At 73.2% G+C, this 57,671-nt stretch carries 44 protein-coding genes, 1 pseudogene and 1 riboswitch (1 of these 46 running past the window's edge); of the genes and pseudogenes, 39 read left to right on the forward strand and 6 right to left on the reverse strand.

What is annotated here, in order from left to right:
- Nucleotides 1-258 precede the first annotated feature (258 nt).
- The 11 genes from IT780_RS26135 to IT780_RS26185 all read left to right on the forward strand — a co-directional run bounded on the left by IT780_RS26135 (nucleotide 259) and on the right by IT780_RS26185 (nucleotide 15,948).
- Nucleotides 259-768: an SAV_6107 family HEPN domain-containing protein gene (locus tag IT780_RS26135; RefSeq protein ID WP_199514619.1), complete on the forward strand. Its 510-nt coding sequence runs from the start codon at nucleotides 259-261 to the stop codon at nucleotides 766-768.
- An 885-nt stretch (nucleotides 769-1,653) separates the two neighbouring features.
- On the forward strand, nucleotides 1,654-2,439 hold the full coding sequence (gene imuA' / locus IT780_RS42140; RefSeq protein ID WP_233413550.1) for a DnaE2-dependent mutagenesis accessory factor ImuA': 786 nt from the start codon (nucleotides 1,654-1,656) through the stop codon (nucleotides 2,437-2,439).
- Complete coding sequence (locus tag IT780_RS26145; protein WP_199514329.1) at nucleotides 2,436-4,100, forward strand: DNA polymerase Y family protein; 1,665 nt, start codon at nucleotides 2,436-2,438, stop codon at nucleotides 4,098-4,100. The genes imuA' and IT780_RS26145 overlap by 4 nt, the downstream gene beginning before the upstream one ends.
- Before the next feature lie 9 nt (nucleotides 4,101-4,109).
- Entirely contained in the window at nucleotides 4,110-7,451 is a 3,342-nt protein-coding gene (locus IT780_RS26150) for an error-prone DNA polymerase (protein WP_199514330.1), read from the forward strand.
- An 89-nt stretch (nucleotides 7,452-7,540) separates the two neighbouring features.
- Nucleotides 7,541-7,936, forward strand: coding sequence for an SSI family serine proteinase inhibitor (locus IT780_RS26155; protein ID WP_199514331.1), 396 nt, complete (start codon nucleotides 7,541-7,543; stop codon nucleotides 7,934-7,936).
- A 459-nt stretch (nucleotides 7,937-8,395) separates the two neighbouring features.
- Complete coding sequence (locus IT780_RS26160) at nucleotides 8,396-11,692, forward strand: S8 family serine peptidase (RefSeq protein ID WP_199514332.1); 3,297 nt, start codon at nucleotides 8,396-8,398, stop codon at nucleotides 11,690-11,692.
- A gap of 69 nt (nucleotides 11,693-11,761) precedes the next feature.
- Nucleotides 11,762-12,508: a methyltransferase domain-containing protein gene (locus IT780_RS26165; protein ID WP_199514333.1), complete on the forward strand. Its 747-nt coding sequence runs from the start codon at nucleotides 11,762-11,764 to the stop codon at nucleotides 12,506-12,508.
- Complete coding sequence (locus IT780_RS26170; RefSeq protein ID WP_372443797.1) at nucleotides 12,505-13,725, forward strand: alkaline phosphatase family protein; 1,221 nt, start codon at nucleotides 12,505-12,507, stop codon at nucleotides 13,723-13,725. Before IT780_RS26165 ends, IT780_RS26170 begins: the two co-directional genes overlap by 4 nt.
- A gap of 10 nt (nucleotides 13,726-13,735) precedes the next feature.
- Nucleotides 13,736-15,031, forward strand: a complete 1,296-nt coding sequence (locus IT780_RS26175) for a DNA polymerase IV (protein WP_199514334.1) — start codon at nucleotides 13,736-13,738, stop codon at nucleotides 15,029-15,031.
- Between the two features lie 91 nt (nucleotides 15,032-15,122).
- Nucleotides 15,123-15,509 carry an SCO2097 family morphological protein gene (locus IT780_RS26180; RefSeq protein ID WP_199514335.1) on the forward strand — a complete coding sequence of 129 codons (387 nt, stop codon included), beginning with the start codon at nucleotides 15,123-15,125 and terminating at the stop codon, nucleotides 15,507-15,509.
- Between the two features lie 124 nt (nucleotides 15,510-15,633).
- A complete protein-coding gene (locus IT780_RS26185) occupies nucleotides 15,634-15,948 on the forward strand; it encodes a GNAT family N-acetyltransferase (RefSeq protein WP_199514336.1) in 315 nt (104 codons plus the stop codon).
- A gap of 85 nt (nucleotides 15,949-16,033) precedes the next feature.
- On the opposite strand, the gene IT780_RS26190 is transcribed toward IT780_RS26185, so the two are convergent.
- The 3 genes from IT780_RS26190 to IT780_RS26200 form a co-directional block, all read right to left on the reverse strand.
- The gene (locus tag IT780_RS26190; protein ID WP_199514337.1) at nucleotides 16,034-18,499 is read right to left on the reverse strand and encodes a transglutaminase TgpA family protein; all 2,466 of its coding nucleotides are present in this window, start codon (nucleotides 18,497-18,499) and stop codon (nucleotides 16,034-16,036) included.
- Nucleotides 18,500-18,569: 70 nt separating this feature from the next.
- Nucleotides 18,570-19,862 (reverse strand): DUF58 domain-containing protein, encoded by a 1,293-nt coding sequence (locus IT780_RS26195; protein WP_199514338.1) that lies wholly within the window; start codon nucleotides 19,860-19,862, stop codon nucleotides 18,570-18,572.
- A gap of 1 nt (nucleotide 19,863) precedes the next feature.
- Nucleotides 19,864-20,913 carry an AAA family ATPase gene (locus tag IT780_RS26200; RefSeq protein WP_199514339.1) on the reverse strand — a complete coding sequence of 350 codons (1,050 nt, stop codon included), beginning with the start codon at nucleotides 20,911-20,913 and terminating at the stop codon, nucleotides 19,864-19,866.
- Nucleotides 20,914-21,415: 502 nt separating this feature from the next.
- Between IT780_RS26200 and leuS the strand changes: the two genes are divergently transcribed.
- Nucleotides 21,416-24,232 (forward strand): leucine--tRNA ligase, encoded by a 2,817-nt coding sequence (gene leuS / locus IT780_RS26205; RefSeq protein WP_199514340.1) that lies wholly within the window; start codon nucleotides 21,416-21,418, stop codon nucleotides 24,230-24,232.
- A 68-nt stretch (nucleotides 24,233-24,300) separates the two neighbouring features.
- Nucleotides 24,301-25,566 carry a 3-phosphoshikimate 1-carboxyvinyltransferase gene (gene aroA, locus IT780_RS26210; RefSeq protein WP_307831387.1) on the forward strand — a complete coding sequence of 422 codons (1,266 nt, stop codon included), beginning with the start codon at nucleotides 24,301-24,303 and terminating at the stop codon, nucleotides 25,564-25,566.
- Nucleotides 25,567-25,889: 323 nt separating this feature from the next.
- On the opposite strand, the gene IT780_RS26215 is transcribed toward aroA, so the two are convergent.
- Genes IT780_RS26215 through IT780_RS26225 form a run of 3 tightly spaced genes read right to left on the reverse strand, consistent with a single transcriptional unit; the run spans nucleotide 25,890 to nucleotide 28,650 of the window.
- On the reverse strand, nucleotides 25,890-26,669 hold the full coding sequence (locus IT780_RS26215; protein WP_199514341.1) for a TVP38/TMEM64 family protein: 780 nt from the start codon (nucleotides 26,667-26,669) through the stop codon (nucleotides 25,890-25,892).
- A 45-nt stretch (nucleotides 26,670-26,714) separates the two neighbouring features.
- A complete protein-coding gene (locus IT780_RS26220; RefSeq protein ID WP_199514342.1) occupies nucleotides 26,715-27,440 on the reverse strand; it encodes a type 1 glutamine amidotransferase in 726 nt (241 codons plus the stop codon).
- Entirely contained in the window at nucleotides 27,430-28,650 is a 1,221-nt protein-coding gene (locus IT780_RS26225) for a Mur ligase family protein (protein ID WP_199514622.1), read from the reverse strand. Before IT780_RS26225 ends, IT780_RS26220 begins: the two co-directional genes overlap by 11 nt.
- A gap of 470 nt (nucleotides 28,651-29,120) precedes the next feature.
- Nucleotides 29,121-29,289, forward strand: a riboswitch (cyclic di-AMP (ydaO/yuaA leader).
- Between the two features lie 6 nt (nucleotides 29,290-29,295).
- Here IT780_RS26225 and IT780_RS26230 point away from each other — a divergent pair.
- From IT780_RS26230 to dnaE, 26 genes and pseudogenes are all read left to right on the forward strand, one after another.
- Nucleotides 29,296-30,096, forward strand: coding sequence for a C40 family peptidase (locus IT780_RS26230; RefSeq protein ID WP_199514343.1), 801 nt, complete (start codon nucleotides 29,296-29,298; stop codon nucleotides 30,094-30,096).
- Nucleotides 30,097-30,673: 577 nt separating this feature from the next.
- Nucleotides 30,674-31,105 (forward strand): division/cell wall cluster transcriptional repressor MraZ, encoded by a 432-nt coding sequence (gene mraZ, locus IT780_RS26235; protein WP_199514344.1) that lies wholly within the window; start codon nucleotides 30,674-30,676, stop codon nucleotides 31,103-31,105.
- 231 nt (nucleotides 31,106-31,336) lie between these two features.
- Complete coding sequence (rsmH, locus tag IT780_RS26240) at nucleotides 31,337-32,407, forward strand: 16S rRNA (cytosine(1402)-N(4))-methyltransferase RsmH (protein ID WP_199514345.1); 1,071 nt, start codon at nucleotides 31,337-31,339, stop codon at nucleotides 32,405-32,407.
- 8 nt (nucleotides 32,408-32,415) lie between these two features.
- Nucleotides 32,416-32,919: pseudogene (gene ftsL, locus IT780_RS26245) on the forward strand (cell division protein FtsL); the annotation flags it as partial.
- A gap of 244 nt (nucleotides 32,920-33,163) precedes the next feature.
- Nucleotides 33,164-35,554: a penicillin-binding transpeptidase domain-containing protein gene (locus IT780_RS26250; RefSeq protein WP_199514346.1), complete on the forward strand. Its 2,391-nt coding sequence runs from the start codon at nucleotides 33,164-33,166 to the stop codon at nucleotides 35,552-35,554.
- Between the two features lie 55 nt (nucleotides 35,555-35,609).
- Nucleotides 35,610-37,124, forward strand: a complete 1,515-nt coding sequence (locus IT780_RS26255; RefSeq protein ID WP_199514347.1) for a UDP-N-acetylmuramoyl-L-alanyl-D-glutamate--2,6-diaminopimelate ligase — start codon at nucleotides 35,610-35,612, stop codon at nucleotides 37,122-37,124.
- Nucleotides 37,121-38,515, forward strand: a complete 1,395-nt coding sequence (locus IT780_RS26260; RefSeq protein ID WP_199514349.1) for a UDP-N-acetylmuramoyl-tripeptide--D-alanyl-D-alanine ligase — start codon at nucleotides 37,121-37,123, stop codon at nucleotides 38,513-38,515. The genes IT780_RS26255 and IT780_RS26260 overlap by 4 nt, the downstream gene beginning before the upstream one ends.
- Nucleotides 38,512-39,609 carry a phospho-N-acetylmuramoyl-pentapeptide-transferase gene (mraY, locus tag IT780_RS26265; protein WP_199514351.1) on the forward strand — a complete coding sequence of 366 codons (1,098 nt, stop codon included), beginning with the start codon at nucleotides 38,512-38,514 and terminating at the stop codon, nucleotides 39,607-39,609. The genes IT780_RS26260 and mraY overlap by 4 nt, the downstream gene beginning before the upstream one ends.
- Before the next feature lie 190 nt (nucleotides 39,610-39,799).
- Complete coding sequence (locus IT780_RS26270) at nucleotides 39,800-41,143, forward strand: FtsW/RodA/SpoVE family cell cycle protein (RefSeq protein WP_233413562.1); 1,344 nt, start codon at nucleotides 39,800-39,802, stop codon at nucleotides 41,141-41,143.
- Nucleotides 41,143-42,252, forward strand: coding sequence for an undecaprenyldiphospho-muramoylpentapeptide beta-N-acetylglucosaminyltransferase (gene murG, locus IT780_RS26275; RefSeq protein ID WP_199514355.1), 1,110 nt, complete (start codon nucleotides 41,143-41,145; stop codon nucleotides 42,250-42,252). Before IT780_RS26270 ends, murG begins: the two co-directional genes overlap by 1 nt.
- A gap of 40 nt (nucleotides 42,253-42,292) precedes the next feature.
- Nucleotides 42,293-43,711, forward strand: coding sequence for a UDP-N-acetylmuramate--L-alanine ligase (gene murC / locus IT780_RS26280; protein ID WP_199514357.1), 1,419 nt, complete (start codon nucleotides 42,293-42,295; stop codon nucleotides 43,709-43,711).
- A gap of 22 nt (nucleotides 43,712-43,733) precedes the next feature.
- The gene (locus tag IT780_RS26285; protein WP_199514359.1) at nucleotides 43,734-44,501 is read left to right on the forward strand and encodes a cell division protein FtsQ/DivIB; all 768 of its coding nucleotides are present in this window, start codon (nucleotides 43,734-43,736) and stop codon (nucleotides 44,499-44,501) included.
- Nucleotides 44,502-44,799: 298 nt separating this feature from the next.
- Nucleotides 44,800-45,939 carry a cell division protein FtsZ gene (gene ftsZ, locus IT780_RS26290; protein ID WP_199514361.1) on the forward strand — a complete coding sequence of 380 codons (1,140 nt, stop codon included), beginning with the start codon at nucleotides 44,800-44,802 and terminating at the stop codon, nucleotides 45,937-45,939.
- Nucleotides 45,940-45,942: 3 nt separating this feature from the next.
- Nucleotides 45,943-46,671, forward strand: a complete 729-nt coding sequence (locus tag IT780_RS26295) for a YggS family pyridoxal phosphate-dependent enzyme (RefSeq protein WP_199514363.1) — start codon at nucleotides 45,943-45,945, stop codon at nucleotides 46,669-46,671.
- Between the two features lie 224 nt (nucleotides 46,672-46,895).
- Nucleotides 46,896-47,588, forward strand: a complete 693-nt coding sequence (locus IT780_RS26300) for a cell division protein SepF (RefSeq protein ID WP_199514365.1) — start codon at nucleotides 46,896-46,898, stop codon at nucleotides 47,586-47,588.
- Nucleotides 47,589-47,612: 24 nt separating this feature from the next.
- Nucleotides 47,613-47,918 (forward strand): YggT family protein, encoded by a 306-nt coding sequence (locus IT780_RS26305; RefSeq protein WP_199514367.1) that lies wholly within the window; start codon nucleotides 47,613-47,615, stop codon nucleotides 47,916-47,918.
- 60 nt (nucleotides 47,919-47,978) lie between these two features.
- The gene (locus tag IT780_RS26310; protein WP_199514369.1) at nucleotides 47,979-48,800 is read left to right on the forward strand and encodes a DivIVA domain-containing protein; all 822 of its coding nucleotides are present in this window, start codon (nucleotides 47,979-47,981) and stop codon (nucleotides 48,798-48,800) included.
- A gap of 49 nt (nucleotides 48,801-48,849) precedes the next feature.
- Nucleotides 48,850-50,076, forward strand: coding sequence for a hypothetical protein (locus IT780_RS26315; RefSeq protein ID WP_199514650.1), 1,227 nt, complete (start codon nucleotides 48,850-48,852; stop codon nucleotides 50,074-50,076).
- Between the two features lie 237 nt (nucleotides 50,077-50,313).
- The gene (locus tag IT780_RS26320; RefSeq protein ID WP_233413565.1) at nucleotides 50,314-50,589 is read left to right on the forward strand and encodes a DUF167 domain-containing protein; all 276 of its coding nucleotides are present in this window, start codon (nucleotides 50,314-50,316) and stop codon (nucleotides 50,587-50,589) included.
- A complete protein-coding gene (locus IT780_RS26325) occupies nucleotides 50,586-52,094 on the forward strand; it encodes a potassium/proton antiporter (protein ID WP_199514373.1) in 1,509 nt (502 codons plus the stop codon). The genes IT780_RS26320 and IT780_RS26325 overlap by 4 nt, the downstream gene beginning before the upstream one ends.
- A gap of 280 nt (nucleotides 52,095-52,374) precedes the next feature.
- On the forward strand, nucleotides 52,375-52,776 hold the full coding sequence (locus tag IT780_RS26330) for a TraR/DksA family transcriptional regulator (protein WP_199514375.1): 402 nt from the start codon (nucleotides 52,375-52,377) through the stop codon (nucleotides 52,774-52,776).
- On the forward strand, nucleotides 52,686-53,354 hold the full coding sequence (lspA, locus tag IT780_RS26335; protein WP_199514377.1) for a signal peptidase II: 669 nt from the start codon (nucleotides 52,686-52,688) through the stop codon (nucleotides 53,352-53,354). The genes IT780_RS26330 and lspA overlap by 91 nt, the downstream gene beginning before the upstream one ends.
- A complete protein-coding gene (locus tag IT780_RS26340) occupies nucleotides 53,351-54,277 on the forward strand; it encodes an RluA family pseudouridine synthase (RefSeq protein WP_199514379.1) in 927 nt (308 codons plus the stop codon). Before lspA ends, IT780_RS26340 begins: the two co-directional genes overlap by 4 nt.
- A 24-nt stretch (nucleotides 54,278-54,301) precedes the next feature.
- On the forward strand, nucleotides 54,302-55,315 hold the full coding sequence (locus tag IT780_RS26345; RefSeq protein WP_199514381.1) for a hypothetical protein: 1,014 nt from the start codon (nucleotides 54,302-54,304) through the stop codon (nucleotides 55,313-55,315).
- Between the two features lie 565 nt (nucleotides 55,316-55,880).
- A complete protein-coding gene (locus tag IT780_RS26350; RefSeq protein ID WP_233413567.1) occupies nucleotides 55,881-57,248 on the forward strand; it encodes a MinD/ParA family ATP-binding protein in 1,368 nt (455 codons plus the stop codon).
- An 82-nt stretch (nucleotides 57,249-57,330) separates the two neighbouring features.
- On the forward strand, nucleotides 57,331-57,671 hold the start of the coding sequence (dnaE, locus tag IT780_RS26355) for a DNA polymerase III subunit alpha (RefSeq protein ID WP_199514384.1). The gene runs 3,193 nt beyond the window's last position; only the first 341 of its 3,534 coding nucleotides appear in the window; it begins with the start codon at nucleotides 57,331-57,333; its stop codon lies off the right edge, out of view.

Raw genomic sequence — 57,671 nt, forward strand, 5'->3', positions numbered from 1 at the left:
CCAGGCCATCGGCAACGGCAGGGCGGCCACTCCTCGGAAACCACCCAACGACAAGAAACCATCAGCCACACCCCACCGTCCCCGGGCATCCAGGGCATCACCCCAGACGATCAACAACCTTATGGAGAGACCATGGTGAGCAACCCGGCACCGGGCCTGAAACACCCCGTTCCGCAGGCGCGCCCCGCTGTGCCCGAGCCTCGGGACGCCGGTTCGGTCCGTGCGGTGCCCGAGCCCCGGAACGCCGGCTCGCCCGGGATGCCCGTGACGTCCGGTGCGGCCGCCGGGCCCGGCCCGCGAACGTACGGCCTGGCCCACGCTCCCACGGCCGGCACCCAGGCGGCGCCCACGGTCCCCGCCAACCTCCTGCCCAGCCGCACCCCGGCCCAGCTGCTCGCCATCGCGCGCCAAGGCCTCGCGGAAGCGGCCCGCACCCGCCCCGACGGCCTGCGCTACGCGGCCGCCCACCTCGCGGCCCTCCGAGCGGCCGCCGCCGTGCTCGCCGCCCGTGCCAGACCGGCCGCACCCACCCGCCGCAACCGCGTCACCAGCACCTGGTCCCTCCTGGTCCTGGTGGCCCCCGAGTTCGGCGACTGGGCCAGCTACTTCGCCCTCGGCGCCACCAAACGAGCAGCCGCAGAGGCCGGCATCCCCCGCGTGGTCACGGCCCGCGAGGCGGACGACCTCCTGACGGCGGCGGAGACCTTCGTGTCCCTCGTGCAGGCGGCCCTCGGCCTGGCATACCAACCCAGCCTCGAAGCCGCCTGACCACCTGGCGCGAGGCACGGACAGCCGGGAGCCATTGCGTCCGATCGTTCGGCGCTCGTGGCGGTGCATCGGGTGTCCGGTGCGTCGGGGCTCACGGCGTTTGAAGCTGCGGGTGCCGAAGCTTACGGCGTTTGAGGCTGCGGGTGTCTGGGGTCTTCAGCTCTGCTGCTGCTCCTTCGCTCGCGGTTCTTGGCCGTGGCGTCCCGCGCCTCCCTGCCGCACCCGTCGCGCTGGACGAGGTCCCGGTTTCCGCGACCCCTTGGGTGGTGTGTCGATGCCACGTATGGGCGCGAGCGGGCTGCCGGTGTCGCGTATGGCGTGAGCGGGCTGCCGGAACCATGCATGGACCCGTCCGACCCGGCGGATCCATAAAGATCAACTTCAGTGAGTGCACAGCGGGGCGGGACGATGGCCGGGCGCATGATCAACAGTGCTGCGGCTCTTGCTGAGCTGGTACGGCCCGCCGGGGAGACCGGCGAGAGCGGGATGCACCGGGTGCTGCCGGTGCATGCCGAACTGGGCGAACTGCTCCCGGGCCGCGGACTGCGCCGGGGCAGCACGGTCGCGGTCGGCCTCACCTTCGACACCGCCCGGCAGCCGGGAGACCGACGCGGACCGCGAGACCTGCGAGGTTCGGAAGACCTGCGAGGTCCGGGAGACCTGCGCGGGCCGGGGGAGGGGCGCGGGCCGGGGGAGGGGCGCGGGTCGCGGGCGTCAGGCTTTCCGTTGAATCCGCCGGCGAAGAAGGCGCCGGGCCCGGGTCCGGCGGCGGGGGCAGGAGAAACGCCTTCCTTGCCGGAGGATCCGTCGCGGGCCGGTCCCGCGCCAGCCGGTCCCGCGCCAGCCGGTCCCGCGTCGACCGGTCCTGCGTCGGCCGGGACCGCGCTGGCCGGTCTTGCATCGGCTGGGGCTGCGTCGGCCGGGCTTTCGTCCGTCCGGCGTTCGTCGGCCGTCTCACCGGTGGCGGGTCCTTCTCTTGTCCGGGGTTCCTCGGTGGGCGACCGGGGCCGGGCCGTCGAACGGATCGGTAACGGCGGTACCTCTCTTCTGCTGGCGCTTCTCTCCGCCGCCTCCCATGCCGGGTCCTGGTGCGCTGTCGTCGGCGTACCCGCGCTCGGTGCGCTCGCCGCCGCGCAGAGTGGGATTGCTCTGGAGCGGTTGGCGTTGGTGCCGAATCCGGGGCCCGAGTGGCCCACCGTGGTGGCCGCGCTGATCGACGGGGTCGATGTGGTCGTGGTCGCGGTTCCGGGGCCCGTCGCGCCTTCCGTGACCAGCCGGCTCGTGGCCCGGGCCCGGCAGCGGGGGTGTGTGCTCGTGCCGTACGGGCGGTGGGACGGTGCCGACGTCACGCTGCAGGTCACCCGGGGCCGGTGGGAGGGGCTGGGGGACGGGCGGGGGCGGCTGCGGCGGCGGGAGGTGACCGTTGTCGCTCGGGGGCGGGGGGCTGCGGCCCGGCCCAAGGAAGTGACCTTCTGGATGCCGGCGATCGCGGCCTCGCCCGTCATTCCCCCGGTTTCCGATCAGGTTGCGGCGCCCGAGGAAGAACAGGTGGAAGGGCTGCCGCCAGGAAAGGAAGCGGGACCGGCAAGGGAAGCGGAAGAGGGAGAGGGTGAGGGCCGCGGACCCGGCCCGAGGCGCTGGGGTGCCCTGTCCGTCGTGGAGCCGGCATGAGCATTCCCCGGACCCTGCTGCTCTGGTGCCCCGACTGGCCGGTCATCGCCGCGGAGATCGTGGAGGGGGTGCGCGCCGACGGGCCCGTTGCCGTGCTGCATGCGAATCGGGTGGTGGCTTGTTCCGAGGCGGCTCGGGCCGAGGGCGTGCGGCGGGGGTTGCGGCGGCGGGAGGCGCAGGGGCGCTGTCCCTCGCTGGTGGTCGTCGAGCATGATCCGGGGCGGGATGCGCGGGCCTTCGAGCCGGTCGTCGCCGCCGTGGAGGAGGTGGCCGTCGGGGTGGAGGTGGTACGGCCCGGGGCGTGCGCGCTGGCCGCCCGCGGTCCCTCCCGGTATTTCGGGGGCGAGGAGCGGGCCGCCGAGCGGATCGTCGAGCAGGTCGCGCAGGCATGCGCCGTGGAGGCCCAGGTGGGCGTCGCCGACGGGGTGTTCGCGGCGGGGCTGGCCGCCCGGGCGGGACGGATCGTCGCTGCCGGGCGTACCCGGGATTTTCTCGCTTCGATGACCGTCGAGGCGCTGGAGCGGCCCGCCCTGACCGACCTGTTGCGCCGGCTCGGGGTGAAGACGCTGGGTGACTTCGCCGCGCTGCTCGCGTCCGACGTGCTGAGCCGGTTCGGGTTCGACGGGGCGCTCGCGCACCGGCTCGCCGCCGGGCTGGACCATCGGCCGCTCGCCGTCCGGCAGCCGCCGCCCGACCTGGACGTGACCGACACGTACGAGGAGCCGCTCGAGCGGGTCGACGTGGCGGCGTTCGCCGGGCGGGCGCTGGCCGAGCGGCTGCACGAGCGGCTGGCCGCGTACGGGATGGCCTGCACCCGGCTGGGCATCGAAGCCGTCACCGCCGACGGCCAGGAGTTGCACCGGGTCTGGCGGCACGACGGTTTGCTGACCGCTGCGGCCATCGCGGAGCGGGTGCGCTGGCAGCTCGACGGCTGGCTGACCGGGGCCTGCCGGGGCGGCCCGGCGCGGCCCACCGCGGGGCTGGTCCGGCTGCGGCTGGTGCCCGACGGCGTCCTCGTCCACCTGGGACTGCAGCCGGGGCTGTGGGGGGACGCGGGCGCGGAGAAGGAGCGGGCGCATCGGGCGCTGAGCCGGATCCAGGGTCTGCTGGGGCCGGAGGCGGTGGTGACCGCGGTGGTCGGCGGGGGCCGGTCCGCCGACGACCAGGTCCGGTTCGTGCCGTGGGGCGACGAGCGGGAACCGGCCCGGCCGGCCGCGCCCCAGCCCGGCCCGCATCCCGTGGTGATCGCCCGGGGGGAGCCGGGCCCGGCGGTGGTCGCCGAAGCCGAGCCGGGCCGGCCGACGGACCGGCTGAGGCCCGCGAAACCCGACAAGCGGCCGCCCTGGCCGGGCCGCATTCCCGGCCCGGCGCCGGCCCTGGTGCTGCCGCAGCCGGCGCCCGCGGTGGTGCTCGACGCCACGGGTACGCCGGTAGGAGTGAGCGCCCGCCTCGAGCTGACCGGCCACCCCGCGGTGCTGGTGCTGGGCGAGGAGGCCGCCGAGATCACCGGGTGGGCGGGGCCGTGGCCGGTGGACGAGCGCTGGTGGGCCGAGGGCGAGGGGCGGCGGCGCGCCCGGTTCCAGATGGCCGTGGCCGACGGCCGGGCGTTCCTGCTCAGCCTGGCATCGGGCCACTGGGCCGTCGAAGCGATCTACGACTAGGCGGGGGAGATGGGTTTCCACAATCCACGGATGTCGTGGGGTGAGCTCGAGAAGACCCTGACGGGACAGCGGCACCTGCACGTCGTCGACCCCTTGGCGGTCGACGGTGACGGCGGTGACTCGCCCGCGTGGAGCCGTAAGCGGCAGCCGTACGAGGCCCCGGCGCTGATCCGCTCGGTCGGCGAGGACCGGTACGCGGAACTGCACTGTCACACCAACTTCAGCTTCCTCGACGGCGCGAGCCACCCGGAGGAGCTGGCCGAGGAGGCGGCGAGGCTGGGGCTGACCGGGCTCGCCGTCACCGACCACGACGGGTTCTACGGGGTGGTGCGGTTCTCCCAGGCCGCCCGTGAGCTGGGGCTCCCCACGATCTTCGGCGCCGAGCTGTCGCTGGACCTGAGCGCGCCGCAGAACGGCGAGGCGGACCCCGAGGGCCGGCACCTGCTCGCGCTCGCGCACGGCCCCGAGGGGTACGCGCGCCTGGCCCGGACGATCTCGCGCGGTCAGCTCGCGGGCAAGGAGAAGGGCAAGCCGGCGTACGGGGACCTGGAGCAGATCGCCGAGGTGCTGCGCGACCACGTGCTCGTGCTCACCGGATGCCGCAAGAGCAGTGTCCCGCGCGCGCTGGCCGCCGAGGGGCCGGTGGGGGCGGCGCGGGAGCTGGACCGGCTGGTGCGGCTGTTCGGGCGCGGCAACGTCGCCGTGGAGCTGACCGATCACGGGGACCCGTACGACGACGACCGCAACGAGGTGCTGTACGAGCTGGCGCGCAGCCGGAAGCTCGAGGTGGTCGCCACGAACAACGTGCACTACGCGACCCCGGGGCGGCGGCGGCTCGCGACGGCGCTGGCGGCCGTACGGGCCCGGCGCAGCCTCGACGAGCTGGACGGCTGGCTGCCCGCGGCCGGCACCGCGCACCTGCGCAGCGGCACGGAGATGCGCAAGCGGTTCGCCGCGTACCCGGGCGCGGTGGAGAACGCGGCGATGTTCGGCGAGGACCTGGCGTTCGACCTGAACCTGGTGGCGCCGCGGCTGCCGGACTTCCCGATCCCGGAGCCGGGGCACACCGAGATGAGCTGGCTGCGGGAGCTGACCATGCGCGGCGCGCGGGAACGGTACGGGCCGCCGCAGGCGCATCCGAAGGCGTACGCGCAGATCGAGCACGAGCTGCGGATGATCGAGGAGCTGAACTTCCCCGGCTACTTCCTGGTGGTCTACGACATCGTGCGGTTCTGCCGCGAGAACAACATCTACTGCCAGGGGCGGGGCTCGGCGGCGAACTCGGCGGTCTGTTACGCGCTGCGCATCACCAACGTGGACGCGGTCGAGTACGACCTGCTGTTCGAGCGGTTCCTCGCGCCGGAGCGGGACGGCCCGCCGGACATCGACGTGGACATCGAGTCGGACCGGCGCGAGGAGGTGATCCAGCACGTGTACGCCAAGCACGGCCGGGAGCACACCGCGCAGGTCGCCAACGTGATCTCGTACCGGCCGCGGTCCGCCGTACGCGACATGGCCAAGGCCTTCGGGTTCTCGCCCGGGCAGCAGGACGCGTGGAGCAAGCAGATCGACCGGTGGGGCAGCGTGGCCGCGATCGACGTGGAGGACATCCCCGAGCAGGTGGTCGCCTTCGCCAACGAGGTCCAGAGTTTTCCGCGGCACCTGGGGATCCACTCCGGCGGCATGGTCATCTGCGACCGGCCGATCATCGAGGTGTGCCCGGTGGAGTGGGGGCGGATGCCGGGACGCACGGTGCTGCAGTGGGACAAGGACGACTGCGCGGCGATCGAGCTGGTCAAGTTCGACCTGCTCGGCCTCGGGATGCTGTCGGCGCTGCACTACGCGTACGACATGATCGAGTCCGACCTGGACATCAGCACCATGCGTCTCGACGACGACGAGGTGTACGCGATGCTGCGCCGAGCCGACTCGGTCGGCGTCTTCCAGGTGGAGAGCCGCGCGCAGATGGCGACGCTGCCCCGGCTGAAGCCGGACACGTTCTACGACCTGGTGGTCGAGGTGGCCCTGATCCGTCCCGGTCCGATCCAGGGCGGCTCGGTGCATCCCTTCATCCGACGCAAGAACGGGCTCGAGGAGCCGAGCGTTCCCCATCCGCTGATGGCGAACGCCCTGGCCAAGACACTCGGCGTGCCGCTGTTCCAGGAGCAGCTCATGCAGCTCGCGATCGACGTGGCGGGGTTCGACCCGGCCGAGGCCGACCAGCTGCGCCGGGCCATGGGCTCGAAGCGGTCGATGGAGAAGATGGAACGGATCAAGCGGCGGCTCTACGAGGGCATGGCCGAGCGCGGCATCACCGGTGAGCTCGCCGACGACCTGTTCCTGAAGCTCTCCTCGTTCGCCAACTACGGCTTCCCCGAGAGCCACGCTATGAGCTTCGCCTACCTGGTGTACGCCAGCGCCTGGCTGAAGCGCTACCACCCGGCGGCTTTCTGCGCGGCCCTGCTCAACGCGCAGCCGATGGGCTTCTACTCGCCGCAGTCGCTGGTGGACGACGCGCGCCGGCACGGCGTGGAGGTACGCCGCCCCGACATCAACCTCAGCGCCGCCGCCGCGACGCTGGAGTCGACGGCCACCACCAAGTGGGGTTCGGCGCCCGGGGAACCGCCGCACGCGTGGGGGCTCGGCGGGCCGGCCGTACGGATGGGCCTGCAGAGCGTACGCACCCTCGGCGACGAGCTGGCGAAGGCGATCGAGGACGAACGGACCGCGCACGGGCCGTACCGGGACATGGCCGATCTCGCCCGCCGGACCGGATGCTCGACCGCCCACCTGGAGGCCCTCGCGACCGCCGACGCCTTCGCCGGTTTCGGCCTGTCGCGCCGCGAGGCGCTGTGGGCGGCGGGTGCCGCGGCGCAGGACCGGCCCGGCCGGCTGCCCGGCACGGTCACCGGCACCGAGGCGCCCACCCTGCCCGGCATGGGCGACGTCGACAAGCTGGTCGCGGACGTCTGGGCGACGGGCCTGTCGCCGGACGCGCACCCGGCGCAGTTCATCCGGGAGCAGCTCACCCGCCGGGGCGCGCTGCCGATCTCCGGGCTGGGCCGGGTCGAGGCCGGCACCCGGATCCGGGTGGGCGGCATCGTCACCCACCGGCAGCGGCCGGCGACCGCGGGCGGGGTCACGTTCATCAACCTGGAGGACGAGACCGGGATGCTCAACGTGACCTGCTCGCCGGGGCTGTGGCAGCGGTACCGGCGGGTGGCCCGGACCAGCGCGGCGCTGCTGGTACGGGGGCGGCTGGAGAAGACCGAGGGGGTGCTGAACCTGGTCGCCGACCGGCTCGAGGCCGTCACCCCTCCGGTCACGCCGGCCTCCCGCGACTTCCGCTGAGCGGCCGCTATATTTCCGTTCCGCGCGTCTTGCACCTTTTGAGGCGTAGACCGGATGCGCACGGAAACGTACGACGGGGGAGTGGCGTCATGATCCGTACCATCGGGCTGTCCGCGGTCTTCGTGCTCGCCCTGGCGAGCCCGGCCGCCGCAGCGACCTCTGGCGGCGCGGCTGCCGCCGCCGCGAAGCGGAGTGAACTGGTGCTGAGCTACGAGGCCGACGCCGGTTACGCGGCGGCGGTCGTGCTGCGGTGCGACCCGGCCGGCGGCGCGCACCCGAAGAAGGGCAAGGCCTGCCAGGCGCTGGCGAAGGTGCACGGCCGGCCCGAGCGGCTCAAGCCCGCCAAGGTCATGTGCACGATGGAGTACGCGCCGGTCACCGCGCGGATCGAGGGCACCTGGCACGGCCGTACGGTCGACTGGACGCACACCTTCGGCAACCGCTGCGACCTGGCCCGCACGATGGGCGTGATCATGGCGTTCTGAGCAGGGCGCCGGCCATCGCGCCGGCCTCGCGGACGGACAGGCCCTCGCGCAACCCGAAGCGGGCGGCGTCGTACACGGCTTTGAGCACTGTGGCCTTGCCGCCGACTGCGGCATGACGGACTGCACCGGAGCGCAGCGGAGGGCCGGGACGGCATGCCCGTCAGGCGCTGTTGGAGACGGTCTGCGGGCTGACGGCCGCCCGTGGGCGATCGCCTCGACGGTCGTGCCGGTGCAGCCGCGGCGCAGGAACAGGTCGCGGGCGGCCGCCAGCACCTTCCGGCGGGTCTCCCGGACCTGCTCCGCGCGGGCTGCAGACGTCATGAGCAACGATCTTGGAAAGGCCGGCCGCATCTCCCCATGACCTCTGTCGGATGTCCGTCAGTAGCGGGGCAGAACGTCCGAAGAGTGGCGAGCGTCTATGTCCTGCCGGGAGTGACCCGGTTCGTCGGGGGAGGACGCATGCGACCACGAAGGCTGCCCACACTGCTACTGGGCCTGATCACCGCTACCGCCGGCGCGGTCGTCGCCACGGGCACGGCCGCGCAGGCCCGCCCCGCGACCGGCCGTCCCGGACCCGCGCCGGCCGCCGCGGCCGGCGCCACGTCGATCACCCTGATCACCGGCGACCGGGTCACGCTGACGCGTGACGGATCGGTCGCCGTGCGGCCCGGCCCCGAACGCGCCGGGATGCGGTTCCTCAGCCAGCGCACTACGCACGGCCGGCGCATCATCCCGGTCGACGCCGTGCCGCTGCTGCGCGCCGGGCGGGTGGACGAGCGCCTGTTCGACGTCACCGCCCTCGCCGCGGCCGGGTACACCGACGAGCGCGCCCCGGAGGTGCCGCTGCTGGTCGCGTACCCGGGGAACCAGGCCCGGCAGGCACGGACCGCGACCTCCGTGCCGGGCACGCGCGTGACGCGCGACCTGCCGGTCGTCGGTGCGCTCGCGGTCCGTGCGGACCGGCAGGGCCGGGCCGGGCTCTGGCAGGCGCTGACCCGGGGTACGGGCACCGCGCGCTCGCTGGCCCCCGGCATCGACCGGCTCTGGCTCGACGGCAAACGCAAGGTCAGCCTGGACCGCAGCGTGCCGCAGATCGGTGCCCCGGCCGCCTGGCAGAAGGGGCTCGACGGCACCGGCGTCAAGGTGGCCGTCCTCGACACCGGCATCGACGCCACCCACCCCGACCTCGCCGGTCAGATCGCCGAGGCGCAGAACTTCACCGACACCGCGAGCACCGACGACGAGGTGGGGCACGGCACGCACGTCGCCTCCACGATCGCCGGTACGGGCGCGGCCTCCGGCGGCCGGTACCGCGGCGTGGCGCCGGGCGCGAAGCTCGTCGTCGGCAAGGTGTGCAGCACGGAGTACTGCGACGACTCCGCCATCCTGGCCGGCATGGCCTGGGCCGCGACCCGCGCGCCGATCGTCAACATGAGCCTCGGCGGCCCGGACGTCGAGGGCGTCGACCCGCTCGAGGCCGCCGTCGGCGACCTCACCGCCCGGTACGGCACGCTGTTCGTCGTCGCGGCCGGCAACGACGGTGAGTTCGCCCCCGTCGGCTCCCCGGCCAGCGCGGACGCGGCGCTGGCCGTCGGCGCGGTGGACCGCGACGACCAGCTGGCCGACTTCTCCAGCCGCGGCCCGCGGACCGGCGACAACGCGATCAAGCCCGACATCACCGCGCCCGGCGTCGAGATCGTCGCGGCCCGGGCCGCGCACGACGTGATCGGTGGTCCGGCGCCGGTCGACGGTTACTCCAGCCTGTCCGGCACGTCGATGGCCACCCCGCACGTCGCGGGCGCCGCGGCCATCCTGACCCAGCAGCACCCCGGGTGGACGCCGCAGCAGCGCAAGACCGTCCTCATGGGAGCGGCGAAGCCCACCGCCGGCGTCGACGTCTTCGGGCAGGGCGCCGGCCGGGTCGACGTGGCCCGGGCGATCACCCAGTCCGTCGCCGTCGCCGAGGGCTCGGTGAGCTTCACCGGCGGGCGCTGGCCGCACGGCGACGACCAGCCCGAGACGAAGACGGTGACCTACCGCAACGACGGCACCGAGGCGGTCACCCTCACGCTGAAGCTCTCGGCCTCGGCCGAGGTGTTCTCGCTCGCCACCACGACGCTTACCGTTCCCGCCGGCGGCACCGCCACCACGACGCTGACCGCCGACACCGGCGCCGACGTGCCCGACGGCTACTACACCGGTTACCTCACGGCCACCGGCGCGGGCGGGCTCAAGGTCGAGACGCCGGTCGCGGTGTTCCGCGAGCCGGAGAGCTACGACGTGCGCTTCGAGGGGATCGACCGCGACGGGACGCCGTCCGAATCGCTCTTCGGCGTCGCCTTCAACCTCGAGACCGGCCGGGACTACACCATCACCGGGCCGACCTCCGTCAAGCGCCTGCCCAAGGGCGAGTACGGCCTCTTCGCGTACCTCGGTGAGGAGGACTCGACGATGCTGGTCCAGCCTCGCCTGGTCGTCGACGGGCCCCGGACGATCCGTCTCGACGCCCGCCTGGGCAAGCCGCTGGCCATCAGTGTGCCGCGCCGCGCGTCGCAGCTGACGCTCGTGGCGGCCAACGCGGACTGGCTGATCGACTCCGGCGGGTACAGCGCCGGGCTCGCCGGGATCGAGATGAAGGGCCTCTACACCGCGCAGATCGGCGGGCGGCAGCCGTACAAGCCCTTCACCGGCTCGGTCAACGCCTCCTTCGCCGAGCCGGGCCCCGACGGGACGCTGCGCAACAGCCGGCACGTGTACGACCTCGGCTGGTACTCCGAGGGCGTCATGTACACGGGCTTCCGCAAGGCCGTACAGCAGCGTGACCTCGCGACGATCAAGGCCACGTACGCCACCGAGGCGACCGGGACGCAGGGCGCCAAGGCGAACTCGGCCCGGCGCGGGGACCTGGGGTACTGGGCCGTTTTCGTCCCGTTCGACCTGCCGTTCCAGCGCACCGAACAGGTCAACACCGACGGCGGCGCGCAGTGGTCCAGCGAGTTCTACCAGCAGCTGCCGCCGGCCTCCGAGGACGACTGGCCGGAGGACGTCAGCGTGACCACGGCCCCGCCGGCGACCTTCCGCGCCGGGCGCACCTATCACCAGCAGTGGAACAGGGCGGTGTTCGCGCCCTCGGTCGCCGGCCCGCAGTGGCCGTGGGAGCACATCACCCGCACCGGCGACACGATCGCCGTGCTGCTGCCCACGTACGGTGAGGGCTCCGGGCACCCCGGCTTCAGCACGCTGGAGTCCGCACGCCTCGCGCTGTACCGCGGCACGCAGCTGATCAAGGAGGTCGAGGACCCGGTGGCCGAGTTCGAGGTGCCCGCCGCGACGGGCGACTACCGCCTCGAGCTCTCCGCCGCCCGCGGCGCCCCGCACACGCTGTCCACCCAGGTCAGCGGCGTCTGGACGTTCCGCTCCGGGCACGTCGCCGGGGAGACCCCGCAGCGGCTCGCCGTCTCCACGGTCCGCTTCCACCCGGCGCTCGACGAGCACAACGCGGCCCCGGCGCGGCGGCCGCAGCTCGTCCCGGTCACCGTCGACCAGCAGGTCAGGTCCACGGTCCGGCGGGTCACGGTGCAGATGTCGGCCGACGACGGCCGCACCTGGAAGGCCGTGCCCGTGGTCGGCTCCGGGGCGCACCGCGCGGCGGTGGTCCGCAACCCGGCGGGCGGCTTCGTGTCGCTGCGGGCCACGGCCACCACGGACAGCGGCACGGTCACCCAGACGGTGATCCGGGCGTACGCGATCCGATGACGCACCGGCGGGGGTGGCAGGCCACGGCTCGCCGCCCCCGCGCCCGCGGCGGGCCGATACGCTGCGCAGGTGGACACCGCATCGACGCGTACCCCCCGCCCGCCCGTCACCGTGCGTACGGCCGCCGTCTGGGCCGTGCTGCGCCGCGAACTCGAGCGGCACGCCGGTCGCGAGCTGACCGTGCTCGACGTGGGCGGCGGCACCGGCGGGTTCGCCGTACCGCTGGCCGAGGCCGGGCACGCGGTCACCGTGGTGGACGCCAGCCCGGACGCGCTCGCCGCGCTCACCCGGCGTGCCGCCGAGGCCGGCGTCGCCGACCGGGTCCGCGCGGTGCAGGGCGACGGCGACGCGCTGGCCGGCCTGGTCGCGCCCGGCAGCGTCGACCTCATCCTCTGCCACGCGGTGCTCGAGGTGGTCGACGACCCGGCCCGGGTCGCCGACGCGATCGCCGCCGCGCTGCGGCCCGGGGGAGCGGTCAGCCTGCTGGTCGCCGGCCGCGCCGCCGCGGTGCTCGGGCGCGCCTTCAACGGCCACCTCGGCGCGGCGTCCGCGCTGCTCACCGACCCCGACGGACGCGCCGGGCAGCGCGACCCGCTGCGCCGGCGCTACGACGCGGAGTCCGCCGTCGCCCTGCTCACCACGGCGGGGCTCACGGTCGAGGAGACCCACGGCGTACGCGTGCTCGCCGACCTGCTGCCCGCCGCGGTGGTCGAGGGCGACCCGCAGGCGATGATCGACCTGGAGCTGGCGCTGTCCGCCCGGCTGCCGTTCCGCGACCTCGCCTCCCAGCTGCACGTCTTCGCCCGGCGCCCGTGAGCCTCCCCCCGCTGCCGGATCCGTTCCCAGCAGTCCGGCAGGCCGGCCACGCTCTTCTGCCGGCCGGCGACGCCTTTCTGCCGGACCCGCTGTCGGTGGTCCGGCCGGCCTACGGGCGCGGCAGTCTCGCGGATCTGCTGCCCAGCGTCTCGGCCGTGCTCGGGGTGCCGGGCGCCGCCGACGTGCTGGGGCTGGGCGAGCAGCTCGGCGGCGTCGACCGGATCGCGGTGCTGCTCGTGGACGGGCTGGGGGCGTACCAGCTTCCGGTCGCCGCGCCGTACGCGCCGGTCCTCGGCGAGCTGACAGGACGAACGCTCACCGCCGGTTTCCCGTCGACCACCCCGGTCAGCCTCACGACGCTGGGCACGGGCCGGCCGCCGGGGGCGCACGGGATCCTCGGGTTCACCGTACGCAGGCCCGACGGCAGCGTGCTCAACCACATCAGATGGGGCAAGGACCCCGACCCGGCGCTGTGGCAGCCGCTGCCCACCCGCTTCGAGACCGCGGCCGGCGCCGGGGTCGCCACGACCCTCGTGACCCCGCCGCACTTCGAGGGGAGCGGCCTGACCGTCGCGGCGTACCGGGGTGCCGGGTTCACCGGCGCCACCGACCCGTACGCCCTCTCCACCGCCATGCTCGGCGCCCTGTCCCGCCCCGGCCTCGTGTACGGCTACTACGCCGACCTCGACCACCACGGACACGGCTCGGGCGTCGACTCGGAGCCGTGGCGCGCCGCCGCCGTGGAGGTGGGCGAGCTGGTCACCCGCCTCGCCGAGGGGCTGCCGCGCGGGGCGGCGCTGCTGGTCACGGCCGACCACGGGCAGCTCAACATCCCGCCGGAGAACCGCCTCGACCTGGCCGCCGAGCCCTCGCTGAGCGCCGCGATCACCGGGGTCTCGGGGGAGCCCCGGGCCCGCTACCTGTACGTCGAACCGGGCGCCCGGGACGACGTGGTGGCCGCGTACCGGGAGGTGCTCGGGTCCTCGGCGTGGGTGCTGACCCGCGAGGAAGCCGTGGAGCTCGGGCTGTACGGCCCGGTGGCGCCCGGGCATCTCGACCGGATCGGGGACGTGGTGATCGTGTGCCTCGGTCACACGGTGGTGCTCGCCGGGGGATGGGAGCCGCCGTCGGTGGGGTCGCTGGTCGCGTACCACGGGTCGGTGACCGCCGCCGAGATGCTGATTCCGCTGCTCATTTCTGTCGGACCCCCGCTCTAGTCTGCTTGCCGTGGGACGCAGCCAGGCGATCGGCCGGGGACGGGACCCGCGGTTCGGGCCGGGCGCCGACGACGCGGGATGCCCGATCCTGCACGTCGACATGGACGCGTTCTTCGCCGCCGTCGAGGTGCGCCGCCGCCCCGAGCTGCGGGGCAAGGCCGTCGTGGTCGGCGGGGTCGGCCCGCGCGGCGTCGTGAGCTCCGCCAGCTACGAAGCCCGAAGGTACGGCGTCCGCAGCGCGATGCCGTCCGCGCGGGCCCGGGCGCTCTGCCCGCACGCGGTGTTCCTGCCACCGGACTTCAGCGAGTATTCGGCCGCCTCCCGGGCCGTCATGCAGATCTTCCGGGACGTGACCCCGCTGGTGGAGCCCCTGTCCCTGGACGAGGCGTTCCTGGACGTCGCGGGGGCCCGGCGGCTGCTCGGCCGGCCCGCCGCCATCGCCGCCGCCATCCGCCGCCGGGTGGCCGAGGAGCAGCGGATCACCTGCTCGGTGGGGGTCGCGCCGACCAAGTTCCTGGCCAAGCTCGGCTCCACCCGGGCCAAACCGGACGGCATGCTCGTCGTCCCGGCCGGCCTGACCCTCGACTTCCTCCACCCGCTGCCCGTCGACGCGCTGTGGGGCGTGGGGGAGAAGGCGGCCGAGCACCTGCGCCGCCTGGGCCTGAGCACGGTCGGTGACATAGCCCGGGCGCCGGTCGGCATGCTGCGCTCAGCGCTCGGCGAGGCGTCCGCCGCCCACCTGCACGAGCTGTCCTGGGGGCGGGACCCGCGCCGGGTCACCCCGGAGCACGAGGAGAAGTCGATCGGCGCCGAGCTGACGTACGACACCGACGTCAGCGACCCGGCGGTGCTCCGCCGCAGCCTGCTCGCCCTCTCCGACAAGGTCGGCGCCCGCCTGCGCGCGGCGGGCACGGTCGGCCGTACGGTCTCGATCAAGGTCCGCCTCGCCGACTTCCGCACGGTCAGCCGCTCCCGCACGACGCCGGGCGGCACTGACGTCGCCCGTGAAATCTTCGAGACGTCCTGGGCGCTGTTCCGGGCGCTGAGCCCCACCGAACCGATCCGGCTCATCGGCGTACGGGTCGAGGGCCTCACCCCCGCGGCGACCGCATCGCGGCAGCTCACCCTGGGCGAACCGGAACGCGGCTGGCGCGAGGCGGAGACCGCCGCCGATGCCGTGGCGGCCCGTTTCGGCCGGACCATCGTCGGTCCGGCCAGTCTTTTGGGACGAACTGATCTGCGCCGGACCGAAAATCACCCCCACTCGACGGTCGTCCCGCTTTCCGACCCGCCAACCCCCTCGTAGACTTGCGGTAAGGCAGCCGGTCGGCTGTCTCGCACCATCGGCCGCCCGCACCACCGCCGGGTGGCCGGACATGCGCCCGGGGAGGAATGCCGTGCCGCTCTCGGAGCACGAGCAGCGGCTGTTCGATCAGATCGAGCGGTCGCTTGCCGAGGACCCCAAGTTCGCCTCGGCTGTGCGGAACAGTGACCCACGCTTCCACGCCCGGCGCCGGCTGGTCGTCGCGGCGTTGGTGATCGTCCTGGGTCTCGCACTGGTTGTGTACGGCACGGTGAGCCGCAATACGCCGCTCGGCGTGGCCGGCTTCGTGGTCATGCTGGCAGCGGCCGCGTTCGCGATGCAGAGCCGCCGGAAGGGGCAGGCACCCGACCTGCACGCCGTCGGCGGCACCGCGACCCGCCGCACCCGGCAGACCCGCAAGGCGGGCCTGATCGACCGGCTCGAGGACCGCTGGCGTCAGCGCCCCGAAGGTCACCGCTAGCCCACGACCGGCGACAAGATGGCGGCCATCCGGCCGCCATCGCCGTATGTCCGGGTCGCGGCGCTCGCTCCTGCGCAGCGCCGGCTGCCGGCGGCGAAATCGGATGCTTCCGTGCGGCTCGAACATGCCGCTCTCCATCCGGGCCACCGACGACGACGGCACGCTCATCGGCGGCGTCACCGGATGGACCTGGGGTGGCTGCGGCAGCATCCAATCCCTGTGGTTGTCCCCGGAGCATCGGGGCCGGGGCCTCGGCAGCCGGCTCCTGACCGCGGCCGAGAGCGAGATCCGGCGGCGTGGCTGCGACCGGGTCGTCCTGGCGACCATGTCGTTCCAGGCGCCCGGGTTCTATCTGCGCCACGGGTATGAGCAGGTGGGTCTCACCCCGGGCATGCCACACGGCTCCGCCAAGCACCACTTCCACAAGCGGTTGACCTGACAAGCTCGCCCTTCCGGGCCGGAACCAACCCCGGACACGCCGATGCCGCCCGCAGCCAACGCGGGCGGCATCATTCGTCTTCTCGTCAGCGGCTGCGGTTGGCCAGGAGCCGGCGCGGGCTGAAGCGGACCAGGACGTCGCGGCCGCGGCTGAGGGTGCCCATCCAGCGGGCCGAGGCGTCGCCCAGGCCCATTCGCCAGCGGAGGATCACCGACGGGGGCAGGAGGACCGCCGCGAGCCGGGTACCCCGGGGTGCCGTGTGGGCCAGGCCGCGGCGGACCTGGGTGAGGGCCGAGGCCAGGCCGTCGCCCTGCAGCGGGGTACGGGCGTACCGGGCGCGTTCCTCCGCCTGGCCGAGAAGGGTCGCCGCGTCGGCCGGGGTGCCCTCCAGTTCGGCCTCGCGGATCAGGCGGCGGGCCGTGTGCCTCGGGGTCTCGGTCGGATCCACGGGTACGCGGTAGTCGACCATCGTGTCCACGAGCTCGTCCCAGGCGGCGTGGGCGTCCTCGCGGGCGCGGGCCGACTCCGTCGTGACCGTGACGTCGCGGGCCCCCGGGGGTGCGGGGCCCGCCGCCGCGGTGACCCTGACCGGGGTGGTGGCCGCGTGCCGGCGCCGGCGGACGAGGATGCGGCGCAGGGCCGGTACCAGCAGCAGGGCGATGACCAGCGCGGCGCTTCCCGCGACGATCAGGCCCGTGGCGGAGGCGCCGGACGAGGGCGGCGCGCCCGCGTTGTCGAGGGCGCCGGCGCCGAGGTCACGGTCGGCACGGTCGTTCGAGTCGGGTCCGGACGAGGCGTCGGCGCCGGGCGCCGACGAGGAGCTCGACGTGGCCGTCGGGGTCTCGACGCGGTCGTTGTCCGGGGCCCACTCGGAGCGGCTCGAGCCGACGACCGCCGCCGCCGGGGTGGCGTCGAACGGGATCCAGCCGTAGCCGTCGAGGTAGACCTCGGTCCACGCGTGGGCGTTGCGGTTGGTGAGCACGTACGTGTCGCCGTCGCGGGTGCTGCCGCGGGTGAAGCCGAACGCGACCCGGGCGGGGATGCCGGCCTCGCGGACCATCCAGGCGAGGGCCGCCGCGTACTGCTGGCAGTAGCCGGTCTTGTTCTCCAGGAAGGCGGAGATCGCCGACGCGCCGCCGGTGGGGTCCGCCGCCTGCAGGCTGTACGAGAACCCGTTCTCCCGGGAGAAGTAGCGGTACAGCGCCATGACCTTGTCGTACTGCGTGTCCTCGCCCTTGATCCGCGCGGCCACCAGCGCCTCGACCTTGGGGTCGTCGGGGACGGAGGTGTACTGCGTACGGATCGGGTCGTCCTCGGCGAGCGGCTCGGAGCGGCGCAGCTCGCCGGGGGTGTACTTGGCGCGGATGTAGTCGAAGGAGTACTTCTGGCCCTTGGTGGTGGTCCGGTTCGAGAACACGACCTGCGAGTTGGGGTCGTACGACCAGGCGCCGTCGAGGCCGTCGACGTCGACGGGCAGGGAGTAGACCGGCGCGAGGGTCTGACCGAAGTCGTCGGTGACCTCCACCTCGGCGTGGTACTGCTGGTAGCTCCCGCCGTCGGTACGGTCGTTGCGCCGCGGGTCGTCGATGCCCCGCGACAGCGGCCGGCCGGTCGGGGTGCGGTTGCTGAAACCGTCCGCGCTGAGCACGTCGGCGACGCCGAACCGCAGGTAGAACGGGTCCCGCTCGGTGGTACGCACCCGGACGAAGTCCGTGGTCTTGCTCTGGTTGAGCTGGCCGGTCAGCGACGCGAAGAGGTTGATGCGCCCGTTGCCGCCGGTACCCGTACCGTTGCCGCCCACGCCCGTGCCGACCTGGGTGAGCCGGTTGAGCAGGCCGGTGTCGAGGCCCGGCACGATCAGCGGGAGCAGCACGGCCGCGGCGACGCCGATCATGGCGAGCCGGCGGCCCGCCGCGGCGAGCGGCGACGGCTCCCAGACGTCCACGTCGCGGCCGTCGCCGGTGAAGCGGCGGCCGAAGCGGCGGACCCGGTCGACGTTGTCGGCGACGAGCAGCCAGAGGAAGCCGACCGCGCCGACGATGAACGGCACCACCGGGACGCTGTCGACGTACACGGCGACCGGCACCGAGTAGATCGCCAGCATGGGCAGCCCGGCGAGGGCCGGCCGGCGGGCGATGACCGTGAGCACGTCGACCGCGATGGCGACCGAGCCGATGCCGAGGGCGGCGAGGAACAGCAGGCCGTCCCGGTCGGGTACGGGCACACCGTACGACCGCGTGTCGTTGCCCGCCTCGGTGAACAGCTCGCCGAAGTGGTTGAAGGTCGACGGCGTGGGGAGCAGCGCCAGCAGCTCCTCGCCGCTGGGGAACATCCAGGTCAGCGTGAGCAGCAGCACGAGGATCATGCCCGCGATCTGGGCCCACGTCGGGAACCGCAGCGTCCGGGCCAGCACCGCCGCACCCGCGACCAGGCCGACCGCCAGGATGCACTGCAGCAGCCACGTCCAGGTGTCGAAGATGGCGGAGAGCGGTGCGGCAGCCAGCAGGGTCGCCGCTGCCGCCACCAGCCCGAGTCGTCGTCGCCCGGTCACAGCACTGCTCCCGTCTTCACATGCCCGCTCGTCGTCTCGTGCCCGCTCGTGCGCACCGGCCTGCCCGTCTTCACATGCCCGCCACTGTCTCGGCCATCGCCGCGCGGTAGGCGAAGCCCTGCGAACCGCGTCCCGCCGCCGGCCAGAGCGCCGCCAGCGAGTCGCCGTGGGTGACCGGCACCGAGCGCCAGCCGCTGCGGACCAGCGCCAGCGACGTCGCGGCGTGCTGCCGGTCGGCCTCCTGCCGGTCGGGCGCGGTCATGTTCACCCAGGTGGAGCTGTCGACGGCGAAGCCGATGCAGGTCGCGCCGTTGCCGCGCAGCCCGCTCAGGACCTCGGCCTCGGCGACGCTGAGCGCGCCGAACAGGCCGATCACCAGCCCGCCGTCGGAGCGGCGCCGGACCGCGTCGACCAGCACCGAGATGTCGCCGGTCGGGCTGAGCTTGACGTCGGCGAGGGTGTCGAGGATGGCTCCCTCGCCGCCCGCCTCGGTCGCGTCGAGGTCGATGCCCGTACCCGTGACCAGGCGCAGCTTGTAGCCGGCCTGGCGGAGGTGGACCGCGATGCTGGCGGTCGCCGACACCGCCCACTCGAAGCTGGACGTCGGGCCCTCGCCGCGGTGGGCGTGCTGCCGGGTGTCCAGGACGACGGTGGCCCGCGACTCCCACGGCTGCTCCTCGCGGCGCACCATCAGCTCGCCGGTCCGGGCCGTCGAGCGCCAGTGCACCCGGCGCAGGTCGTCGCCGCGGCGGTACTCGCGGGTGGCCGCGTCGTCCTCGCCGTGCACGGCCACCGAGCGGGCGCGGCTGTCGCCGGTGCCCGCGTACTCGCCGGCGAGGCGTACGGACGGCAGCGGGACGACCTGCGGGATGACGGTGAGCCGGTCGACGCTGGGGAACGAGCGGGTCAGCTCGCACAGGCCGAACGGGTCGGTCAGCCGGATCACCAGCGGCCCGACCGGGTAGCGGCCCCGCACGTCGGCGCGCACCGTGTACGCCACCGAGCTGGCCGTGTGCGCGCCCAGCCGCTCCAGCACGACGCGGGGACGGCTGCCCAGCGCGTACGGGAGCCGGTCCTCCAGCAGCAACGTGCCGGTGGGCAGCCGCGACATGTTCTGCAGCCGCAGGATGACGCGCGCGCTGGAACCCACCGGCGCCCGGCCCGGCTCCAGCGAACGCGTGCAGGCCAGCTTGTAGCGGCTGCGGCCCACGTACGCGGCGGCCAGCAGCGGGAGCGCCGCCAGCAGGATCGCCACGCGCAGCAGGTCGCGCTCGCCGAGGATGACAGCGGAGATCGCCGCGGCGGCGGCCGCCGCGAGGAAGGAGCGGCCCCGGGTCGTCATGCCCCGCATGGCCTCCCGCATGTCAGAGCCCCCGCGACTCGTACTGTGCCCGGCCGTCGCCCGTGGCGCGGGTGTCGTACGGGGAGCGGCTCCGGTCGTGCGGCAGCGGCAGCCGGTGCACGATCTCGGCCACGATCGCGTCCGTGGTGCGCCGGTTGAGCTGCGCGTCGGCCGTCGGGATGATGCGGTGCGCGAGCACCGGGACGGCCAGCGCCTGCAGGTCGTCGGGGAGCACGTAGTCGCGGCCCTCGAGCGCGGCGACCGCCTTGGCCGTGCGGACGAGCTGCAGCGTCGACCGCGGCGAGGCGCCCAGCCGGATCTCCGGCGCCTCCCGGGTCGCGGTGACCAGCGCGATCGCGTACTGCTGGACCGCGTCGGCCGCGTGCACGTCCCGGACCGTGGCGATGAGCCGGCGCACCAGCGCGGCGTCGGCCACGGCGCGCAGCTTGTTCAGCGGGTCGACGGCGCCGTGGCCGCCGAGCATCGCCAGCTCGGCGCGCGGGTCCGGGTAGCCCATAGCGATGCGCGCGGTGAAACGGTCGCGTTGTGCCTCGGGCAGCGGGTACGTGCCCTCCATCTCGATGGGGTTCTGCGTGGCGATGACCATGAACGGCGCCTGCAGCTCGTACGTGGTGCCGTCGACCGTGACCTGCCGCTCCTCCATGCACTCGAGCAGCGCGGACTGGGTCTTCGGCGAGGCCCGGTTGATCTCGTCGCCGACCACGAGGTTGGCGAAGACGGCGCCCGGCTTGAACTCGAAGTCGCGCGTCTCCTGGTTGTAGACGCTGACGCCGGTCACGTCGCTGGGCAGCAGGTCCGGGGTGAACTGGATCCGGCGGACCGAGCAGTCGATCGAGCGCGCGAGGGCCTTGGCGAGTTTGGTCTTGCCGACGCCGGGCACGTCCTCGATCAGCAGATGGCCTTCGGCCAGCATCACGGCGAGCGCGAGCCGCACGGTGGCGCTCTTGCCCTCGATGACCTGCTCGATGTTGGCGATGATCGCCTCGCTGGCGGCGCGGAACTCGTCACCCTGCAGCGGGCCGCCGGGCTCATCCCAGGTGGGGGTTGTCACGGGCCTCCTCCATGTCGTTCTGCCCCTTCCCTGCACTGACGCCGAAAGGGAACCGAAGGTTCGCGGGCGGCCGGGGTGTCCGTGGGCCTCCGGCGCCGCCGCCCGTTCCTGACAGGTTAGCCCGGTCACAGCAAGTCGCCGAGTAGGGCGTTAAGGCCTATCACGTCGCGTGGTCAACCAGACACGCATATCGGATGGGTTACGAATGAACCTTTTCAACGTGGCGAGGTCGGCAGCACCCGCCGCCGGTCCGCGGACCGGGGCTGTCAGGCTCAATGCCAGGTTGAAAAGGTTCATCGAAGGACGGGTGATACCGGTCGCCGCGCCCGGAGCGGGGCGAGTACCATGCCGATATGGCCCGCGCCTTCCTGCTTCTTATCTAGCCGCGCCGTCGTCCCCGAGGACGACGACAAGCGCGGCGCCCCCTCCTGCCGAAGGGGGCTTTTTTGTGCCCTCTTATGCCCCAAGGCCCGGCCACGACGACGAGAACGAGATGGTGACGATGAGCGAGTCCGAGACCAACGCGGACATCCCGCCGTACCGATACACGGCCGCGAAGGCCGCGGAGATCGAGCCCCGCTGGCAGGCGTACTGGGCCGACAACGGCACCTTCAACGCGCCGAACCCCACCGGCGAGCTGGCCGACCCCACGCACCCCCGCGCGGGCGCGCCCAAGCTGCACGTCCAGGACATGTTCCCGTACCCGTCGGGCTCGGGCCTGCACGTCGGGCACCCGCTGGGCTACATCGGCACCGACTCGTACACCCGGTACAAGCGCATGGCCGGCTACAACGTGCTGCACCCGATGGGCTTCGACGCCTTCGGCCTGCCCGCCGAGCAGTACGCGGTGCAGACGGGCACGCACCCGCGCACCACCACCGAGGCCAACATCGAGCGCTACCGGGGGCAGCTGCGCCGGCTGGGGCTGGCGTACGACAACCGCCGCAGCTTCGCCACCACGGACCCGGACTACTACCGCTGGACCCAGTGGATCTTCCTGCAGGTCTTCAACTCGTGGTTCGACCCGGACCTGCGCAAGGCGCGCCCGATCGACGACCTGGTCGCCGAGTTCGAGGCCGGCACCCGGGAGGTCCCCGGCGGCCGCGCCTGGTCGCAGCTGCCGGCGGTCGAGCGGCGCAAGGTCATCGACGGCTTCCGGCTGGCGTACGTCAGCGAGGCGCCGGTCAACTGGTGCCCGGGGCTGGGCACCGTGCTGGCCAACGAGGAGGTCACCCCCGACGGGCGCAGCGAGCGCGGCAACTACCCCGTCTTCCAGCGCTCGCTGAAGCAGTGGATGATGCGGATCACCGCGTACGGCGACCGCCTGGTCGACGACCTGGACGCGCTGGACTGGCCGGAGCCGGTCAAGCTGATGCAGCGCAACTGGATCGGCCGCTCGCGGGGCGCGCACGTCGACTTCCCGACTGATGGCGACGACGTCATCTCCGTGTTCACCACGCGCCCCGACACCCTGTTCGGGGCGACGTACATGGTGCTGGCGCCCGAGCACACGCTGGTCGACGCGATCGTGCCGACCACGTGGCCCGCGGGGACGAACCCGGCATGGACCGGCGGTGCGGCCGACCCGGCGGAGGCGGTCCGGACATATCGAGCAGCGGCCGCGGCAAAGACCGAGGAGGAACGGACCGACGCCAAGGTGAAGACCGGCGTCTTCACCGGTGCGTTCGCCACCAACCCCGTCAACGGCGCGAAGGTTCCGGTCTTCATCGCGGACTACGTGCTGGCCGGCTACGGCACCGGCGCGATCATGGCGGTGCCCGGCCACGACGAGCGGGACTGGGACTTCGCGCAGACGTTCGACCTGCCGATCGTGCGCACCATCGAGACCCCCGAGGACTTCGACGGCGCGTACACCGGCGACGGCGCCGTGATCAACAGCGAGTTCCTGAACGGCAAGGGCGTGGCCGAGGCGAAGGCCGCGATGATCGCCTGGCTGGAGGAGAAGGGCCACGGTCGCGGCGCGACCACCTTCCGGCTGCGTGACTGGCTGTTCAGCCGGCAGCGCTACTGGGGCGAGCCCTTCCCGATCGTGTACGACGAGACGGGCCTGCCCATCGCGCTGCCCGAGTCGATGCTGCCCGTGGAGCTGCCCGAGGTCGACGACTTCTCCCCGCGGACGTTCGACCCGGACGACGCCGACAGCGAGCCGGAGACGCCGCTGTCGCGCAAGAAGGACTGGGTTCACGTCGAGCTGGACCTGGGCGACGGGCTGAAGACGTACACCCGCGAGACGAACACGATGCCGCAGTGGGCCGGCTCCTGCTGGTACGAGCTGCGCTACCTGGACCCGCACAACGAGAAGGTGCTGGTCGACCCGGAGAACGAGGCGTACTGGATGGGCCCGCAGCGTCCGGGCGACCCGGGCGGCGTGGACCTGTACGTCGGCGGTGTGGAGCACGCCGTGCTGCACCTGCTGTACGCGCGCTTCTGGCACAAGGTCCTGTACGACCTGGGCCACGTCTCGTCCTTCGAGCCGTTCCGCAAGCTGTTCAACCAGGGCTACATCCAGGCGTACGCCTTCCGCGACGCGCGCGGCGTCATCGTGCCCGCCGAGGAGGTCGTCGAGCGCGACGGCAAGTACTACTACGGCGACCAGGAGGTGGCCCGCGAGTACGGCAAGATGGGCAAGTCGCTGAAGAACGTCGTCACGCCGGACGAGATGAGCGAGCAGTACGGCGCCGACACGTTCCGCGTGTACGAGATGGCGATGGGCCCGCTGGACGTGTCCCGCCCGTGGGACACCCGGGCGGTGGTCGGCTCCCAGCGCTTCCTGCAGCGGGTCTGGCGACTGGTGATCGATGAGGAGACCGGCGCGATCCGGGTCACCGACACCCCGCTGGACCCGAAGACCCGCCGGGCGCTGCACCAGACGATCGCCGGTGTCCGCGAGGACATGGACGAGCTGCGGTTCAACACGGCCATCGCCAAGCTGATCCAGCTGACCAACACGCTGACGCCGCTGCAGGCGACGTCGCGCGAGGCGATCGAGCCGCTGGTGCTGATGATGTCCCCGTTCGCGCCGCACCTGGCCGAGGAGCTGTGGCGCAAGCTGGGCCACGAGGACACGTGCGCGTACGCCGACTACCCGGTCGCCGACCCGGCCCAGCTGGTCGCCGAGTCGGTGACCTACCCGGTGCAGGTCAACGGCAAGGTCCGCGGCCGCGTCGAGGTCGCGCCGGACACGGCCGAGGACGCCGTACGGGCCGCCGCGCTGGCCGAGGTGGCCGACGCGCTGGCGGGCCGCGAGCCGCGCAAGGTGATTGTGGTGCCGGGCCGGCTGGTCAGCGTCGTCGTCTAGATTTCACCTGCTGGAACGGGGCCCGCCGCGATCACCCGTGGCGGGCCCCGCGGCGTCAGAATGACCCCGTGCCTGATCTTCCGGATGTGCTGCCCGTCGCCCCGCTGACCGCGCCCCTGGACGCCACGGTGCGCCCGCCCGGCTCCAAGAGCATCACCAACCGGGCGCTGATCTGCGCCGCGCTCACCCCCGGCACCTCGACGCTGACCGGCGTGCTCTTCGCCGACGACACCCGGGCCATGATGTCCGCCGTCGCCGCACTCGGCGCGCGGGTCGAGGCCGACGAGGCCACGCGTACGGTCACCGTCACCGGCATCGACGCGCGCGCCGCGGCGACGGCCGGGATGATCGACGCGCGGCAGTCCGGCACCACGTCCCGGTTCATCCTGCCCGCGGCGGCGCTGCTGTCCGGCCGTACGGTCGTGGACGGCTCCGCCCAGCTGCGCGCCCGCCCGTTCGGCCCGGTCCTCGCCGCGCTGCGCGACGCCGGCGCGGTCGTCGAGGAGCTCGACCGGCCCGGTTACCTGCCCGCGGCCGTACGCGGCCCGCTGCGCGGCGGCCCGGTCGAGGTCAGCGGGCACATCTCCAGCCAGTTCCTCTCCGGGCTGCTCATGGCGGGCCCGCTGATGGCACGGGGGCTGTCCGTGTCGGTGACCTCCCCACTGGTCTCGGTGCCGTACGTGGAGATGACCAAGGCCGTGATGGCGGCGTTCGGCGTGACCGTCGACGGCCTGGTCGTGCCCCCGGGCGGCTACCGCCCGACCCGCTACGCCGTCGAACCGGACGCCAGCGCCGCCTCCTACTTCCTGGGCGCGGCCGCGGTGGCGGGCGGCCGGGTGACGGTCGCCGGGCTGGGCACCGGCAGCCTGCAGGGCGACGTCCGGTTCGCCGACGTGCTCGAGCAGATGGGCGCCACGGTGTCACGCACGCCGGACTCGGTCACGGTCAGCACGGCCGGCCGGCTGCGCGGCGTCGACGTCGACATGGCCGACATCTCGGACACGGCCCAGACGCTCGCGGCGGTCGCCGTGTACGCCGACACCCCGACCCGCGTGCGCGGCATCGGCTTCATCAGGAAGAAAGAGACCGACCGGCTCGCCGCGGTCGTCACCGAGCTGCGCCGGGCCGGCATCGACGCGGTCGAGGACGAGGACGGCTTCACGATCCACCCGGGGCAGCCGCGGCCGACCCGGTTCGCCACGTACGAGGACCACCGGATGGCGATGAGCATGGCACTGCTGGGTCTGCGGACGGCCGGGATGGAGATCGAGGATCCGGGCTGCGTCGCGAAGACCTACCCGGACTACTTCACCGACCTGGCAGCGCTCGCCTGACCTTCGGGGGCGCGGATCGGCCGGGTGCAGGCCGGCTGGGCGGGTGCCGGCTGGGCGGGTGAGTGCCGGCCGGGCGGTGCCGGCGCCGCCTCGGAGGTGCCGGTTCATACGGGCGGGCCACAAACGGTGGGTCATGCGGCCAAAGGCGGTCTCGGCGACGCCCGCCAACCGCTGCCCGGCCAGGTCGTCCCGGTGGCGCGCGGTCTGGCCGCCCGGCGGTGATGCGGTCAGGCGGCGCCGGGGGCTTGAGGTCAGGCGGTTCCGGTGGCGCGCGGTCTGGCCGCCCGGCGGTGATGCGGTCAGGCGGCGCCGGGGGCTTGAGGTCAGGCGGTCGCGGGGGCCGGGGTCGTGGCGGCGGCGCGGCGGGCGGCGAGGCGCCAGCGGAGGACGATTGTTGTCGTGAGGGCGAAGCCGATCAGGGCCGGTGCCAGCGTGACCGGGTTCAGGGAGCCGGGGGAGGCCACCGCCGCGCCGATGACCGCGTAGGAGACCGCGGACGGGATGGCGGCGAGCGTGGTGCCCAGCAGGTAGCGCTTGCGGCAGACCGACGTCGTGCCGTACGCGTAGCCGATGAGGCCGTAGGGGGCGAGCGGGAGGAAGCGGACCAGCAGGACCGCCGCCAGGCCGCGGCGGTTGAGCCAGCCGTCGAGGCGCTTGAGGCGGCTGCCGTTCTTGGCGCCGAGCGCGCCGCGGCCCGCCCAGCGGCCCGCGTAGTACGTCGCGATGGCCGCGATCACGGCGGCGGCTAGCGCGGTGGCCGCGCCGGTGGCCGGGCCGAGCAGGGCGCCGCACGCCAGGGTGATCGCCGTGCGCGGCACCAGCACCGAGAGGAGCAGGCCGCCCACCACGGCGATCGCGACCGCGGCGGCCGGGCCGAGTGCGAGGACGGAGTCGGCGATCGACTGCAGCGGCAGCAGCGCGGCGGCGCCGCCCAGGAGGGCGACGACGGAGGTGAGGACACCGAAGCGCAGGGCCCGCCGGCGCCACCCCATCGGGGCGTGCTCGAGCTCGGCGCCCGCCGGCGTGTCCGGGGTCTGCTGGCTGGCCTGAGGGTCCGCGGGAGAGCTGTGCACGCCCCGCGGGGCGATCAGGGTGTCAGTCATGCAGGCGTACCGCCCCTTGGTCTCGTCGGTCCAGGAAAGTGCAGGTCAGGCGCTTGCTGCGGCGAGCCGCTCGCCTCGGAGCCGGTCGGCCCAGGTGTCGTCGAGAGGTGCAAGACTATCCGCGCCGATCGCCCAGCGCAGGAGCAGATCGGCTATATCTGGGTTGCGGGCGAGCGCCGGCCCGTGCGCGTACGTGCCGAGGATCTTCCCGTGCCACGCGCCTTCGGTGTGGCCGTCGTTGCCGATGCCGGCGGTGACCCGGGCGAGCGGTGCGACGCCCGGGCCGAGGTGGGTGCGGCCGCCGTGGTTCTCGAAGCCGGTCAACGGCGGGAGTCCCAGCCGCGGGTCGATGTCGCCGCGCACCTCGCCGACCGCGCGGGTCTCACCGCGGTCCGAGGAGATGTCGAGCAGGTCGAGCCCGGCGCACTGGGCTCCCTTGGCGTAGAACGAGCGACCGAAGAGTTGGTAACCGGCGCACACCGCGAGCACGGCCGCGCCCTGGGCGACCGCCCGGTGCAGGCCGCCGTCGGCGATCAGGCGCTGGGCGGCGAGCGCCTGCGGGCCGTCCTCGCCGCCGCCGATGAGGTAGATGTCGGCGGTCGAGGGCATCGCCTGGTCGGAGCGCACCTGGTAGGTCTCCACCGGGATGCCGCGCAGGGCGGCACGGCGGGCCAGGATCAGCATGTTGCCCCGGTCGCCGTACGTCGACAGCAGGTCCGGGTAGATCCAGACGATCCGGAGCACGCTCTCGGTCGACCTCTCAGTTGACACGGTCCAACTCCGCTCGGATGTCCTGGAACGCCGTGTAGTTGGCGATCACCTCGAGCCGTCCGGGCGGGGTGGCCCGGATCGCCTCGTCGAAGGTATGCACGTGCCGGAACGGCACTTCGTTCACTTCCAGCCGTACGGCGAGGTCGAAGGCCCGGTCGCCGGTGATCAGCACGGGGCGTCCGCGCAGCGGCGAGAAGTCGACGTCGTAGAGCCAGGAGGTGTCGAAGCCGTCGGGGTCCCGGGCGTTGATCGAGAGCAGCGTCGGCGCCTCCTCGGCCATGTCGAACGCCTCGAGCCAGCTCGCCGGGTTCTTGGCCAGCAGCAGCCGGATGGTGCGCCCGTCACGCTCGACCTGCGCGTAGCGGCCGGCCACGGAAGCCACGCTCGCCAGGCGGGGGACGGCCTCTATGGGGCGTACGCCGAATTCCGCGGCGACGGCCAGCGCGGTGGCCGCATTGCCCAGGTTCACGTGCCCGGGCAGTTGCAGTTTGACCAGGTGCCAGTCGCCCCGGGGGTCGACGACGCCGTCGTCCTCGACGGTCCACTGGGCCTGGGGGCGGCGCAGGGTGCAGCCGGTGCACCACCAGTCGCCCTGGGCCCGGTTGATGGGGGCCCCGCACTCGGGGCAGACCCACGAGTCGTCGGTCCACCGCTGCCCGGCGCTGAACCAGGTGACGTGGCCGGCGCCGACCGCCGACCAGACCACCATCGGGTCGTCGGCGTTGGCGACCACGTGCACGTCCGGGTGGGCGGCGAGGGCGGTGCGCCACAGCTGCGCCATCATCGCCACCTCCTTCGCCCGGTCGAGCTGGTCGCGGGAGAGGTTGAGCAGGGCCACGACGCGCGGGGTCGTCTCGTCGATCACGCGGGCCAGGTAGTGCTCGTCGACCTCGAGCACGGCGAACGGGGTCGCGCCCGCCTTCGCCAGGGCGGAGGTGTGCCCGGTGGGCATGTTGGCGCCGAAGGAGTTGGTGGCGACGGGGCCGAGCACGCCGAGCGCGGCGGCGGCGAACCGGGTCGTCGTCGTCTTGCCGTTGGTGCCCGAGACGAGGGCGATCGCCCGCCCGGAGGCGAGGTTGCGCAGCAGGTCAGGATCGATCTTCAGGCCGATCCAGCCGCCGATCACCGAGCCGTCGCCGCGACCCGCCGCGCGTGAGAGCGCAGCGGCCGTACGCGACACCGAAGTCGCGACCTTGGCCCGTAGGGGCATCTTCCCGTCCGTCACGGGACACGAGGGTACCGGAAACGGACACTACGTCGAGTGGTGCCGGGTGGGCTGTGGACAAAGCCCGGCCGTGGGGGAGCCGGTTCCGCCGAAAGGGGGAGCCCGGTCGGTCGTCCGGTGCCGAGTTTGCGCCGGTGGGGGCGTTTGGGGTGGCATTCGCCCGACCTGACCGACGTCCAGGACTCGCCCGGCCGCGGCTTTTTATGTGTTCTGATTCACCCGTAACCTTCGACGTTTCGTGATCGTCTGACCGCTTTCCGTATCGGCATTTGTCACGTGGCAGTCACAAAACGGACACGTTCCATCGTGCCAAATACGGAGAGTGACGGACCATGGGCTCACGGTCGGACGAAAAATCGGGTAGGCAGGGTGGGCCGGTGAGCGCCCGCTCGCCGCTCGCACCAGGCTGGCCACGCCGAGCCCTGCCCCGGCCTGCCAGGTGCGACCACACAGCACGTGAACAACCACAAAGGCATACGGGGGCAGGGACGGGGGACCCAATTCCGGTCCGCTGCGAGCCACCTCGGCCCGCACGACCTTGGGGTGAAGCCGCCACCTGGCGGCCGGGCACACCTTCCCGCCCGAACCCGACAGCTAACCTCGCAGGCGTGCCGGAGGGATATCTCTACCGTGCACGAACGCAGTTCGAGCCGTGGCCGCCGCACGTCCGTCGGCACCGGAACCGTCGCACTGTCCCTGGGTCTCTGCCTCTGCGCCGGCCAGCTGGTCGCGACGCCGGCAGCGTCCGCCGCTCCGGTCACCACGGCGGCAGCGGTCAAGTCCGTCAAGCCCAAGCAGACCGTCAAGTACAACAAGCGGACGGTCACGTGGGGCTCGGCGGTCAAGGTCACCGTGAAGCTCATCGACCCGAAGTACCCCAAAAAGGTCACCTACGGGTCGGTCCGCCTGCAGTCCAAGGTCAACGGCAAGTGGAAGACCTGGCAGACGAAGCGGCCGAAGGCCGGGACGGTCAGCTTCACCACCAAGCCGGGCACCTCGGCCTGGTACCGCACGTACTACACCGGCACCACGGGTCTGAAGCCGGCCGCGACCAAGGCCGTCAAGATCAAGGTCAAGGCCAGCGGTGCGAAGATCCTCGCCGAGGCCAAGAGGCACAAGGGCGCCCCGTACCGCTTCGGCGCGTCGGGCCCCAACCGCTTCGACTGCTCCGGCTACACGATGTACGTGTACCGCAAGGCCGCGGGCAAGAAGCTGCCGCACAAGGCCAACTCGCAGCAGCGGTACGGGTCGGCGGTCAGCAAGAGCAAGAAGAAGGCCGGCGACCTGCTCGTCTTCCGATCCGGCTCGTACGGCACCCACGTGGGCATCTACGCGGGTGGCGGCTACATGTGGGCCGCGCCGCACAGCGGTTCCTCGGTGAAGAAGCAGAAGGTCTACAGCAGCAACTACGTCGTCCGGCGGATGGTCTGACGCACGTCAGCGCACTGAGGTAGGCAAGCAGTACGACAGTTCAGTGGGGCGCGACCCGGTTCGGGTTGCGCCCCACTGTCATGTCCGCCGAGGGGAAGCGCACGCCCGCGCCGGGGAAGCGCACGCCCGCGCCGGGGAAGCGCACGCCCGCGCCGGGGAAGCGCACGCCCGCGCCGGGGAGAGCATGCCTGCGCCGGCGGAACTGGGGGTGTGATCTTCTGCCCGTTCTTCTTGACGGCACTGCCCGGATGCCCTCCACTTCTCGCCCCACGGTCCCTCCACTTCCCTCCCGGAACCCCTTCCGGCCGCGCGATAGGCCCGATTTGGGCGGAGTTTTCGGCCCGCCTGCGCCCCATGTCGGAAAGTGGACCTTGATCGGGGCGGCTGCGCCCTCCACTCCGGCCCACCGCCTCTGACGTGCGCATTCATCCGCGAATCCGGTTCGCGGACGGGCCGATTCCGGTTGCGGGTGGAGGGAAGTGGAGTAGAGTGGAGCGCAGTGGCAGGGCCGGAGCGGACCTGCCGGCCCGAGTGAACCGGCGGACCGCGAACCGCCACTGGGCAGGGGGGTTGGCCGATGTTCCTCGGCACGCACACCCCGCGCCTGGACGACAAGGGCCGGCTGATCCTTCCGGCGAAGTTCCGGGACGAGCTGGCGGGAGGTGTCGTGATCACCAAGGGGCAGGAACGTTGCCTGTACGTGTTCCCGATGCCGGAGTTCCAGCGCATCGCCGGGCAGCTTCGCGACCAGCCGGTCACCAACAAGGCCGCCCGGGCCTACAGCCGGGTGTTCTTCGCCAGTGCGCACGACGAGATCCCCGACAAGCAGGGCCGGGTCACCATCCCGGCGCACCTGCGTGAGTACGCGGCGCTCGACCGCGAACTCGTGGTGATCGGTGCGAGCACGCGGGTGGAGATCTGGGACAAGCAGTCCTGGGAGCAGTACCTCTCGGCGAGCGAGGACGAGTTCGCCGACATCGAGGAGGGGGTGCTGCCGGGCGGGCTGTAAGCGTCGCTGCATGCCGGCCGCCGTGGTGGTCCGGACGTCGCTGCCGCCGTACTGCGAGATCTCCAGCCGCTCCCGCTCCTGGCGCCTCTTCCCCGGTGCCAGGCGTGAGTCCGAATGCGGCGCGCCCGCTTGGCACCCGGGCACGAGCGGATGGGGATCTGGCGGTACGGAAGACGACCGGACGCCGATCGGGAACGAACGGCCGCGTAGCGCGCGGGAAAGAGCGGGGCGATGGGGGTCGACATGGGGGAGCTGCGCGGCACGCACGTGCCGGTGCTGCTCGAGCGCTGTCTCGAGCTGCTCGCCCCCGCGCTGGATCGCCGGGGGGCGGTCCACGTCGACTTCACGCTCGGGCTCGGCGGGCACGCCGAGGCGGTGCTGGAACGGCACCCCGACGCCGTCCTCGTCGGACTCGACCGCGACCCCGAGGCGCTCGCGCACTCGCGGCGGCGGCTCGAGCGGTTCGCCGGCCGCACGCACCTGGTGCACGCGGTGTACGACGAGCTGCCGGAGGTCCTCGCGGACCTGGGCTATCCCGTGTTCCACAGTGGGCTGTTCGACCTGGGCGTCTCGTCGCTGCAGCTGGACGAGGCGGACCGGGGCTTCGCGTACGCGAAGGACGCGCCGCTGGACATGCGGATGGACCAGTCCCGCGGGATCACCGCGGAGGAGGTCGTCAACGGGTACGAGCCCGGCGAGCTCGTCCGCATCCTGCGGCAGTACGGCGAGGAGAAGTTCGCTCAGCGCATCGTCTCGGCGATCGTCCGGGAGCGGGCGAAGGGGCGGATCGTCTCCTCGGCGCGGCTCGCCGACCTGGTCCGGGACGCGATCCCGGCCGCCGCGCGGCGAACGGGTGGAAATCCCGCGAAAAGAACGTTTCAGGCGCTACGTATTGAGGTAAATGCGGAGCTCGCCGCGCTCGAGTCCGCGGTACCGGCTGCTTTGGACTTGTTGGCCCCGAAAGGGCGCCTTGTGGTGATGTCGTATCAATCATTGGAGGACCGGATCGTCAAGCGCGCCCTGGCCGAGAGGGCGCGCAGCACCGGTCCGATCGATCTGCCGGTCGAGCTGCCCGGGACGGGACCGAGCCTGCGGCTGCTGACCCGCGGGTCGGAGCCGCCGACGGCGGCGGAGGTCGCGGAGAACCCGCGGGCGGCTTCGGTGAAGCTGCGCGCGGCGGAACGGATCGACGAGCAGGACCAGGCACGAGGGGCCGCCCGCGAACGGCCCCGGATGTCTGCCACGCACGGGGGACGAGGGCGGCGACGCCCGGGGGAACACCAGGAGGGGGAGGGGCATTGAGCGAGCGCATGTCGGCTGCGCCGCGGTCGGGGGGCCGGACCGCGGAGCAGTCGCAGAAGGGCCGGCGTACGCCGGTCGGCACGAAGGGGGCGGCGCGGGGGGCGCGCCAGTTCCCCGTCCAGGGCACCACCGCGCTGAAGCTCGACGCCGAGCAGCAGCGGGACACGGTCGCGACGCCGCGCCTGCGGGTCGCGCCGCCCGCACCGATCAACGCGCCGCGGGCGCCGTTCATCGCGCTGGTGGTGGCGGTGGTCGTGGCCGGTGTGCTGGGCATCCTGATGATCAACACGAAGACGGCAGAGAACTCGTTCCAGCTCGACTCGCTGCAGAAGCGGCAGTCCGATCTGGACGCGCGGCAGCAGGCGCTGGAGAACGAGATCGCCGCCAACAACATGCCCGGCAGCCTCGACGCGGCCGCGCGCCGGCTCGGGCTGGTACGGGCGGACTCGCCGGCGTACATCCGGCTCCCCGACGGCAAGGTCTTCGGCGTGCCGAAGCCGGGCAGCGGTGAGCCGGCGGTGACCGCGCAGGACCCGCAGGAGTCGGCCGCGGCTGTACAGCGGGCGAAGGCCACTCAGGGCGCGACCAACCAGGGCGCGACCACCCAGGATGCGACCACCCAGGACGTGACCGGGGCGGCGACCCAGCAGGGCTCGACGGCCGGCCAGACGGTGACCGGTCAGACGACGGGTCAGACGGGGACGGGCCGGACGGCCACGGGGACGGGCACGTCCCCGGTGACAGGGCAGTAGCGCGGTGCCACCGCGTTCGGACGAGACGCCGCGCCGGGGCCAGGAGCCCCCGCGCGGCGCGTCTGCACCCGACCAGGCTTCCGGCGCCGATGACGAACGCGGCCGGGGCTTCGGGGGGATCGGCGACGCGCGGGCGTACACGCCGCGGGGCCGTACGGTGCGCGAGGGCGACCAGCGCACCCGGTCGCCACGGAGCGGGCGTACGAGTGACCCGTTCCGCCCGTCGCTGCAGGTTCTCGACGGCGGCCGCCCGCCCCGGGAGCGACGCCGGGACGCCGAGGAGGAGCCGCCGCCGCGGCGCGCCCGGGACCGTGACGCGCAGGCCGAGCCGCGCGGGGCACGCGAGCGCCGGCGTGACGAGGACGCCCGGGAGAGCCGGGCGCGCAAGAGCCGCGAGCAGGCCGGGCGTGACGAGCCGCGCGGACGGGTGCAGGCCGGGCGTGGTGAGCCGACACGCGTGACCGCGGGTGCCGGGCGTACCCGGTCCACCGCGAACCCACGGCGCGGTGCTGCGCCGCGTACCGAAACCTCCGCGCGGCCCGGACGCGATCGTCGCGTCGCGGCAGCGCCCGGGCCACGACGCGACCCGGGCGGACGGTCCGGCGCCGCGCGGCCCGGCACCCGGCGTCCCGGGCCGGTCGTGCCCGCCGAGCCGCCGAAGCTGGCCAACAGCACCAGGCGGCTGCGGCTGGGCACCGTCCTCGCGCTGTCGCTGTTCGTGGCGATCGGGGTGCGCCTGGTTGTGCTGCAGGTCGGCGACCCACCGGCGGACGCGCAGAACGTGCTGGAGTGGCGGCAGACCCGGGTCGTGCTGCCCGCGCCGCGCGGCAGCATCCTCGACCGTTCGGGTGCCGTGCTGGCCCACAGCGTCGAGGCCCGTTACATCTACGCCGACCCCGAGATGGTCAAGGACCCGGTCGCCACCGCCGCGCGCCTGTCGCCGCTGCTCGGCATCCCGCAGTCCAAACTGGTCCAGCTGATGGCGAAGAAGAAGCGGCCCGGTGGCGGCGCCTCCCAGTTCGAGTACCTGGCCCGGGGCGTCGACATCGCGGTCGCCGACCGGATCAAGGGCCTGAACCTGCCCGGCATCGGCTCCGGCCGCGACGAGCGCCGGGACGTGCCGGGCGCCGACCTGGCGGCCAACCTGATCGGCTTCACCGGCGAGGACCACACCGGTCTGGAGGGCATCGAGGCGCGCTACGACGAGCTGCTGCGCGGCACCGACGGCGAGAAGGTCTACGAGGTGGGCCAGGGCGACCTCGCCAAGGAGATCCCCGGCGGCTACCACCGGGAGACCCCCGCCGCGCCCGGCTCGTCGATCGAGCTCACCATCGACCGGGACCTGCAGTACGAGGTGCAGCGCTACCTCACCCAGCAGATGAAGAAGGTGCAGGCCACGGTGGCCGGCGCGATCGTGCTGGACGCCCGTACCGGGGAGGTCCTGGCGCAGGCCAGCTACCCGACGTACAACGCGCAGAAGCCGTTCGACTTCAAGCCGACCGAGCGGGTGGACGCGGTCTCCAGCGTCATCTCCGACCCGGGCTCGACGCACAAGGCGTTCACGATCGGGGCGGCGCTGCAGGAAGGCGTCATCGGCAAGAACTCCGAGATCACCGTCGGCCGCGCGCTGATGCTGGGTGGCACGCCGTTCAAGGACGACCACCCCTTCGCCAACGGTACGAAGCTGAGCATCCCGCAGGTGCTGGCGTACTCGTCGAACGTCGGCACGATCCGGATCGGGCAGAAGCTCGGCAAGGACAAGCTGTACGAGTACCAGCAGAAGTTCGGGCTGGGCCGGCCCACGAACGAGGGCATGCCCGGCGAGGCGACCGGGCGGCTGCTGAGCCCGGACGAGTGGAGCGGCTCGGCGTGGGGTTCCGTGCCGATCGGCCACAGCGTCGACGCGACCCTGCTGCAGATGGCGGCCGGGTACGCGGCCATCGCCAACGACGGCGTCTACATCCAGCCGCACCTCATCCGGTCCACGATCTCCGGCCGGGACGGCATGGTGACCACGCCCGCCCCGCCGGAGACGCACGAGGTGCTCAGCCCGCAGACGGCCCGCGACCTGCGCGAGATGATGGAGGCCGTGGTCGACGCGAAGGGCGCCACCGGCACCCGCGCGAAGGTCGAGGGCTACCGCGTCTCCGGCAAGACCGGCACCGGCAAGATGCTCGTCGACGGCCAGTACACCAGCCACAACGCGGGCTCCTTCATCGGCATGGCGCCGGCCGAGGACCCGCGGTTCGTCGTCGGGGTCTTCGCCGACGTGCCCGACGGCACCGGCGGTGTCGTGGCCGCGCCGGCGTTCAGCAAGATGATGGGCTCGGCTCTGCTCCACTACCGTGTGCCGCCGTCCGGTACCCCGCCGCCGACGTTCGAGTGGAAGGACTGACGCCGCCGGATGGCGTTCGCAGCACGGGCCGGGTCACCGGGTAGGGTCTGACGCCGTGTCCGGCATTCCTCGTCCCCAGACCGTCCGGCCGTACCGGCTGGCCGACCTCGCGCCGCTCGTCGGCGCGCCGGCCCCCGGCACGGACGGCGAGGTCACGGGGGTGACCCACGCCAGCGGCGAGGTCCACCCCGGAGACCTGTACGCCGCGCTGCCGGGTGCCCGCCGGCACGGCGCCGAGTTCGTGGCAGCCGCCGTGGAGGCCGGTGCCGCCGCCGTGCTGACCGACCCGGCCGGCAGGGCCGCCGCGGAGGCCGCGGGGCTGCCGGTGCTCGTCGTCCCGGATCCGCGCGCGGTGCTCGGCGTGGCCGCCTCGGCGATCTACGGCGACCCCACGGCGTCGCTGACCGTCATCGGGCTCACCGGCACCGCGGGCAAGACCTCGACGGCGTACCTCGTGGAGTCGGGGCTGCGGGCGGCGGGGCTGACCACCGGGCTGATCGGCACGGTCGAGACCCGGCTGGGCGACCTGGTGGTGGACAGCGTGCGGACGACGCCGGAGGCCACCGACCTGCACGCCATCCTCGCCGCGGCCGTCGAGCGCGGGGTGCGGGCCGTGGTGATGGAGGTGTCCAGCCACGCCCTGGCCATGGGCCGCGTCGGCGGCGTGCGGTTCACGGTCGGCGGCTACACCAACTTCGGTCTGGACCACCTCGACTTCCACGCCGACGCCGACGACTACTTCGCGGCCAAGGCGAAGCTCTTCGACGGCCGCTGCCGCTTCGAGGTGCTCAACGCCGACGACCCGGCGCTCAAGCCGCTGTACAAGCCGGACACCATCGACTACTCCGCGGCAGGTGACACCGCGGCCGCCTGGTCGGCCGCCGACGTCGCCGGGGACGCCTTCGGGCAGCGGTTCACCGCTCGCGGGCCGGCCGGTGACGTCCGCGCCGGGGTGGCGCTGCCCGGCCGGCACAACGTGGCGAACGCGCTGCTCGCCCTCGCCGCGCTGACCGCCGCGGGCATCGACCCGCAGGTGGCCGCGGACGGCATCGCCGCGTGCCCGGGGGTGCCGGGCCGCCTGGAGCGGGTGGAGTCGCCGGGCGACGTGCTCGGCGTCGTCGACTACGCGCACAAGCCGGACGCGATCGTGGCCGCCCTGACGGCGCTGCGTGAGTTGGCCACCGCCCGCGGGGGCCGGCTGGTCTGCGTGATCGGCGCCGGGGGCGACCGGGACAGGGGCAAGCGGCCGCTGATGGGCGCCGCCGCGGCTCGCGGGGCCGACCTGGTGGTGGTCACCGACGACAACCCGCGTACCGAGGACCCCGCTGCTGTGCGTGCCGCGGTGCGGCAGGGCGCGGAGCAGGCCGGTGCGCCGGCGAAGATCATCGAGGTGGCGGGCCGCCGGGCCGCCATCGACGAGGCGGTACGGCTGGCCGGCGCCGGCGACGTCGTGGCCGTCCTCGGCAAGGGACACGAACGGGGCCAGGAGGTGAACGGCGAGGTGCTGCCGTTCGACGACCGGATCGAGCTCGCCGCCGCGCTGGCCGTACGCCCGGGCGGTGCCGCTTGATCCGCATGACGCTCGACGAGATCGCCGCGGTCACCGGAGGGCGCCTCGTCAACGCCGGACCCGACGCGACCGTCACCGGCCCGGTGGAGTACGACTCCCGCGCGCTGCTGCCCGGCGGCCTCTTCGTCGCCTTCGCGGGCGAGAAGGTGGACGGACACGACTACGCCGCCAAGGCTGTCGCGGCCGGTGCGGCAGGGGTGCTCGGCAGCCGCGACACCGGCCGGCCCGGCGTGGTCGTCGACGACCCGCTCGCCGCGCTGGCCAAGCTCGCCCACGTCGTGGTGGGGCGGCTGCCGGAGCTGACCGTCGTGGGGCTCACCGGCTCGTCCGGCAAGACCACGACCAAGGACTACATCGGGCAGGTGCTCGCCCGGCTCGGCTCGACGGTGGCGCCCGCGGGGTCGCTCAACAACGAGCTCGGGTTCCCGTACACGGTGCTGAAGGCGACGCCGGAGACGCGGTTCCTGGTGCTCGAGATGGGCGCCCGGGGCATCGGGCACATCGCGTACCTGGCGGGCATCGCAGCCCCGCGGATCGGCGTGGTGCTCAACGTCGGCGCCGCGCACATCGGCGAGTTCGGCTCGGTCGAGGGCACCGCGCAGGCGAAGGGCGAGCTGGTCGAGAGCCTGCCGGCCGACGGGCTCGCCGTGCTCAACGCCGACGACGAGCTGGTCTCCGCGATGGCTTCCCGGACGAAGGCCCGCGTCGTGTTCACCGGTGAGTCCGAGCGGGCGGACGTGCGCGCCACGGACGTCCGGCTCGACGAGCGGGGGCGGGCGGCGTACACGCTGGTGGCCCCGGACGGCGGCAGTGCGCCCGTGCGGCTCGCCGTCACCGGCCGGCACCAGGTCGCCAACACCCTGGCCGCCGCCGCCGTCGCGCTCGAGGCGGGGATGCCGGTCGAGGCGGTGGCCGACGCGCTCGGCGAGGTGGGCATCGTCTCCAGCCGCCGCATGGACGTCTTCGACCGCCCCGACGGGGTCACGGTCATCGACGACTCGTACAACGCCAACCCGTCGTCGACGGCGGCCGCCCTGCGCGCGCTCGCCGCGATGGGGGAGGGCCGGCGCACCGTCGCCGTGCTGGGCTACATGGCCGAGCTCGGCGAGTACGAGCAGTCCGGCCACCGCGACGTCGGCCGGCTCGCGGCCGAGCTGGGCGTGGACCGGCTCGTCGCGGTCGCCGAGGCCGCGCCGGTGCTGGACGGGGCTGCGGGCGTACAGGATTGGAAGGGCGAGCCGATCGCCGCCGCGGACCAGGCGGCCGCCATCGCCGCCGTGCTGGGCGATCTGCGCCCGGGCGACGTCGTGCTCGTCAAGGGTTCGCGCTACCGCACGTGGGAGGTGGCCGACGCGCTGCGCGCGGGAGCCGCCGAGGAGGTTGGCCCGTGAGGGCAGTCATCGTCGCGGCCGCGGTCGCGTTCATCATCTCGCTGTTCGGCACCCCGGTCGCCATCCGCGTGTTCACCGCCCTGAAGGCCGGCCAGCCGATCCGCGCGGTCGGACCGGCCAGCCACCAGGGCAAGAAGGGCACGCCCACGATGGGCGGCGTGGCGTTCATCGTCGCGACGGTGCTGGCGTACGTGGCCGGGCACGTCGCGCTGACCACGCTGCCGTCGCAGCAGATCGCCCAGGTCCAGCCGACGATGACCGCGCTGGTGCTGCTGGGCCTGTTCGTCTTCTGCGGCGCGGTCGGCTTCCTCGACGACTTCCTCAAGGTGCGCAAGCGGCACTCCGGCGGCCTGAGCGCCAAGGGCAAGCTGCTCGGCCAGTTGCTGGTCGGCGGCGGCCTGGGCGTGGCGGCGCTGTACGTGCCCAGCACCAACGGGCAGACCGTGGCGAGCGAGCACATCTCGTTCATCCGCGACATCAGCCTGCTCGACGTCGGCAAGGTCGGCTCGGTCATCGTGTTCGTCTTCGTCATCATGTCGATGTCGAACGGCGTGAACCTCACCGACGGCCTCGACGGGCTGGCGACCGGCGCCTCGATCCTGGTGCTGGGGACGTACGCGCTGATCGGTTTCTGGCAGTACCGGCACTGGTGCGGTGACATCAACTACACCGGCGACTACTGCTACGAGGTCCGGGACCCGTTGGAGATCGCGCTGATCGCCGCGGCCGCGGCCGGCGCCTGTGTGGGCTTCCTGTGGTGGAATACCTCGCCGGCGCGGATCTTCATGGGCGACACCGGCGCGCTGGGGCTGGGCGGGCTCATCGGCGGCCTCGCCATGGCGACCCGCACCACGCTGCTGTCGATCATCATCGGCGGGCTCTTCGTCATCATCACGATGTCCGTGGTGATCCAGATCATCTCGTTCAAGACCACCGGTAAACGGGTCTTCCGGATGTCGCCGCTGCAGCACCACTTCGAGCTGGCGGGCTGGAGCGAGGTCAACATCGTGGTGCGGTTCTGGATCGTCGCCGGCATCTGCGTGGCGATCGGCCTGGGGCTGTTCTACAGCGACTTCCTCCGGGTCATGGGATAGATCTCCCGCGACACGCCACGGGAGCAACCGGGGCCTGGCGTGTCGCGCCACCATGATGGTGGTCATGGTGGAGGAGAAGCCTGAGTCCCGGACCACGGTGACGGTGTCACCGGCCGCCACCGTGCAACCCGCGCCGCCGCCCGTACGCCCGAAGACGCTCAGCCAGCAGCTGCTGCCCGCGGTGCACGGCATGCTGGCCCGGCCGCTGTCCTCGTACTACCTGCTGATCGCCAGCTCCGGCCTGCTGCTGCTGATCGGGCTGACCATGGTGTTCTCCGCGACCAGCGTCAAGGCGTACGAGGAATCCGGCAACGCCTTCACCGCCGTGAGCAACCAGCTGGTCTTCGCGGTGATCGGCATGATCGGGTTCTGGGTGTGCCAGCGCCTGCCCGCCGCCACCCTGCGTTTCTTCGGCGTCTGGATCCTCGGCGTCGCCGTGGTGCTGCTCTGCGTGCTCGACCTGCTGATGGCCATGGGCGCGGTCGGCATCCTCACCCCGTCGAGTACCGGCGCGGTCAGCCTCGGCCCGGTCACCGCCGACCTGCTCTGGCTGTACATCGGCCCCATCGGCCTGCAGCCGTCCGAGTTCGTCAAGTTCGGCGTGGTGATCTGGGGCGCCGACATCATCGCGCGCAAGGGCGCCGACCTGGGCTACTGGCGCGAGCTGTCGATGCCGCTGTTCCCGATCGTCGGCGTGCTCTTCGTGCTGGTCGGCTACAACGACCTCGGCACGATGCTGGTGCTGCTGGCGCTGATCATCGGCCTGCTGTGGGCGGCCGGCGTCCGGACCCGGGTGTTCGCCGCCCTCGGCGTGCTCGGCCTCGCCGGCGTCGGGCTGCTCATCGCCGCCGCCTCGCGCGGCGCGGGCTCCGGCTCGACCGACGCCCCGAACTACCGGCTGCTGCGCATCACCATGTGGCTGGACATGCCGGAGAACTGCAACCTCGGGTACTGCTACCAGATCCTGCAGGCCAAGTCGGCGATCTACGAGGGCGGCTGGTTCGGGGTGGGCCTCGGCAAGGGCGCGCTCAAATGGAACTGGCTGCCCGCCGCCGACAACGACTTCATCTACGCCGTCGTCGCCGAGGAACTGGGCGTGGTCGGCTGCATGGTCATCGCGATCCTGTTCGCCGTGCTCGCGTACACCGGGTTCCGGATCGCGCGCCGCGTCGACGACCCGTTCCGGCGGCTCGCCGCGACGGGCATCACCACCTGGCTCGTCGCCCAGGCCGTGATCAACATGGGCGGCGTGATCGGCCTGCTGCCGCTGACCGGCGTGCCGCTGCCGCTCATCTCCGCAGGTGGCAGCGCCCTCGTCGTGACGATGGCCGGGGTGGGCATCCTGGCCTCGTTCGCCCGCGCGGAGCCCGACGCGGCGCGGGCCCTGCACGCCCGTCCGCCCGCCCGATGGGTACGGCTACTCTGGGCCCCGCTGCCGCCGCTCCCCCCGCCGCGGCGGCCGGGTCCGTCGCGCCCGCCCGTCCAGAAATCCGGCCGGGCACCCGAGAGCAAGGGGGGTGTGAGGAGAGGGTGATGGGTTCGCTCCGGTCGGTGGTGCTCGCCGGAGGAGGTACCGGCGGTCACATCTACCCGCTGCTGGCCTTCGCCGACGCGCTGCGCCGCCACTTCCCCGAGGTGCGGATCACCACCCTCGGCAGCCCGAAGGGGATGGAGAACGACCTCATCCCGCCCGCCGGCTACGACCTGCGCGTCATCCCGGCGTTCCAGCTGCCGCGCTCGATCAACCTCAACCTGCTGCGTACCCCGGACCGGATGTACAAGTCCGCGCACGCCGCCGGCAAGATCCTCGACGAGGTGCAGGCCGACGTGGTGGTCGGCTTCGGCGGGTACGTGTCGGTGCCGGCGTACCTGGCGGCCTGGCGGCGCGAGCTGCCGATCGTCATCCACGAGGTCAACGTGCCGCCGGGCGTCGCCAACCGGATGGGCATGAAGTTCACCAAGAACATCGCGGTGGGGTTCCCGAGCCAGCCGAAGGCCGCCGAGTCGCTGCGCGACGCCCGGGTGGTCGGGGTGCCGCTGCGCACGGCGATCGCCCGGATGGACCGCGCGGCGCTGCGCCCGCAGGCCCTCCAGCACTTCGGCCTGCGCCCCGACCTGCCGGTGCTGTTCGTCTCCGGCGGCTCCTCCGGCGCGCGCACCATCAACCTGGCGGTCGCCGCGGCGGCCAAGAAGATCGCCCACGCCGGCATCCAGGTGCTGCACGTGCAGGGCGGGCGCAACGACCCGTTCGAGGTGCCCAGCGACCTGCCGGTGCCGTACGTGGTGGTGCCGTACCTGTCGGACATGCAGCTCGGCTACGCGGCCGCCGACCTCATGCTGTGCCGCGGCGGCGCGATCACGGTCGCCGAGACCACCGCGATCGGCATGCCGGCCATCTACGTGCCGTACCCGCACAGCAACCAGGAGCAGAAGCGCAACGCCCTGCCCGTGGTGGAGTCGGGTGGCGGCCTGCTCGTGGACAACGCCGAGCTCACCCCGGAGTGGATCGAGCGTACGGTGATCCCGCTCGCCCGCGACCCGCAGCGGCTCGCCGCGATGGGGCAGGCGGCGGGCGCGTACGGCCGGCGCGACGGCGACGAGGCGCTGCTCGACTTCGTGTGCGAGGCGGTCGGCCGGCGATGAACGTACCTGGTAGTAGGGCTGGTAGTAGGGAGAGCGCGGAGTGAACACGGCGGAGCTGAAGCCGGCCGGCGGGTTGACCGCCGAGGACCTGGGCACCGTCCACCTCATCGGCATCGGTGGTGTCGGCATGGGTGGCCTGGCCCGGCTGCTGCTCACCCGGGGCGTACCCGTCTCCGGCAGCGAGCTGCGCGAATGGCCGGCGCTCGCGGCCCTGCGCGCGCTGGGTGGCACGGTCCACATGGCGCACGAGGCGGCCAACCTGGACGGCGTCGACACCGTCGTCTACTCGACCGCGATCCCGCAGGACCACGTCGAGATCGCCGAGGCGCGCCGGCGCGGGCTGCGGGTGCTGCACCGCTCCGAGGCGCTGGCCGCGGCGATGACCGGGCGCCGCACGATCGCGGTGGCCGGCACCCACGGCAAGACCACCACCACGTCGATCATGACGGTGATCCTGCAGCACGCCGGCGAGGACCCGTCGTTCGTCATCGGCGGCGAGATCTCCGCGGCCGGCTCCAACGGCCACCACGGCTCCGGCTCGTACTTCGTGGCCGAGGCCGACGAGAGTGACAAGTCGTTCCTGGTGTACCGCCCGCACGTCGCGATCGTCACCAACATCGAGGGCGACCACCTCAACAACTGGGGCGACCTCGACGGGCTCAAGGCTGGCTTCCTCGACTTCGCCCGGCTCACCGACGACGACGGGTTCGTGGTGACCTGCGCCGACGACGACGGCGTGCAGGGACTCATCGCGGCGCTGCGCGCCGAGGGCAGGACCGTCTACACGTACGGCGAGAGCGAGGCGGCCGATCTGCGGATCACCGACGTGGTCTCGTCCGTGCAGGGCGTGCGCTACCAGGCGACGCTCGACGGCAAGCCGCTGGGCGAGATCACGCTCGCGCTGCCCGGGCGACACATGGGGCTCAACAGCGCCGCCGCCGTGCTGACCGCGCTGCGGCTGGGCCTGCCGCTCGACAAGATCACCGAGGCGCTCGGCTCGTTCCCGGGCGTACGCCGCCGGTTCGAGCGCAAGGGCACGGTCGCCGGGGTGCGTGTGTACGACGAGTACGCGTACCACCCGACCTCGGTCAAGGCGGCGCTGCGGACCCTGCGCGAGGTGGCCGGCGACGGGCGGCTCGTGGTGGTGTTCCAGCCGTACCGCGTCTACCGCACCCGCGACCTGCAGGCCGAGCTGGCCGAGGGGCTGGCGATCGCCGACGAGGTGATCGTCATGGAGGTGTTCGGACCGGGGGAGACCCGCGGTCCCGGCGAGGGCGGCGCCGCGCTCACCGCGGCGATCGACCTGCCGGCGGAGCGCAAGGTCTTCCTGCCGTCGTGGGAGGACGTGCCGGCCGAGGTGGTCAAGCGCAGCCGCCCGGGCGACGTGGTGGTCACCATGGGCGCGCCGCCGATCTCGCTGATGGGCGACGAGCTGCTGGCCGCGCTGGCGGACAGCTGACGAACAGCGGCCGGGGGGCGCGATGAGCGACGGGGGCAGGCGCAACTGGCGGCTGGTACGGGCGGACACCGACGCCGTGCCGCCGTCGGTCCGCCGGTTCATGGCCCGCGCCCGGCAGCGCCGGTTGCGGGCGGCCATGCCGTGGGCGGTCACGCTGGGCGTGCTGCTGGTGGCGGGCGGGCTCGTCTGGCTGGTGTACGGGACGTCGGTGCTGGGCGTACGCCAGGTGCAGGTGGTGGGCATCGACTCGCTCACCGTCGAACAGGTGGAGCAGGCCGCGGCCGTACCCATGGCCGAGCCGCTGGCCCGGGTGGACCTGGACGGGATCCGGGACCGGGTGCAGGCGCTGCCGGCCGTCGAGCGGGCCGTCGTGTCGCGCGGGTGGCCCTCCACGGTCGAGGTGCAGGTCGTGGAGCGTACGGCCGTGGCCGCCGTACCCGTGGGTGAGGGGTTCTCGCTCCTCGACGCCGAAGGCGTGGCGTTCCGCTCGGTGGCACGGCGGCCGCCGGGCCTGCCCGTCGCGAAGCTTGCCGCCCCCGGGCCGGCCGACATCAACACCCGGTCGGCGCTGGTGGTCCTCTCGTCGCTCACCGCCGAGCTGCGCGAGCAGCTCGTCTCGATCTCCGTGCCCGCCCCGGCGCAGGTCAGCCTGGGGTTGCGCAGGAACAGGACGATCGTGTGGGGCGACGACACGGACAGCGAGAAGAAGGCTCAGGTGGCGACCGCGCTGCTGGCCCGCAAGGGCGACACGATCGACGTGAGTGCGCCGACGGTGGTCACCATCCGCTGAGGCGCCCCGCCGCTAACCGGACAAGAGGCGCCAAACGTCTCATTACGTCGAAGGTTACGGCTGAGTCGGATAGTGGGCTCGTAAGCGGACGCCGACACGCCGCGTTGGTCCTTGGATCGGGCGACACGTCCGCTTACGTTGCCCCGAGAGGCTCAGTGGTTGACATAACCCTAAGCCTCTAGTAGAGGGTGAGGGTTTCCTCGCCCTCCCTTGTACGGAGCGGACGTCGATGGCGGTTCTCTGGCCGGACCGCTGGGGCCTCGACGTCCGCCAACCCTGGAAGGGAAGGCTGAGCCCGATGACACCTCCGCACAACTATCTGGCGGTCATCAAGGTCGTCGGCATCGGTGGCGGCGGCGTGAACGCCGTGAACCGCATGATCGAGGTAGGGCTCAAGGGAGTCGAGTTCATCGCGATCAACACCGATGCCCAGGCGTTGCTGATGTCCGACGCCGACGTCAAGCTCGACGTCGGCCGGGAACTCACCCGCGGCCTCGGCGCCGGCGCGCAGCCCGAGGTCGGCAAGAACGCCGCCGAGGACCACCGCGACGAGATCGAGGAGGTCCTCAAGGGCGCCGACATGGTCTTCGTCACCTGCGGTGAGGGCGGCGGCACCGGTACGGGCGGCGCCCCCGTGGTCGCGAACATCGCCCGCAAGCTCGGCGCGCTGACCATCGGCGTGGTCACCCGGCCGTTCTCGTTCGAGGGCAAGCGCCGCCAGGTGCAGGCCGAGTCCGGCATCGACGAGCTGCGCAACCAGTGCGACACCCTGATCGTCATCCCGAACGACCGGCTGCTCGCCCTCGGCGACCGCGGCATCAGCATGATGGACGCGTTCCGCCAGGCCGACCAGGTGCTGCTCTCCGGCGTGCAGGGCATCACCGACCTGATCACCACGCCGGGCCTGATCAACCTCGACTTCGCCGACGTCAAGAGCGTCATGAGCGGCGCGGGCAGCGCGCTCATGGGCATCGGCAGCGCCCGCGGCGACAACCGCGCGGTCGAGGCCGCCGAGAAGGCGATCTCCAGCCCGCTGCTGGAGCAGAGCATGGACGGCGCCCGCGGCGTGCTGCTCTCTATCGCCGGCGGCTCGGACCTCGGCCTTTTCGAGATCAACGACGCGGCCCAGCTGGTCACCGACGCGGCGCACCCGGACGCCAACATCATCTTCGGCGCCGTCATCGACGACGCGCTCGGCGACGAGGTCCGGGTCACGGTCATCGCCGCCGGTTTCGACGGGGGTACGCCCTCGTACAAGCCGGTGGAGACGGCCCGCAAGGTGGTCCAGCAGCCGGTGGCGCCGCCCGCGGTCACGCCCAGCGTGCCCGCGCCGGTGAGCCCCGCGGCCACGACGCCGCCCGCCGCGGCCACCCCGCCGCCGCGCCGGGTGCTCTTCGACGACGTCGACGTGCCGGACTTCCTCAAGAACGGTTCCTGACGCTTGGCGGACCAGGCGCGCCGCGCCCGGCTGGCGGCCTCGCTCGACGAGGTCCGCGAGCGGATCGCGCGCGCCTGTGCCGCCGCCGGCCGCGACCCGGGCGAGGTGGCCCTTGTCGCGGTGACGAAGACGTACCCGGCGAGCGACGTGGTGCTGCTCGCCGGCCTCGGCGTCACGGACGTCGGGGAGAACAAGGATCAGGAGGCAGCCGCCAAGGCCGCCGCGGTTGCCGAGGCGGGGGTCTCGGTGCGGTGGCACTTCGTGGGGCAGTTGCAGCGCAACAAGGCCAGGTCCGTGGCGCGATACGCGGACATGGTGGAGTCGGTGGACTCGCTGCGGCTGGCGTCGGCTCTCGACGCCGCCGCGCAGAAGCACCGGGAGACGCCGCTGGACGTGCTCATCCAGGTCAGCATCGACGGGGATCCCGCGCGGGGCGGCGCGGTGGACTCGGCCGAGGATGCCGATCGGGACCTCTGGCGGCTCGCGGACACCGTCGCCGCGGCCGGCGGGCTGCGACTGCGCGGGCTCATGGCGGTCGCGCCGAAGGAGTGGGACCCCGATCGCGCGTTCGAGCTCCTGGCCGGTCTGGCCGCGCGGCTGCGGGATTCGCATCCCGGCGCGACAGTGCTGTCGGCGGGCATGAGCGGGGACCTCGAGCAGGCCGTCCGGCACGGGGCGACACACGTACGGATCGGCACTTCTTTGCTCGGGATGCGAAACCCGCTGCGGTAGCCTTGCGGCGGGCAGCAAACTACATACGTGTTGTTTATACGCGACGTGCTCGGGCCGCCGCGTCCGACGACGCAGCATCGTGACGGGCGCCGGGGTCAGCTAGGTTTCAAGATCACGGAATCCGTGCAAGGGGGGAAGCGGCACGCCGGGGGAAGCGGGCCGTACACGGACGGAGGTGGGGGCATGGACGAGCGGTTCGGCGCCGAGCAGGGTCTGGTGATCGCATGAGCGCACTGCGCAAGGCGGGCGTGTGGCTCGGTCTCGTCGAGGAGGACGACCAGTACGACGACCGTGGCTACCGCGACGGCGGTTACCGCGAGCGGGAGCGCGACCGGGACTCCGGCTACCGCTACGCCGACGAGTACGCCGACGACGAGGACGATGTCGACGAGGCGCCGTCGCTGCCGCGGGCACGCGCGTCCGAGCGGGGCAGCGGCCGCCTGGAGCGGGCCGCCGCGGCGCTCGACCGCGAGGAGCACGAGCGTGCCGAGCGCGCGGAGCGGGGCAGCGTACGGTCGATCACCCGGCCGGCGGCACCGGTCGCCGAGTCCTCCGGGGGCATGAGCTACTCCACCCGCGAGAACCTGGCCCTCGCGCCGCAGCCACAGGTGCAGCAGCGTCCGGTCGAGGACGAGCAGCGCTACCAGATCACCACGCTGCACCCGACCACGTACCGGGAGGCCCGCACCATCGGCGAGCACTTCCGTGACGGGGTGCCGGTGATCATCAACCTCACCGAGATGGACGAGGGCGACGCCCGCCGGCTCGTCGACTTCGCCGCCGGGCTGGCCTTCGGCCTGCGCGGTACGATCGAGCGCGTGACCAACCGGGTTTTCCTGCTCTCGCCGGCCAATGTCCAGGTCACCGCTGAGGACAAGGCCAAGATCGCTGAGGGCGGCTTCTTCACCCAGAGTTGACCCCTAACGAGGGACCCGCCTGTCGTGCTGTCGATCGTGTTCCAGATCATCTATCTGTTGGTCTATGTGTTCTTCCTGACCCTGCTGGGCCGGTTCGTCCTGGGTGCGGTGCTGCAGTACGGGCGCCGCTGGCAGCCGGGCCGGGGGGCGTCGGCGGCATTGGAGTCGGTGTGGAGCGTCACTGATCCACCCCTCAAGGCGTTGAGGCGTGTGATCCCACCGCTTCGAATTGGTACCGTGAGTTTGGACCTGGCGTCCCTGGTCCTGCTGGTTATCCTGTTCGTGCTTTTGAATCTCGTGTTAGCGCCTCTGATCCGGACCTTCGCCTGACCGCGGAGGACCTGATCGGCTGAGCGCCCCACGCGGCCGCAACTGACCCGAGGAGTTTCGATGCCGCTGACCCCGGCCGACGTGCACAACGTCGCCTTCAAGAAGCCCCCGATCGGCAAGCGGGGGTACGACGAGGAGGAGGTCGACGCCTTCCTGGACGAGGTCGAGCGTGAACTCGCCCGTCTGATCGAAGAGAACAACGAGCTGCGTGCCCAGGTGGAGCGCGGCGGTCGGGGTGGCGCGCCAGCCGGTCCGAGTGCCGACCCGCGGATGGCCGCCGAGCTCAACGACATGAAGGCGCAGCTGGACCGCGTCCAGCGCGACAAGACGGCAGCCGAGCAGGCGGCCCGGCAGATGCAGGCCGAGCTCGAGCAGGTCCGGGCCCAGGGCCCGGTCGGCGGCGGCCCGTCCTCCTCCGGCGGCGGCGACGGCGAGCAGCAGGCGCTGCGGGTCCTCATGATGGCCCAGCGCACCGCCGACGACCACGTGTCCGACGCGCGCCGCGAGGCCGACAAGCTTCTCTCCGACGCCCGCTCCAAGGCGGAGGAGGTCACCCGCGAGGCCCGCGCCAAGGCCGACGCCCTCGAGCGCGACGCCCGCCAGCGGCACCAGGAGGCCATGGGCGGCCTGGACGCCAAGCGGTCCGCGCTGCAGAAGCACATCGAGGAGCTCAAGCAGTTCGAGCGCGAGTACCGCACCCGGCTCAAGGCGTACCTCGAGAGCCAGCTGCGCGACCTCGACGGCCGGGGCCAGGGCCTCGAGGCCGAGCTGGGCCGGGCCGACGCCAACCGCGCGGTCGGCGGCTCGGGCGGTCTCGCCGCTGCGGGCCTCGCCGGCTCGTACGGCGGCAGCCGCGCCAACTCGATCGAGACGGGCCGCTGAGCGCCTGCATCACCCCTCTCGGACCCAACCACCGCGGCGGGGATGAGCCATGATCGTTGTCAGTCTGCTGCTCATCCTCGTCGCCGTGATCCTGCTCGTCCTCGGCCTGGCCGGCGGCTCGAGCGGACTCCTGATCAGCTCCATCGTCGCCAGCCTGCTGGCCGCGGTGGCCCTGGTCGTGGGCGCCCGCCAGGCCGCGGCCGGCCGGCGCGCCGTCGGCGAACCCCTCACCGCCGACCCCGACGACATCCAGCCGGCCGAGCCCTTCGCGGGCCCCGGCCGCCGGCGCCCCGCCGAGCCCGACCCGGCCGAGGCCTTCCTCGCGGCCCAGTCCCGGACGTCGGCGGCTTCCGGACGGCCCGCCGCGGCCGAACCGGCCGACGGAGACCTGTACGGCGAACCGCCGGGCGACGTACGCACGGACGAGGAGCCGTCGGGCGACCGCCTCGACGACGGCTTCGACAACCACCACGACGAAGAGACAAGGACCGCAACCGGCCGGGACGCCGCCTATGCCGCGGGTCAGCGCGACACCGAGGCGGCCCTCACGGGTACGTCCGGGGCGGCCACCGGCCCGGACGTCACCCAGCGGATCGAACCGGACACCGAGCCCGCCGGCACCCCCGGCGACGCCGGTGCGGACCACGTCCCGTGCTCGGGTACGGACACGGACCGCACCGCCACCCGGGCCCCCCAAGGCGCCGACTATGACCAGGCCTCCTCGGTCATCGGCGGCGCCCGCGCCGAGGACGACGACTCCTGGCGCCGGGCCCCCGGGGAAGAAGCGGAGACCGACGGTGACCGGGGACGCACCGGTGCGCCGGTCGGCTCGGAGCCGGCCCGGGGCTTCGGCTCGGAGCCGGCGGCTGGCTTCGGCTCGGCGGCGGACTCCGGGTCGGCAACCGGCAGCTTCGAACCGGCGGCCGGCGGCTTCGGCTCGGAGCCGGCCGAGGGCTTCGGCTCTGCGTCGGATTCCGGGGCGGTGGCCGGCTCCGGTGCGGCCGCCGGGGAGTTCGGGGAGCCGGATCCGGACGACCCCGACGACGAGCCGCCGCCGCAGCGGGTCCGCCCCGCCGACGCGGTGCGCGTGGCCCGCATGGACGCCGAGGTCGTGGTCGTGGACGGCCGCCCGCGCTACCACCTCGCCGACTGCCCGCACCTGCCGGGCCGTTCCACCGAGGCCCTGCCCGTGGCGGAGGCGGTGGAACTGGGATTCAGCCCCTGCGGGCTGTGCCGGCCGGTCGACCGGCTCGTCGCGGCCGCCACCCGCTCCTGACGCCGGCTCGCCGCGGTCGCGGCCAGTGGGGTCACCAGTGATCACCCTTGGTCATCGGGTGACCCCGCTTCGGCGTCCGGACGAAGATCGGCACAATAAGGCATGGCCAAGCCGCGTGCGTCCCGTCCCGGATCCCGCGGCCGGCCCACGCCCGGCACCGGCGACGACCGGACCGCCCCCTCTGCCCGCGGTGACGACGGCGGCCGGACGGGTCGGTCCGCTGCCGACGGCGATGACCTGACCGTCGCGGTGCGGGTGCGGCCCGGGGCCGGCCGGACCAGGGTCGGCGGGCGGTACGACGGTCCGCACGGGCCCGCGCTGATCGTGGCGGTCGGGGCGCCGGCCGTCGACGGCAAGGCGACCGAGGCTGTCCGGCGCGCCCTGGCCGAGGCGCTCGGCGTACGGCCCGCCGCGGTCAGCCTGAAGCTCGGCGCGACCAGCCGGGACAAGGTGTTCATCGTCGTGGGTGACGTCGGGCGCCGCGTCACGGACCTGCGCGACGGGCCGGGATGAGCGCCGGGCTCGACCTCGCGCTGCTGCTCGGGGCCGGCGTGCTGCTCGTCGCCGTGGCCGCCGTCCGGCTCTCCACCCGCCTCGGCCTGCCCAGCCTCCTGGTCTACCTGCTCATCGGGATCGCCATCGGGGAGTCCGGGCTCGGGATCCGGTTCGACGACGCCGAGCTGACCCGTACGCTCGGCTTCTGCGCCCTGATCGTGATCATCGCGGAGGGCGGGCTGACCGCCCGCTGGACCGCGCTGCGACCCGTGCTCGGGCTGTCCGCGACCCTGGCGACGCTCGGGGTTGCCGTCAGCATCGCCGTCGTCGGGACGGTCGTGCACTGGGCACTCGGCCTCGACTGGCGGCTCGCCCTGCTCTACGGCGCTGTGCTGTCCTCGACCGACGCCGCGGCCGTGTTCGCCACGCTGCGGCGGCTGCGACTGCCGCCGCGGATCGTGTCGACGCTCGAGGCCGAGTCCGGCATGAACGACGCGCCGGTCGTGCTGCTCGTGGTGCTGCTCTCCACCGCCACCTTCAGTCACCCGTGGTGGTACGAGGTGCTCGTCGTCGGCTACGAGCTGGCCGCCGGCGCCGCCATCGGGATCGCCGTGGGCGCGGTGGGACGGTGGCTGCTGCGGCACGCCGCGCTGCCGTCCGCCGGGCTGTACCCGATCGCTGCGGTCGGGCTCACCGTGCTGGCGTACGCGGCCGGCGCGGTCGTGCACGCCTCCGGTTTCCTGGCCGTCTACGTGGCCGGCGTGGTGCTGGGCAACGGCCGGCTGCCGCACCGCCGGGCGGTTCTCGGGTTCGCCGACGGGCTCGCGTGGCTCGCGCAGATCGGCCTGTTCGTGCTGCTCGGCCTGCTGGTGTCGCCGGACGAGCTGGTGGCGGCGCTCGTACCGGCGCTGGTCGTCGGCGGTGCGCTGTTGCTGCTGGCCCGTCCCGTGTCGGTCTGGATCTCCGCCCTGGCGGCCCGCAGCGCCCGCCGGCTGGGCTGGCGCGGGCAGGCCTTCCTGTCGTGGGCGGGGCTGCGTGGCGCGGTGCCGATCGTGCTCGCCACCATCCCGCTGTCCAGCGCGGCTCCCGGCGCGGACGGCCTGTTCAACGCCGTCTTCGTCCTCGTGATCATCTTCACGCTGGTCCAGGCCGGGACGCTCGCCCCGGCCGCCCGGCTGCTCGGCGTCACCGCGCCGGCGGAGGCCGCGGAGATCCACGTGGAGACCGCGCCGCTCGAGCGCATGCACGCCGACCTGCTGCAGATCGACGTGGCGCCGGGGTCGCGGCTGGCCGGGGTGCACATCGACGAGCTGCGGCTGCCGGTGGGCGCGAGCGTCACGCTGGTCGTCCGGGACGATGCCGGCTTCGTACCGGGCCCGGACACCCGCCTGCGGACCGGGGACAGCCTGCTGATCGTGGCGACCGCGGACGTCCGGGACGTCGCGGAGCGCCGCATGCGGGCGGTGAGCCGGCGGGGGCGGCTGGCCCGGTGGTTCGGTGAGGACGGCGTGGACCGGGCGTGATCGGTCGGGAATCCGACGGTCGGGATGAGCGGTTTCTGCGGGTAGCGCCATAACCGGGACGGTGTGCCGTGTTGTCGGCGTCCTTCACGTTCCGTATCCTTGCGTGCCTCAAGGAGTGCGCGGTCCCCATGGGCCGCGCCGTTCGTGCACGTGGGGCCGTGCACGCCGGCCGCGTGGGGGCGCGACCGGACGACTGGACCGGGGACGGCGGGCGGCCGTGGCCCGGTGACCGAGACCGCCGATTTCGCCGCGCCTCGCCGCGCGGCCCAGGGGAGCGACGATGGCCAAGGCAAGCGAGAAGGCCGCGCCCAAGCGGTCGCGCAGCGAGGCGGAGTCCGAGAAGATCCGGGTGGCGCTCGTGGAACGCCGGGACGAGCTGCAGGCGGAGTACGACCAGTCGCTCACCGAGATCACCGAGCTGCAGCGGGAACGGCTCGCCGACTCCGCCGGGGACGACCAGGCGGACACCGGCACGAAGACGTTCGAACGTGAGCAGGAGATCACTCTGGCGAACAATCTGCTGGAGCGGATCACACAGGTGGAACGCGCCATCGAGCGGCTCGGCGAGGGCAACTACGGTTGGTGCGAGCGATGCGGCAACGCCATCCCGGTCGAGCGGCTGGCGGCGTTCCCGGTCGCGACCCTCTGTGTGTCCTGCAAGCAGTTGGAGGAACGACGCTGAACGCCGACGAGGCAGCGGCCGGCGCTCCCGGCGCCGCACGGCCGGGCCGGCCCGGTTTCGCCCGCCGGGCCGTGCTGGTCCTGGGCGGCACCGCGCTGCTCGCCGTCCTGATCGACCAGATCACCAAGGAACTCTCGACCAACGGGCTCACCGAGGGAGAGCCGGTCCGCATCCTCGGCGGGCTGGTCTACCTGTCGCTGACCCGCAACAGCGGCGCCGCCTTCAGCCTGGGCAGCGGGTTCACGTGGGTCTTCCCGCTCGTCACGCTGGCTGTCATCGGCTGGATCGGCTGGATGACCCTGCGGCTGCGATCCGTGCCGTGGGCCGTGGCGCTCGGCCTCGTCCTGGGCGGCGCCCTCGGCAACCTGGGCGACCGGCTGTTCCGGGCCCCCGGCATGTTCCAGGGCCACGTCGTCGACATGATCAGCCTCTTCGGGCCGTACGCGCAGTATTTCGCGATCTTCAACGTCGCCGACAGCTGCCTGAGCGTCGGGGTGGTCCTCGCGGTGCTGCTCGAGCTGACCGGCCACCAGCGTGACGGGTCACGGGTGACGAAGAAGGAGAAGGCGACCACATGACGGCCCGTTCGCTTCCCGTACCGGACGGGTTGGACGGCATGCGTCTCGACCAGGCCGTGTCGCGGCTGTTCGGGCTGTCCCGCACGGCCGCCGCGTCGCTCGTCGAGAACGGCGACGCGCTCGTCGACGGGGTGCCGCGGCCCAAGTCCGACAAGGTGGCCGCGGGCGCCTGGCTCGAGGTCACGCTGCCCGCGCCGGTCACCGCGCCCGCGATCGTGGCCGAGCCGGTGCATGGGATGGCCATCGTCTACAGCGACGACGACATCGTCGTGGTGGACAAGCCGGTGGGCGTCGCCGCGCACCCGAGCCCCGGCTGGACCGGGCCCACGGTCATCGGCGGGCTCGCCGCGATGGGCCAGAACGTGGCCACCAGCGGCGCCGCCGAGCGGCAGGGCGTCGTGCACCGCCTCGACGTCGGCACCACCGGGCTGATGGTGGTGGCGAAGAGCGAGATCGCGTACAGCGTGCTGAAGCGGGCCTTCAAGGAGCGCGAGGTGGACAAGCGCTACCACGCGGTGGTGCAGGGCCACCTCGACCCGCTGCGCGGCACGATCGACGCGCCGATCGACCGGCACCCCACGGCCGACTACCGGTACGCGGTCATGTCGGACGGCAAGCCCAGCGTCACCCACTACGACACGCTCGAGGCGTTCCGGTCCGCGAGCCTGATCGACGTGAAGCTCGAGACGGGGCGTACGCACCAGATCCGGGTGCACTTCTCGGCGCTGCGGCACCCCTGCGTGGGCGACCTCACGTACGGCGCGGACCCCACGCTCGCCGCCCGCCTGCAGCTGGGCCGGCAGTGGCTGCACGCCCGGGAACTCGCCTTCCTGCACCCGCGCACGCAGGACGAGGTCAGGTTCGTCAGCGACTACCCTGACGACCTGGGGTACGCGCTGGACGTGCTCCGCGACGCGAGCTGACGACCGCCGCCGGAGGGAAGTCCCATGAGGCCCGGTGACCGGATGATGCCGTGGGCGGCCCGCGGGCTGTCCCGCGGCGGCGCCGGCGCGTTCCGGCAGCGGCTCCTCACCGGCCTCGCCCTGGCGGGGGCCGCCGCGATGCTGATCACGGTCGTGACGATCACCGACCGCGGCCCCGGCGTCGACAATCCGCCCGGCGACGTCGTCCGGGTGGGCGTCGTGGAGGGCCAGCCGGTCCCGGCGTACCTGCGGTCCAGCCGTGGGGAGCTGGCCGCGCTGCTGCCCTCGTCCGGCTCGCCGGTCGCGGGGGAGACGTGGGCGCTGGTGAGCCTGGCCGCGTACTACCCGCCCGACCGGCTGCCCGGCGTGCTGGACGGGGCGGCGGTGGCCCAGGTCTACGCGCGGGCGCCGCTGCCCGACGTACGGACGCAGGTGGTGAAGATCTCCGTCTACCGGATGCCGCAGGACGTGGTCTCCGGGATGCTCGACGCCGCGCTGGCCCGGGACCAGGAGCAGGCCGATTACCGCAAGCTCGGCGGGGAGCTCAAGGGTGACGGCGTGAACGAGGTGCGGCTGCGGCGGGCGTACGACACGGCCGCGCGTACGGCCGCCGCGGAGGCCGCCGCCTACCGGTCGCAGTGCGCGTGCGTCTTCGCCGCGGTGGTCCGGGCCGCCCCGGTGGCGTTGAACCGGCTGGCGGAACGCCCCGAGGTGCGCGTGGTCGACCCGGCCCCCGAGGTGCGGCGCCTGGACCGTACGGAATTCCGGCCCGTCCTGCCGGAGACACCCGACCACCCCGGTCCGGTGCCGCGGTCGTCGCCGGGCCGCCCTGTTGCCCCGGAAACCCTGACACCACTACCCTCATCGACCGGGGCGAGTGTGACATCGGCCTCATCGCACGGCCCCATTCCGGGGCCTGCACCGTCCGCCACGGCGCCGGAGGAGAGCGCTGCCGTACCGTCCGTCCCGCCCGCCGGCCCGGGTCCCCATGTGCCGGCCTCGGCTCCGGGAGCATCCCGGAGCGGGTCCAGGCGTTAATTTCTCCGTCGGCGTCGACCCGGAGGGCCGCCGCAACCGTACGGACGGATGCACGTGCGCGTGTGTTGTGTCGCTGGGTGATCAACGGATCGCGCATTTGCGGCTGTCAGGTGTGGCCCGAATAGGGTGGGCGTCCGTAGCCTGTTGCGAGGCGACGACGCCGTCGAGGACCGAGTTCGAGTAGGCGCTGGGAGGACGAGCCGTGGACGGGACCGAGACCGGCTGGGGCCGGCCTGCGGAACCAGCCCCGCGTTGGCGGGCGCTGCTCGACCGCGCCCGGCACGGAGCCCGGACGGCCGAGGAGTCCGAGGCCGAGCAGGACGATCCGGAGGCCGTCGCCCGCCGCCAGGCGAGCGCGCCGCCGCTGCCCAGCCGCCCGGTGGGCCGCCCGTTCAACCCTCTCGACCCCCGCCAGCGCGAGCAGGCTCCGCACAACGGGTACGCCCCCGTGCCGGCCCCGGCACCCCTGCCGCCGGTCAACCCGCTCGAGCGGCGCGCCGGCCGGGCCAGCCTCGGCGAGCGCCTCGGCGCCTCCGAGCCGCTCCAGCCGGAGCGCCCCGCCGACATGCGCGGCCAGGACCCCCGCGGCCTCGACCCGCGGGGCCCGGAGCCGCGCGGCCTTGATCCGCGGGGCCCGGAGCCGCGCGGCCTTGATCCGCGGGGCCCGGAGCCGCGGGGTCTTGATCCGCGGGGCCCGGAGCCGCGGGGTCTTGAGCCGCGCGGTCTTGATTCGCGGGGCCCGGAGCCCCGGCCGGGCAACCGGCTCGAGGCCCGCCGGCAGTCCCGCATCGGCGAGGGGTTCCAGGCGCGCCCGGACGCCGAGCCGCACAGCTTCTTCAACCCCGCGACCCGGTCGGTGCCGCCCCCCATCGGCAGGGTCGCCCCCGAGCAGGCTCCGCCCAGCCGCGGAGCCGCCTCGGTCGGGTCCGCGTCCGTGCTCCCGCCGCCGCCCGTCGCGCCGCCCCCGCTCACCGCGCCCGGCGGGCCGTCGCCGCTGACAGCGCCCGGCGGGCCGTCGCCGCTCACCGCGCCCGCCGCCGTCCCGCCGATGACCGGGCCGCCGCGCAGCGCCGCCGCCCCCACGTCGCCCGCGGCCCGCATCGAGTGGCGCCAGACCCGTCCCGAGCCGGAGGACCGCGCCGCCTCGGTGCTGCGGCGCAAGCTCGGCAAGCCGCGCGTGCTCGCCTTCGCCAACCCCAAGGGCGGCGTACACAAGACGACCGCCACCGTGCTGGCCGCCGCCACCATCGGCAGCGTCCGCGGGCGCGGGGTGCTCGCGTGGGACGACAACGAGCTGCGCGGCACGCTCGGGCTGCGCGCCGGCAGCGCCCGGCACGCGCGCACGATCCGGCACCTGGTCAGCGACCTGCTGCAGATCGAGAACATGCACGGCAACGAGCTGATGCAGTTCTTCGACGGTTACCTGCGGCACGCCTCGGACGGGTCGTACGACGTGCTCGCCGGCGAGGAGAACCCGCGGTTCGCCCAGCGGCTGGACCAGGGCACCGTGCGGCGGGTGATGGACCTGCTGCGGCGTACCCATGACGTGGTCTGCGTGGACACCGGCAACAACGTCGAGAGCGTCAACTGGCAGACCGTCATGCGCAGCGCCGACCAGCTGGTCGTGACGACGGTGCCGCGTGAGGACGCCGCCTTCACCGCCGACTGGATGCTCGACGTGCTCAACGAGACCGGCATGGAGGACCTGGTCGCCAACGCGGTGACGCTGATCTCCTGCCCCTCGCCGGGCAAGCTGCCGCTGCTGGACGACCTCGCCAAGCACTTCGCCACGCGCACCCGGGCGGTCGCGGTGGTGCCGTACGACCCGGCGCTGGAGGTCGGCTCCTCGATCGAGTACGGCGTGCTCCAGCCGGAGACCAAGCAGGCGTGGCTGCGCGCCGCCGCTGTGATGATCGAGCCATTCGCCGAATAGGCGGGTGTCACCGGTGCCGTCCGCCGCGGGCCGGGACTAGGCTCGCAACGCCACAACCGCCGCGGGAGTAAGGGGGCCCTGGGTGTCTGACTCGTTCGTGCACCTCCACGTGCACACCGAGTATTCGATGCTCGACGGCGCCGCCCGGCTGAAGGATCTGTTCACCGAGGCCAGTCGTCTCGGCATGCCCGCCGTGGCGATCACCGACCACGGCAACATGCACGGGGCGTACGACTTCTACACGCAGGCGACCGCGGCGGGCGTCACGCCGGTCATCGGCATCGAGGCGTACGTGGCCCCCGAGTCACGCCTGCACAAGGCGCGCGTGAAGTGGGGCCGCCCGGAGCAGAAGTCCGACGACATCTCGGGTAACGGCGCGATCACCCACAAGACCATGTGGGCGCGCAACGCGCAGGGCCTCAA

This window comes from Nucisporomicrobium flavum, assembly GCF_016464385.1.
GTDB lineage: Bacteria > Actinomycetota > Actinomycetes > Mycobacteriales > Micromonosporaceae > Actinoplanes > Actinoplanes flavus_A.

Coding starts and splice junctions, on each gene's coding strand:
- IT780_RS26135 (WP_199514619.1), top strand. CDS start 259: ATGCCCGTGACGTCCGGTGCGGCCGCCGGGCCCGGCCCGCGAACGTAC.
- IT780_RS26145 (WP_199514329.1), top strand. CDS start 2,436: ATGAGCATTCCCCGGACCCTGCTGCTCTGGTGCCCCGACTGGCCGGTC.
- IT780_RS26150 (WP_199514330.1), top strand. CDS start 4,110: ATGGGTTTCCACAATCCACGGATGTCGTGGGGTGAGCTCGAGAAGACC.
- IT780_RS26155 (WP_199514331.1), top strand. CDS start 7,541: ATGATCCGTACCATCGGGCTGTCCGCGGTCTTCGTGCTCGCCCTGGCG.
- IT780_RS26160 (WP_199514332.1), top strand. CDS start 8,396: ATGCGACCACGAAGGCTGCCCACACTGCTACTGGGCCTGATCACCGCT.
- IT780_RS26185 (WP_199514336.1), top strand. CDS start 15,634: ATGCCGCTCTCCATCCGGGCCACCGACGACGACGGCACGCTCATCGGC.
- IT780_RS26195 (WP_199514338.1), bottom strand. CDS start 19,862: ATGCGGGAGGCCATGCGGGGCATGACGACCCGGGGCCGCTCCTTCCTC.
- leuS (WP_199514340.1), top strand. CDS start 21,416: ATGAGCGAGTCCGAGACCAACGCGGACATCCCGCCGTACCGATACACG.
- IT780_RS26215 (WP_199514341.1), bottom strand. CDS start 26,669: ATGACTGACACCCTGATCGCCCCGCGGGGCGTGCACAGCTCTCCCGCG.
- IT780_RS26225 (WP_199514622.1), bottom strand. CDS start 28,650: ATGCCCCTACGGGCCAAGGTCGCGACTTCGGTGTCGCGTACGGCCGCT.
- mraZ (WP_199514344.1), top strand. CDS start 30,674: ATGTTCCTCGGCACGCACACCCCGCGCCTGGACGACAAGGGCCGGCTG.
- rsmH (WP_199514345.1), top strand. CDS start 31,337: ATGGGGGTCGACATGGGGGAGCTGCGCGGCACGCACGTGCCGGTGCTG.
- IT780_RS26270 (WP_233413562.1), top strand. CDS start 39,800: ATGCTGGCCCGGCCGCTGTCCTCGTACTACCTGCTGATCGCCAGCTCC.
- murG (WP_199514355.1), top strand. CDS start 41,143: ATGGGTTCGCTCCGGTCGGTGGTGCTCGCCGGAGGAGGTACCGGCGGT.
- IT780_RS26285 (WP_199514359.1), top strand. CDS start 43,734: ATGAGCGACGGGGGCAGGCGCAACTGGCGGCTGGTACGGGCGGACACC.
- ftsZ (WP_199514361.1), top strand. CDS start 44,800: ATGACACCTCCGCACAACTATCTGGCGGTCATCAAGGTCGTCGGCATC.
- IT780_RS26300 (WP_199514365.1), top strand. CDS start 46,896: ATGAGCGCACTGCGCAAGGCGGGCGTGTGGCTCGGTCTCGTCGAGGAG.
- IT780_RS26310 (WP_199514369.1), top strand. CDS start 47,979: ATGCCGCTGACCCCGGCCGACGTGCACAACGTCGCCTTCAAGAAGCCC.
- IT780_RS26315 (WP_199514650.1), top strand. CDS start 48,850: ATGATCGTTGTCAGTCTGCTGCTCATCCTCGTCGCCGTGATCCTGCTC.
- IT780_RS26325 (WP_199514373.1), top strand. CDS start 50,586: ATGAGCGCCGGGCTCGACCTCGCGCTGCTGCTCGGGGCCGGCGTGCTG.
- IT780_RS26330 (WP_199514375.1), top strand. CDS start 52,375: ATGGCCAAGGCAAGCGAGAAGGCCGCGCCCAAGCGGTCGCGCAGCGAG.
- lspA (WP_199514377.1), top strand. CDS start 52,686: ATGCGGCAACGCCATCCCGGTCGAGCGGCTGGCGGCGTTCCCGGTCGC.
- IT780_RS26340 (WP_199514379.1), top strand. CDS start 53,351: ATGACGGCCCGTTCGCTTCCCGTACCGGACGGGTTGGACGGCATGCGT.
- IT780_RS26345 (WP_199514381.1), top strand. CDS start 54,302: ATGAGGCCCGGTGACCGGATGATGCCGTGGGCGGCCCGCGGGCTGTCC.
- IT780_RS26350 (WP_233413567.1), top strand. CDS start 55,881: ATGCGCGGCCAGGACCCCCGCGGCCTCGACCCGCGGGGCCCGGAGCCG.